This is a genomic window from Klebsiella sp. CN_Kp091, from assembly GCF_040065095.1.
GTDB classification, from domain to species: domain Bacteria; phylum Pseudomonadota; class Gammaproteobacteria; order Enterobacterales; family Enterobacteriaceae; genus Klebsiella; species Klebsiella aerogenes.
Genome location: NZ_JBEAIO010000039.1, coordinates 1 through 57,671 on the forward strand (window position 1 = coordinate 1; position 57,671 = coordinate 57,671).

At 56.4% G+C, this 57,671-nt stretch carries 51 protein-coding genes and 1 pseudogene (1 of these 52 running past the window's edge); 30 read left to right on the forward strand and 22 right to left on the reverse strand.

All coding sequences use genetic code 11. The features are described from left to right. Positions 1–280 precede the first annotated feature (280 nt). The 5 genes from asnB to nagB form a co-directional block, all read right to left on the reverse strand. Positions 281–1,945, reverse strand: coding sequence for an asparagine synthase B (asnB, locus tag ABLV17_RS15250; RefSeq protein ID WP_015367711.1), 1,665 nt, complete (start codon positions 1,943–1,945; stop codon positions 281–283). Between the two features lie 279 nt (positions 1,946–2,224). Next, positions 2,225–2,977: an HAD-IIA family hydrolase gene (locus ABLV17_RS15255; protein WP_045392984.1), complete on the reverse strand. Its 753-nt coding sequence runs from the start codon at positions 2,975–2,977 to the stop codon at positions 2,225–2,227. A gap of 45 nt (positions 2,978–3,022) precedes the next feature. Then, positions 3,023–4,243: an N-acetylglucosamine repressor gene (locus tag ABLV17_RS15260; protein ID WP_087860229.1), complete on the reverse strand. Its 1,221-nt coding sequence runs from the start codon at positions 4,241–4,243 to the stop codon at positions 3,023–3,025. A gap of 8 nt (positions 4,244–4,251) precedes the next feature. Next, on the reverse strand, positions 4,252–5,400 hold the full coding sequence (nagA, locus tag ABLV17_RS15265; protein WP_015367708.1) for an N-acetylglucosamine-6-phosphate deacetylase: 1,149 nt from the start codon (positions 5,398–5,400) through the stop codon (positions 4,252–4,254). Positions 5,401–5,502: 102 nt separating this feature from the next. Continuing rightward, positions 5,503–6,303, reverse strand: coding sequence for a glucosamine-6-phosphate deaminase (gene nagB / locus ABLV17_RS15270; RefSeq protein WP_015367707.1), 801 nt, complete (start codon positions 6,301–6,303; stop codon positions 5,503–5,505). Between the two features lie 314 nt (positions 6,304–6,617). On the opposite strand from nagB, the gene nagE reads away from it, so the two are divergent. After that, the gene (nagE, locus tag ABLV17_RS15275) at positions 6,618–8,570 is read left to right on the forward strand and encodes a PTS N-acetyl glucosamine transporter subunit IIABC (protein ID WP_271032765.1); all 1,953 of its coding nucleotides are present in this window, start codon (positions 6,618–6,620) and stop codon (positions 8,568–8,570) included. A 177-nt stretch (positions 8,571–8,747) separates the two neighbouring features. Next, complete coding sequence (glnS, locus tag ABLV17_RS15280) at positions 8,748–10,415, forward strand: glutamine--tRNA ligase (RefSeq protein ID WP_045381516.1); 1,668 nt, start codon at positions 8,748–8,750, stop codon at positions 10,413–10,415. A 252-nt stretch (positions 10,416–10,667) separates the two neighbouring features. On the opposite strand, the pseudogene ABLV17_RS15285 reads toward glnS, so the two are convergent. Beyond that, positions 10,668–10,745 (reverse strand): annotated as a pseudogene (locus ABLV17_RS15285) (methionine synthase); the annotation flags it as partial. Between the two features lie 105 nt (positions 10,746–10,850). Between ABLV17_RS15285 and chiP the strand changes: the two are divergent. Together chiP and chiQ are read left to right on the forward strand one after the other, a co-directional pair. Continuing rightward, positions 10,851–12,251 (forward strand): chitoporin, encoded by a 1,401-nt coding sequence (chiP, locus tag ABLV17_RS15290; RefSeq protein ID WP_045392987.1) that lies wholly within the window; start codon positions 10,851–10,853, stop codon positions 12,249–12,251. A 47-nt stretch (positions 12,252–12,298) separates the two neighbouring features. Further along, entirely contained in the window at positions 12,299–12,631 is a 333-nt protein-coding gene (gene chiQ, locus ABLV17_RS15295) for a ChiQ/YbfN family lipoprotein (RefSeq protein WP_113373857.1), read from the forward strand. A gap of 52 nt (positions 12,632–12,683) precedes the next feature. Here chiQ and ABLV17_RS15300 read toward each other — a convergent pair whose 3' ends face one another. The 8 genes from ABLV17_RS15300 to ybfF all read right to left on the reverse strand — a co-directional run bounded on the left by ABLV17_RS15300 (position 12,684) and on the right by ybfF (position 20,326). Next, positions 12,684–13,979, reverse strand: coding sequence for an MFS transporter (locus ABLV17_RS15300; RefSeq protein WP_213794485.1), 1,296 nt, complete (start codon positions 13,977–13,979; stop codon positions 12,684–12,686). Between the two features lie 55 nt (positions 13,980–14,034). Further along, positions 14,035–15,174 carry a tricarballylate utilization 4Fe-4S protein TcuB gene (gene tcuB / locus ABLV17_RS15305; protein ID WP_308957915.1) on the reverse strand — a complete coding sequence of 380 codons (1,140 nt, stop codon included), beginning with the start codon at positions 15,172–15,174 and terminating at the stop codon, positions 14,035–14,037. Further along, positions 15,161–16,564, reverse strand: coding sequence for an FAD-dependent tricarballylate dehydrogenase TcuA (gene tcuA / locus ABLV17_RS15310; RefSeq protein WP_213794487.1), 1,404 nt, complete (start codon positions 16,562–16,564; stop codon positions 15,161–15,163). Before tcuA ends, tcuB begins: the two co-directional genes overlap by 14 nt. Before the next feature lie 96 nt (positions 16,565–16,660). Next, on the reverse strand, positions 16,661–17,587 hold the full coding sequence (tcuR, locus tag ABLV17_RS15315; protein ID WP_271032769.1) for a tricarballylate utilization LysR family transcriptional regulator TcuR: 927 nt from the start codon (positions 17,585–17,587) through the stop codon (positions 16,661–16,663). A 113-nt stretch (positions 17,588–17,700) separates the two neighbouring features. Further along, entirely contained in the window at positions 17,701–18,153 is a 453-nt protein-coding gene (fur, locus tag ABLV17_RS15320) for a ferric iron uptake transcriptional regulator (protein ID WP_015367698.1), read from the reverse strand. Positions 18,154–18,445: 292 nt separating this feature from the next. Then, positions 18,446–18,976: a flavodoxin FldA gene (fldA, locus tag ABLV17_RS15325; RefSeq protein ID WP_015367697.1), complete on the reverse strand. Its 531-nt coding sequence runs from the start codon at positions 18,974–18,976 to the stop codon at positions 18,446–18,448. Between the two features lie 149 nt (positions 18,977–19,125). Next, positions 19,126–19,419, reverse strand: a complete 294-nt coding sequence (gene ybfE / locus ABLV17_RS15330; RefSeq protein WP_015367696.1) for a LexA regulated protein — start codon at positions 19,417–19,419, stop codon at positions 19,126–19,128. 133 nt (positions 19,420–19,552) lie between these two features. Then, a complete protein-coding gene (gene ybfF / locus ABLV17_RS15335) occupies positions 19,553–20,326 on the reverse strand; it encodes an esterase (RefSeq protein WP_308957918.1) in 774 nt (257 codons plus the stop codon). A 229-nt stretch (positions 20,327–20,555) separates the two neighbouring features. Here ybfF and seqA point away from each other — a divergent pair, with 229 nt between their 5' ends. Both seqA and pgm read left to right on the forward strand, forming a co-directional pair. Beyond that, a complete protein-coding gene (seqA, locus tag ABLV17_RS15340; RefSeq protein ID WP_213317403.1) occupies positions 20,556–21,116 on the forward strand; it encodes a replication initiation negative regulator SeqA in 561 nt (186 codons plus the stop codon). 32 nt (positions 21,117–21,148) lie between these two features. Next, positions 21,149–22,789 (forward strand): phosphoglucomutase (alpha-D-glucose-1,6-bisphosphate-dependent), encoded by a 1,641-nt coding sequence (gene pgm, locus ABLV17_RS15345; RefSeq protein ID WP_087860223.1) that lies wholly within the window; start codon positions 21,149–21,151, stop codon positions 22,787–22,789. Between the two features lie 54 nt (positions 22,790–22,843). Here pgm and kdpE read toward each other — a convergent pair whose 3' ends face one another. The 6 genes from kdpE to kdpF are packed head-to-tail and all read right to left on the reverse strand — an operon-like array spanning position 22,844 to position 30,629. Then, positions 22,844–23,521 (reverse strand): two-component system response regulator KdpE, encoded by a 678-nt coding sequence (gene kdpE / locus ABLV17_RS15350; RefSeq protein WP_032707624.1) that lies wholly within the window; start codon positions 23,519–23,521, stop codon positions 22,844–22,846. Further along, a complete protein-coding gene (gene kdpD / locus ABLV17_RS15355; RefSeq protein WP_308957922.1) occupies positions 23,518–26,205 on the reverse strand; it encodes a two-component system sensor histidine kinase KdpD in 2,688 nt (895 codons plus the stop codon). Before kdpD ends, kdpE begins: the two co-directional genes overlap by 4 nt. A 3-nt stretch (positions 26,206–26,208) precedes the next feature. Then, positions 26,209–26,781, reverse strand: a complete 573-nt coding sequence (gene kdpC, locus ABLV17_RS15360; protein ID WP_087860219.1) for a potassium-transporting ATPase subunit KdpC — start codon at positions 26,779–26,781, stop codon at positions 26,209–26,211. 10 nt (positions 26,782–26,791) lie between these two features. Then, positions 26,792–28,840, reverse strand: coding sequence for a potassium-transporting ATPase subunit KdpB (kdpB, locus tag ABLV17_RS15365; protein WP_015704756.1), 2,049 nt, complete (start codon positions 28,838–28,840; stop codon positions 26,792–26,794). Between the two features lie 20 nt (positions 28,841–28,860). Then, positions 28,861–30,540: a potassium-transporting ATPase subunit KdpA gene (kdpA, locus tag ABLV17_RS15370; protein WP_113373866.1), complete on the reverse strand. Its 1,680-nt coding sequence runs from the start codon at positions 30,538–30,540 to the stop codon at positions 28,861–28,863. After that, on the reverse strand, positions 30,540–30,629 hold the full coding sequence (kdpF, locus tag ABLV17_RS15375; protein WP_020079348.1) for a K(+)-transporting ATPase subunit F: 90 nt from the start codon (positions 30,627–30,629) through the stop codon (positions 30,540–30,542). Before kdpF ends, kdpA begins: the two co-directional genes overlap by 1 nt. A 313-nt stretch (positions 30,630–30,942) precedes the next feature. On the opposite strand from kdpF, the gene ABLV17_RS15380 reads away from it, so the two are divergent. Beyond that, positions 30,943–31,149, forward strand: coding sequence for a DUF2517 family protein (locus ABLV17_RS15380; RefSeq protein WP_015367687.1), 207 nt, complete (start codon positions 30,943–30,945; stop codon positions 31,147–31,149). 178 nt (positions 31,150–31,327) lie between these two features. After that, positions 31,328–32,737: a deoxyribodipyrimidine photo-lyase gene (phrB, locus tag ABLV17_RS15385; RefSeq protein WP_308958501.1), complete on the forward strand. Its 1,410-nt coding sequence runs from the start codon at positions 31,328–31,330 to the stop codon at positions 32,735–32,737. A 3-nt stretch (positions 32,738–32,740) separates the two neighbouring features. Here phrB and dtpD read toward each other — a convergent pair whose 3' ends face one another. Beyond that, positions 32,741–34,219 (reverse strand): dipeptide permease DtpD, encoded by a 1,479-nt coding sequence (dtpD, locus tag ABLV17_RS15390; protein WP_348854349.1) that lies wholly within the window; start codon positions 34,217–34,219, stop codon positions 32,741–32,743. 268 nt (positions 34,220–34,487) lie between these two features. On the opposite strand from dtpD, the gene ybgI reads away from it, so the two are divergent. The 8 genes from ybgI to nei all read left to right on the forward strand — a co-directional run bounded on the left by ybgI (position 34,488) and on the right by nei (position 40,814). Then, on the forward strand, positions 34,488–35,231 hold the full coding sequence (ybgI, locus tag ABLV17_RS15395) for a radiation resistance protein YbgI (RefSeq protein WP_032707631.1): 744 nt from the start codon (positions 34,488–34,490) through the stop codon (positions 35,229–35,231). A 14-nt stretch (positions 35,232–35,245) separates the two neighbouring features. Next, entirely contained in the window at positions 35,246–35,902 is a 657-nt protein-coding gene (gene pxpB / locus ABLV17_RS15400) for a 5-oxoprolinase subunit PxpB (protein ID WP_102007496.1), read from the forward strand. Next, positions 35,896–36,828, forward strand: a complete 933-nt coding sequence (gene pxpC, locus ABLV17_RS15405) for a 5-oxoprolinase subunit PxpC (RefSeq protein WP_087860215.1) — start codon at positions 35,896–35,898, stop codon at positions 36,826–36,828. The genes pxpB and pxpC overlap by 7 nt, the downstream gene beginning before the upstream one ends. Continuing rightward, the gene (pxpA, locus tag ABLV17_RS15410; protein ID WP_087860213.1) at positions 36,818–37,561 is read left to right on the forward strand and encodes a 5-oxoprolinase subunit PxpA; all 744 of its coding nucleotides are present in this window, start codon (positions 36,818–36,820) and stop codon (positions 37,559–37,561) included. Before pxpC ends, pxpA begins: the two co-directional genes overlap by 11 nt. A 74-nt stretch (positions 37,562–37,635) precedes the next feature. After that, positions 37,636–38,361: a DUF969 domain-containing protein gene (locus ABLV17_RS15415; RefSeq protein ID WP_045393033.1), complete on the forward strand. Its 726-nt coding sequence runs from the start codon at positions 37,636–37,638 to the stop codon at positions 38,359–38,361. After that, complete coding sequence (locus tag ABLV17_RS15420; RefSeq protein WP_047049226.1) at positions 38,358–39,353, forward strand: DUF979 domain-containing protein; 996 nt, start codon at positions 38,358–38,360, stop codon at positions 39,351–39,353. Before ABLV17_RS15415 ends, ABLV17_RS15420 begins: the two co-directional genes overlap by 4 nt. 9 nt (positions 39,354–39,362) lie before the next feature. After that, a complete protein-coding gene (gene pcp / locus ABLV17_RS15425) occupies positions 39,363–40,007 on the forward strand; it encodes a pyroglutamyl-peptidase I (protein ID WP_213317415.1) in 645 nt (214 codons plus the stop codon). A 15-nt stretch (positions 40,008–40,022) separates the two neighbouring features. After that, positions 40,023–40,814, forward strand: a complete 792-nt coding sequence (nei, locus tag ABLV17_RS15430; RefSeq protein WP_308958503.1) for an endonuclease VIII — start codon at positions 40,023–40,025, stop codon at positions 40,812–40,814. Between the two features lie 97 nt (positions 40,815–40,911). Here the strand turns inward: nei and gltA are convergent, their stop codons facing one another. Then, the gene (gene gltA / locus ABLV17_RS15435) at positions 40,912–42,195 is read right to left on the reverse strand and encodes a citrate synthase (protein ID WP_015367676.1); all 1,284 of its coding nucleotides are present in this window, start codon (positions 42,193–42,195) and stop codon (positions 40,912–40,914) included. A 639-nt stretch (positions 42,196–42,834) separates the two neighbouring features. Here gltA and sdhC point away from each other — a divergent pair. The 14 genes from sdhC to tolQ all read left to right on the forward strand — a co-directional run. Next, positions 42,835–43,239 carry a succinate dehydrogenase cytochrome b556 subunit gene (sdhC, locus tag ABLV17_RS15440; protein WP_020079340.1) on the forward strand — a complete coding sequence of 135 codons (405 nt, stop codon included), beginning with the start codon at positions 42,835–42,837 and terminating at the stop codon, positions 43,237–43,239. Continuing rightward, entirely contained in the window at positions 43,233–43,580 is a 348-nt protein-coding gene (sdhD, locus tag ABLV17_RS15445) for a succinate dehydrogenase membrane anchor subunit (RefSeq protein WP_015367674.1), read from the forward strand. The genes sdhC and sdhD overlap by 7 nt, the downstream gene beginning before the upstream one ends. After that, the gene (sdhA, locus tag ABLV17_RS15450; protein WP_032707635.1) at positions 43,580–45,346 is read left to right on the forward strand and encodes a succinate dehydrogenase flavoprotein subunit; all 1,767 of its coding nucleotides are present in this window, start codon (positions 43,580–43,582) and stop codon (positions 45,344–45,346) included. Before sdhD ends, sdhA begins: the two co-directional genes overlap by 1 nt. Before the next feature lie 15 nt (positions 45,347–45,361). After that, complete coding sequence (gene sdhB, locus ABLV17_RS15455) at positions 45,362–46,078, forward strand: succinate dehydrogenase iron-sulfur subunit SdhB (RefSeq protein WP_020079339.1); 717 nt, start codon at positions 45,362–45,364, stop codon at positions 46,076–46,078. 253 nt (positions 46,079–46,331) lie between these two features. Next, positions 46,332–49,139, forward strand: a complete 2,808-nt coding sequence (sucA, locus tag ABLV17_RS15460; RefSeq protein WP_045381571.1) for a 2-oxoglutarate dehydrogenase E1 component — start codon at positions 46,332–46,334, stop codon at positions 49,137–49,139. A 14-nt stretch (positions 49,140–49,153) separates the two neighbouring features. Beyond that, positions 49,154–50,374: a 2-oxoglutarate dehydrogenase complex dihydrolipoyllysine-residue succinyltransferase gene (odhB, locus tag ABLV17_RS15465; protein ID WP_020079338.1), complete on the forward strand. Its 1,221-nt coding sequence runs from the start codon at positions 49,154–49,156 to the stop codon at positions 50,372–50,374. Positions 50,375–50,478: 104 nt separating this feature from the next. Beyond that, a complete protein-coding gene (gene sucC / locus ABLV17_RS15470; RefSeq protein WP_015367670.1) occupies positions 50,479–51,645 on the forward strand; it encodes an ADP-forming succinate--CoA ligase subunit beta in 1,167 nt (388 codons plus the stop codon). Next, positions 51,645–52,514, forward strand: coding sequence for a succinate--CoA ligase subunit alpha (gene sucD, locus ABLV17_RS15475; protein WP_015367669.1), 870 nt, complete (start codon positions 51,645–51,647; stop codon positions 52,512–52,514). Before sucC ends, sucD begins: the two co-directional genes overlap by 1 nt. 791 nt (positions 52,515–53,305) lie before the next feature. Then, positions 53,306–54,874 (forward strand): cytochrome ubiquinol oxidase subunit I, encoded by a 1,569-nt coding sequence (gene cydA / locus ABLV17_RS15480; RefSeq protein WP_015367666.1) that lies wholly within the window; start codon positions 53,306–53,308, stop codon positions 54,872–54,874. 15 nt (positions 54,875–54,889) lie between these two features. Further along, positions 54,890–56,029, forward strand: coding sequence for a cytochrome d ubiquinol oxidase subunit II (gene cydB / locus ABLV17_RS15485; RefSeq protein WP_015367665.1), 1,140 nt, complete (start codon positions 54,890–54,892; stop codon positions 56,027–56,029). Between the two features lie 15 nt (positions 56,030–56,044). Further along, on the forward strand, positions 56,045–56,158 hold the full coding sequence (gene cydX, locus ABLV17_RS15490; RefSeq protein ID WP_004100325.1) for a cytochrome bd-I oxidase subunit CydX: 114 nt from the start codon (positions 56,045–56,047) through the stop codon (positions 56,156–56,158). Then, positions 56,158–56,448, forward strand: coding sequence for a cyd operon protein YbgE (ybgE, locus tag ABLV17_RS15495; RefSeq protein WP_087860209.1), 291 nt, complete (start codon positions 56,158–56,160; stop codon positions 56,446–56,448). The genes cydX and ybgE overlap by 1 nt, the downstream gene beginning before the upstream one ends. 160 nt (positions 56,449–56,608) lie before the next feature. Then, positions 56,609–57,013, forward strand: coding sequence for a tol-pal system-associated acyl-CoA thioesterase (ybgC, locus tag ABLV17_RS15500; RefSeq protein ID WP_004859689.1), 405 nt, complete (start codon positions 56,609–56,611; stop codon positions 57,011–57,013). Then, positions 57,010–57,671, forward strand: the 5' portion of a protein-coding gene (tolQ, locus tag ABLV17_RS15505; RefSeq protein WP_015704769.1) for a Tol-Pal system protein TolQ. Its footprint extends 31 nt past the window's final position; 662 of the gene's 693 nt are visible here — the first part of the coding sequence; its start codon is at positions 57,010–57,012; its stop codon lies beyond the right edge, outside the window. Before ybgC ends, tolQ begins: the two co-directional genes overlap by 4 nt.

Genomic DNA, 57,671 nt, shown 5'->3' on the forward strand with positions numbered 1-57,671 from the left:
CCTGTGACCCCATCATTATGAGTGATGTGCTCTAACCAGCTGAGCTACGTAGCCATCTTTTTTTCGCGTTACCTTATCGGCGTTGCGGGGCGCATTATGCGTATTGGGCCTGCGAGCGTCAACCACTTTTTCAAGGAAAATCGTCGTAATGTGACTGTTTGGTTAGGTTGCGAACAGCATGGTGCAATAATCGGCAAGAATTGATTATTTATCGTTTTTATTTGCCAATTTTGGCATAAAAAAAACGGACCCCGTAGGGTCCGTTGTTCGCCAGAATGGCTTATTTATAAGCTGACTGGTGCACGCCGACCGCGCGTCCTGATGGATCGTTCATGGTTTTGAACGCTTCATCCCACTCGATGGCTTTCGCTGAAGAGCAGGCGACGGACGGGCCGCCGGGTACGCATTCCGCCGCGCTTGGCAGCGGGAACAGCTCTTCGAAGATCTCGCGGTACAGATAGCCTTCTTTAGAGGTCGGCGTGTTGTACGGGAAGCGGAAGCTTGCCGTCTCCAGCTGCTGGTCGCTAATCTGTTTTGCCGCCACTTCTTTCAGCGTATCAATCCAGCTATAGCCCACGCCATCCGAGAACTGCTCTTTCTGGCGCCAGGCGACGCTGGCTGGCAGATAGGACTCAAAGCATTCGCGCAAAATATGTTTTTCCATTTTGCCGTTGCCGCACATTTTATCCTGCGGGTTGATGCGCATCGCCACATCGAGGAATTTCTTATCGAGGAACGGCACGCGGGCCTCTACCCCCCAGGCGGACATCGCTTTGTTGGCGCGGGCGCAGTCAAACATGTGCAGCGCCTGCAGTTTACGCACCGTTTCTTCATGCAGTTCTTTAGCGTTCGGCGCTTTGTGGAAGTAGAGATACCCGCCGAATACTTCATCGGAACCTTCGCCAGAGAGCACCATTTTAATGCCCATGGCTTTAATTTTACGCGACATCAGGTACATCGGCGTCGAGGCGCGAATGGTGGTCACGTCATACGTTTCGATGTGATAGATAACGTCGCGGATCGCATCCAGCCCTTCCTGCACCGTAAAGTGAATTTCGTGATGCACGGTGCCGAGGTGGTTCGCGACTTCTTGCGCCGCTTTCAGGTCAGGGGAGCCTTCGAGGCCGACCGCGAATGAGTGCAGCTGCGGCCACCAGGCTTCGCTGCGCTCCTGATCTTCAACGCGGCGGGCGGCGTATTTTTTGGTAATGGCCGAAATCACCGACGAGTCCAGGCCGCCGGAGAGCAGCACGCCGTAAGGTACGTCGGACATCAGGTGGCTTTTTACTGACTCTTCCAGCGCCTGACGCAACTCGTTTTTATCCGTGACGTTGTCTTTTACCGCGTCGTAGTCGAACCAGTCGCGCTGATAGTACTGGCGAATTTCGCCATCCTGGCTCCACAGGTAGCTACCCGCAGGGAACTCTTTAATCGTGCGGCAGACCGGCACCAGCGCTTTCATTTCAGAGGCGACGTAGAAGTTGCCGTGCTCGTCGTGGCCCATATACAGCGGGATAATACCGATATGGTCGCGGCCAATCAGGTAAGCGTCTTTCTCGCTGTCATACAGCGCGAAGGCAAACATCCCCTGCAGTTCATCGAGGAACTCAGGCCCTTTTTCCTGGTACAGCGCGAGGATTACTTCACAGTCGGAACCGGTCTGGAACTGGTAGCGATCGCCATATTCGGCGCGCAGCGCCTGGTGGTTGTAAATTTCACCGTTGACCGCCAGCGCATGGGTTTTTTGTTGGTTATAGAGCGGCTGGGCCCCGGCGTTGACGTCGACTATCGACAGACGTTCGTGGGCGAGAATCGCTTTATCGCTGGCATAAACGCCGGACCAGTCCGGTCCGCGGTGGCGCATCAGGCGGGAAAGTTCCAGTGCCTTTTTACGCAGTTCGCCTGCGTCAGTTTTGATATCCAGTACGCCAAAAATAGAACACATAGCCTTCTCCGTTACCCTGTCTTGTAGTGATGTTATGCAGACCTCGTCTCTTGCAAGGTCTTAGTGCGTGTTAAAGAAAATGCCGTAAAGGAGAGTGGGGCGCAAGAGATTTACTGGCAGGAAAGTAAAAAGTGCAATGCTGATTGCCGGATGTTGAAAAATGAGTATGTTTAGCTCGGCTTTATTGATGATTGTTTAGTGATAAGCCATTTTCATTAGATGAATCTATTTTTGGTGGTGCCAAAAATAAAAAACCACGTCCAGGGACGTGGTTTCGGCTCAAAAAACGTCGATTTCGGCGACCGACGGATAAATCCACGACGGGCGGAACGGCATGCTGTCGATATCGTCCAGCGTGGAGACTCCGGAGAGCACCAGAATGGTCTCAAGGCCCGCCTGGAAGCCGGCGAGGATATCGGTACGCAGGTTATCGCCGACGATCACCGTTTGCTCGGAGTGGGCCTGCATTTTGTTAAGCGCGGAACGGATAATCCACGGGCTCGGCTTACCGACATAAAACGGTTTACGGCCGGAGATTTTTTCGATTCCCGCACAGAGTGCGCCGCAAGCAGGGTAGTAGCCACGGCCGTGAGTATCCGGGTTGGTGGCGATGAAACGCGCGCCGTTGGCGACAAAGAAAGCCGCTTTATGCATCATTTCCCAGTTAAAGGAGCGAGTCTCGCCAACGATGACGAAATCAGGGTTAACGTCGGTGATGGTGAAGCCGGCCTTATACAGTTCGTGGATGAGCGCGCCTTCGCCAACCACATAGGCTTTTTTACCTTCCTGGCGACGCAGGAAATCAGCGGTGGCCATGGCGGAGGTGTAGAACGCGGTATCCGGCACTTCGATACCGGCGGTGGCGAAACGGTTGGCCAGGTCCTGGCCGGTTTGCGAAGGATAGTTGGTCAGCATCACCAGCGGCATGCCTTTATCCAGGATGCGTTTGATAAATTCAGCGGCGCCGGGAACAGCCACGTTATCGTGCATCAGCACGCCGTCGATATCACAAATTACGTTTTGAATGGTCATGGACAGTCCAACATCATTAACGAAAGGCGAAACTATAAAGCTGGATTAGCTTTCCAGCAAATGCTGTAGCAGGATGCCGTTGAGCATCGCGCGCTTGACCAGCGCGAAGGCGCCGATGGCCGAGCGGTGATCGAGCGTCGAACGTACCACGGGCAGGTTTTTACGAAACGCTTTCAGCGCCTGGCCGTTGATACAACCTTCAATGGCCGGCAGCAGCACCTTTTCCGCCTCGACGATTTCGCCGGCAATCACCACTTTTTGTGGGTTAAACAGATTGATGGCGATGGCGATGGTTTTACCCAGATGACGACCAACGTATTCGATCACTTCGCAGGCCAGCGCATCGCCTTTATTTGCCGCTTTGCAGATGGTTTTGATATTACAGTCATCAAGCGTGATACGGCTTTGATAGCCCTGCTCAAGCAGATGACGGACGCGGTGCTCAATGGCGGCGTTCGCGGCGACGGTTTCCAGACAGCCGAAGTTGCCGCAGTGACAGCGTTCGCCTAATGGGTCAACCTGGATATGGCCAATTTCACCGACGTTACCGTTACGGCCGATAAAAATACGCCCGTTGGAAATAATGCCCGCGCCGGTACCGCGGTGTACGCGCACCAGGATGGAGTCTTCGCAATCCTGGCTTGCGCCAAAATAGTGCTCGGCCAATGCCAGACTGCGGATATCGTGGCCGACAAAACAGGTGACGCTAAAGCGTTTTTCCAACGCGCCGACCAGCCCCCAGTTCTCGACCTGAATATGTGGCATATAGCGGATAACGCCGCTTTCCGGATCGACCAGCCCCGGCAAAATGACCGAAATGGCGATAAGCTCGCGGATTTTGCGCTGACAATTTTCAATAAAGGTGGCGATGATATTCAGCAGCGCGTGCTCGAGGGTTTCCTGGGTACGCTCCGGCAGCGGGAAATGCTCTTCTTCCAGCGTCTTACTGCTTAAATCATAGAGGGTCAGAGTGGCGTCATAGCGGCCAAGCCGCACGCCGATGGCGTTGAAATTGCGGGTCTCCGCAATGATAGAGATGGCGCGGCGCCCCCCGGTGGAGGCCTGCTGATCGACTTCTTTGATCAGGCCGCGCTCAATAAGCTGACGCGTAATTTTGGTTACGCTGGCAGGGGCAAGCTGACTTTGTTCCGCTATCTGAATGCGCGAGATGGGACCATGTTGGTCAATCAGCCGATAGACGGCCGCGCTGTTCAGCTGTTTTACCAGATCGACGTTACCAATTTGAGCTTGTCCGCCTGCTGTCATACTTTTACTTACTCAGTGACGACCTCGTTACCATTAACGATGGTCTTGATGATTTTATAATCGCGGCTGAAAGCGGTCAGGTTAGCGACCATACCCGGCGCAATGCTGCCGAGCTGCTTGTCCACGCCAATCGCGCGCGCCGGGTAGAGCGTCGCCATACGCAACACTTCGTCCAGCGCCACGCCGCAATGTTCAACGAGGTTACGTACCCCTTCAATCATGGTCAGCGAAGAGCCGCTGAGGGTGCCGTTTTCATCCACGCACAGACCATTGCGGTAGTATATTGTTTTACCAGCAAAAATGAACTGGTCAATATTAGCTCCTGCCGGCGCGGTGGCGTCAGTCACCAGGCACAGTTTATCGCCTTTCAGGCGTTTAGCGTTACGCACGTTGGCATAATCGACGTGCATACCGTCGACGATGATACCGCAGTAGACATCCGGCTCGTCGAAAATGGCGCCGGCCAGGCCTGGTTCGCGACCGGTAATATATGGCATGGCATTATAAAGGTGCGTCGCAAAAGTGATACCGGCGCGGAAACCGATTTTCGCCTCTTTCAGCGTAGCATTAGAGTGGCCTGCTGAAACGACGATGCCGGCGGCAACCAGTTTACGGATCACTTCCGGTTCGACGCGTTCAGGGGCCAGCGTCACTTTGGTGATAACGTCGGCGTTGTCGCACAGGAAGTCGACCAGCGCGGCGTCCGGTTTACGCACGTAGTCCGGGTTGTGAGTGCCTTTTTTAACGATATTCAACCACGGCCCTTCCAGATGCAGACCCAGCGCCTGGTTCGGGTGTTTTTGCAGGTATTCGCGCATCACGCGAATGCCTTGCTTCATCAGGTCATCGCTGGAGGTAATCAGCGTCGGCAGGAAGTTGGTGCAGCCGGAACGTTCATTCGCTTTCTGCATAATTTCCAGCGTTTCGACGGTGACCGCATCCGGACTATCGTTGAACTGCACGCCGCCGCAGCCGTTCAGCTGGACGTCGATGAAACCGGGGGCAATAATCGCGCCGTTGACCGAGCGTTGCTCAATTTCAGACGGCAAATCAGCCAGCGGACAGAGACGTTCGATACGGCCATTGGCGATAACAACCGCATGGTCATCGAGAATTTCATGACCGGTGTAAACCCGGCCCTGGGTTAATGCATACATTACGACCCCCGGTATATACGCCCCACCAGCTCAACTCGCATTGTTCTGGTGTGGCATACAAAGAAAAAGATGGTCCCACGCCAGGGCGCGGGACGGACTACATTACAGACCTTTAATATTTTCAGCTTCTAATTCGTTGAAATATTTCAGAGTCTTCACTTTCAGTTCCATCGTGGACGGCTCGTCGCAGACCACAACCGCTTTCGGATGCAGCTGCAGACAGGTGATGGTCCACATGTGGTTGACGTTACCTTCGACCGCCGCCTGCAGCGCCAGCGCTTTCTGATGGCCCAGCACCAGAATCATCACTTCTTCCGCATCCAGCAGAGTACCCACGCCCACGGTCAGCGCATATTTCGGCACCAGATCCACATCGCCGTCGAAGAAGCGGGAGTTGGCCACGCGGGTGTCATGGGTCAGGGTTTTAATACGGGTACGGGACGCCAGAGAAGAGGCCGGTTCGTTAAACGCGATATGACCATCGTTACCTACGCCGCCCATAAACAGGTGGATTTTACCGTAGGAGCGGATTTTTTCTTCATAACGACGGCATTCTGCATCGATATCCGGCGCATTACCATTCAGCAGGTTGATATTTTCAGCTGGAATATCAACATGGTCAAAGAAATTGCGGTGCATGAAGCTATGATAGCTTTCTGGATGCTCTTTCGGCAGGCCGACATACTCATCCATGTTGAAGGTAACAACGTGCTTGAAGCTAACCTGGCCTGCTTTATGCATTTCAACCAGCGCTTTGTAAGCGGTAAGAGGCGTACCACCGGTAGGCAGACCCAGTACGAACGGACGGTCCGCGGTTGGTTTGAACGCGTTAATGCGGTTAACGATATGACGGGCAGCCCATTTACCTACTTGTTCAGCTGTTACCAGGGGGATCAGTCTCATTCTTCACCTCTATAGTTAAATTAGAACCTGGCGGATTGGCGCCAGCATACTATGAAGAGTATTGCAGCAACTGCGCCGACCGGGGTCAATCTGTGTTGATTTTTTGAATGATAAAATAAGTTTTCGATGTTAGCCAGTCAAAGGGAGGGGGGAATACGATATTTGGTGATTATAGTCACAAAAAATACCCGTTTAATTTGCGATACGAATTAATTTTTCACACACTTTGCCGGTAAGTGATAAATCCGACCTTGTTACACAATAAAAAAGTGGCTTTGAAATGAGCCTCATCGGGGTCTCATAGGGGGAATAAGATGAATATTTTAGGTTTCTTTCAGCGGCTGGGTAGGGCGTTACAGCTCCCTATCGCAGTGCTGCCGGTCGCGGCCTTGCTGCTGCGATTCGGGCAACCAGATCTGCTGAACGTACCCTTCATCGCGCAAGCGGGTGGGGCAATCTTTGACAACTTAGCGTTGATCTTCGCCATCGGCGTGGCATCAAGTTGGTCCAAAGATAACGCGGGTTCTGCGGCGCTGGCCGGCGCGGTAGGTTATTTCGTGATGACCAAAGCGATGGTCACCATTAACCCGGAAATTAACATGGGCGTGCTGGCGGGTATCATTACCGGTCTGGTCGCGGGTGCTGTTTATAACCGTTGGGCCGGCATTAAACTGCCAGACTTCCTGAGCTTCTTCGGCGGTAAACGCTTCGTACCTATCGCTACCGGCTTCTTCTGTCTGGTGCTGGCTGCCATCTTCGGCTATGTCTGGCCGCCGGTGCAGCACGCTATTCATGCGGGCGGCGAATGGATCGTGTCTGCGGGCGCGCTGGGTTCCGGTATCTTCGGTTTCATCAACCGTCTGCTGATCCCAACCGGTCTGCATCAGGTGCTGAACACCATCGCCTGGTTCCAGATTGGCGAGTTCACCAACGCCGCGGGCGCGGTCTTCCACGGCGACATCAACCGCTTCTATGCCGGTGACGGTACCGCGGGGATGTTCATGTCCGGCTTCTTCCCGATCATGATGTTTGGTCTGCCGGGCGCTGCGCTGGCGATGTACATGGCTGCGCCGAAAGAGCGTCGTCCGATGGTCGGCGGTATGCTGCTGTCCGTGGCCATCACCGCGTTCCTGACCGGTGTGACCGAGCCGCTGGAATTCCTGTTCATGTTCCTGGCGCCATTGCTGTACCTCCTGCACGCTATCCTGACCGGTATCAGCCTGTTCATCGCAACGGCGCTGGGTATCCATGCGGGCTTCTCCTTCTCCGCGGGCGCTATCGACTACGTGTTGATGTACAGCCTGCCGGCAGCCAGCAAAAACGTCTGGATGCTGCTGGTGATGGGCGTGGTGTTCTTCTTCGTTTACTTCCTGTTGTTCAGCGCGGTTATCCGCATGTTCAACCTGAAAACGCCGGGTCGTGAAGATAAAACCGACGATGTCGTGACTGAAGAAGCTAACAGCAACACCGAAGAAGGTCTGACTCAGCTGGCGACCAACTACATCGCAGCCGTAGGCGGTACCGATAACCTGAAAGCCATTGATGCCTGTATCACCCGTCTGCGTCTGACCGTCGGCGACTCGGCGAAAGTCAACGATGCCGCGTGTAAACGTCTCGGCGCCTCCGGCGTGGTGAAACTGAACAAACAGACTATCCAGGTCATCGTTGGCGCGAAAGCGGAATCCGTTGGCGACGCCATGAAGAAAGTGGTTGCCCGTGGTCCGGTTGCCGCTACCGCCGTCTCGACTGACAGCGCGCCAGCCGCCGCGCCTGCGGTCAAACCGCAGGCGGTTGCAAACGCTAAAACCGTCGAAGCGCTGGTTTCCCCGATTACCGGCGAAGTGGTGGCGCTTGAACAGGTGCCGGATGAAGCCTTCGCCAGCAAAGCCGTCGGTGACGGTGTCGCGGTGAAACCGACCGATAACATCGTTGTCGCGCCGGCGGCCGGTACGGTGGTGAAAATCTTCAACACCAACCACGCATTCTGCCTGGAAACCGATAATGGCGCGGAAATCGTCGTCCATATGGGCATCGATACCGTCGCGCTGGAAGGCAAAGGCTTTAAACGTCTGGTTGAAGAGGGCGCACAGGTGAAAGCCGGCGAGCCGATTCTGGAAATGGATCTGGCGTTCCTCAACGCCAACGCTCGCTCGATGATTAGTCCGGTCGTCTGCAGCAACAGCGATGATTACAGCGCGCTGGTGATTCAGGCAACGGGTAACGTTGTCGCCGGCCAAACGCCGTTGTTCGAGATTAAAGGCAAGTAAGGCTCCTGAGTAGAGTTTTGCCTCAGCGGCGCAGCGAAACCTGCGCCGCTTTTTTTTGCTGCAAATACCCCCATATCCAACAACAGATACGTATTTTGCGTAACTAATAGTTGTCTCTGCGCCCTGCTTGTAAGATCATGTGCCGTTATACGTTGTTTACGCTTTGAGGAACCCGTGATGAGTGAGGCAGAAGCCCGCCCGACTAACTTTATCCGTCAGATCATCGATGAAGATCTGGCTACCGGTAAGCACACCACCGTTCATACCCGCTTCCCGCCGGAACCGAACGGCTACCTGCACATTGGCCATGCAAAATCCATTTGCCTGAACTTCGGCATCGCTCAGGATTACCAAGGTCAATGTAATCTGCGTTTCGATGACACCAACCCGGTGAAAGAAGATATCGAATACGTGGAGTCGATTAAAAACGACGTGCAGTGGTTAGGTTTCCACTGGTCCGGCGATGTCTGCTACTCCTCTGATTACTTCGATCAGCTGCATCAGTATGCGGTTGAACTGATCAACAAAGGTTTGGCCTACGTTGACGAACTGTCCGCCGACGAGATCCGCGAATACCGCGGTACCCTGAAAGAGCCGGGTAAAAACAGCCCTTACCGCGATCGCAGCGTGGAAGAGAACCTCGCGCTGTTCGAAAAAATGCGCACCGGCGGCTTTGAAGAGGGTAAAGCTTGCCTGCGCGCGAAGATCGACATGGCGTCGCCGTTCATCGTGATGCGTGACCCGGTGCTGTATCGCATTAAATTTGCGGAACACCATCAGACCGGTAACAAGTGGTGCATCTACCCGATGTACGACTTCACCCACTGCATCAGCGATGCGCTGGAAGGTATCACCCACTCGCTGTGTACCCTGGAGTTCCAGGACAACCGTCGTCTGTACGACTGGGTGCTCGACAACATCAGTATTCCGGTGCATCCGCGTCAGTATGAATTCTCGCGCCTGAATCTCGAATACACCGTGATGTCCAAGCGTAAGCTGAATCAGCTGGTGACGGAAAAGCACGTGGAAGGTTGGGATGACCCGCGTATGCCGACTATTTCCGGTCTGCGCCGTCGCGGCTATACCGCTGAATCCATCCGCGAGTTCTGCAAACGCATCGGCGTGACCAAGCAGGACAACACCATTGAGATGGCGTCGCTGGAGTCGTGCATTCGTGAAGATCTTAACGAAAACGCGCCGCGCGCGATGGCGGTAATCGATCCGGTTAAACTGGTTATCGAAAACTATCCGCAGGGCGCAAGCGAAATGGTGGCGATGCCGAACCATCCGAACAAGCCGGAAATGGGTAGCCGCGAGGTACCATTCAGCGCTGAGATCTGGATCGATCGCGCGGACTTCCGCGAAGAAGCCAACAAACAGTACAAGCGTCTGGTGCTGGGTAAAGAGGTGCGTCTGCGCAACGCCTACGTGATTAAAGCGGAACGCGTTGAGAAAGATGCAGAAGGTAATATCACTACCATCTTCTGTACTTACGATGCCGATACCCTGAGCAAAGACCCGGCCGATGGCCGCAAGGTTAAAGGCGTTATCCACTGGGTGAGCGCGGCGCACGCGCTGCCGGTTGAAATTCGCCTCTATGACCGTCTGTTTAGCGTGCCGAACCCGGGCGCGGCGGATGACTTCCTGGCGGTAATGAACCCGGAATCGCTGGTCATCAAGCAAGGTTTCGCGGAGCCGAGCCTGTCGAAAGCGCAGGCGGGTAAAGCATACCAGTTCGAGCGCGAAGGTTACTTCTGCCTCGACAGCCGCTACGCCACCGAGAGCCATCTGGTCTTCAACCGCACCGTTGGCCTGCGTGACACCTGGGCTAAAATCGGCGAGTAATGCTCACCGTCTTCATGAAACGCCGCGCACTGCGGCGTTTTTTTTATTTCAGAATCAGTGAATTAAGAATCGATATTTTTTCGATGCGAATTAATCTTATTAAAACGCAGTAATAATTCCCCATCTCTTCCTGCCTGCGTATTTACATTTAACCGTTTCAGCTTTGACGGATTTTCAATTTTTTTTCGATATAACCATGACTTATCGTTAAAAAAGCTGAGAAGTAAGTCTGTAACAAAACGACATAAATTATGTGCGCTTTGTCATAATCTTAAGCTTTGCTCTGCGAAAGAGATTGATAATTCGCGTCACGAAAAATAGTCTATCCATAGTGGTTTCGCGGACTTTTAACCGCACCGCTTTTAGTACTTTTTTATTTTTTTAGCGAGCTGCCTTTGGCAATCGCAATTTTAAAACGTCAAAGAGGATATGCACATGCGTACGTTTAGTGGCAAACGTAGTACGCTGGCGCTGGCTATTGCCGCCGTCACCGCGATGTCGGGTTGGGTTGTGGCTCCACAGGCCAGCGCAGCAGGCTTTATCGATGATTCTACCTTAACCGGCGGTATCTATTACTGGCAGCGCGAGCGCGACCGTAAAAACGTAGAAACCGACAAATACGAAACTAACCTTTCCCATTCTACCTGGAACGCCAACCTGGATTTCCAGTCCGGCTATGCCGCCGATATGTTTGGTCTGGATATTGCTGCCTTCACCGCGATTGAAATGGCGGAAAACGGCGACAGCGGCCATCCGAACGAAATTGCTTTCTCCTCCAGCAACCGTGCGTACAGCGAAGATTATACCGGCGATAAGAGCGGGATAAGCCTGTATAAAGCGGCAGCAAAATTTAAATTTGGCCCGGCGTGGGCGCGCGCGGGTTATATCCAGCCGACCGGACAAACGCTGCTGGCGCCGCACTGGAGCTTTATGCCGGGTACCTATCAGGGTGCGGAAGCCGGAGCCAACTTCGACTATGGCGATAACGGCGCGCTGAGTTTCTCCTATATGTGGACGAACGAATATAAGGCGCCGTGGCATATCGAGATGGATGATTTCTACCAGAACGATAAGAAAACCAAAGTTGACTATCTTCACTCTCTTGGCGCGAAGTACGATTTTAAAAACGATCTGGTGCTGGAAGCCGCATTTGGACAGGCCCAGGGCTATATCGATCAGTACTTTGCTAAAGCCAGCTACAAATTTGATATCGCGGGTTCGCCGTTGAGCACCAGCTATCAGTTCTACGGTACCCGCGATAAAGTCAGCAACGGCGGCGTCAACGATATCTACGACGGCACCGCGTGGCTGCAGGCGATCACTTTCGGCTATAAAGCGGCCGATGTGCTGGATCTGCGTCTGGAAGGGACCTGGGTGAAAGCCGATGGTCAGCAGGGCTACTTCCTGCAGCGTATGACGCCAACCTATGCCTCCTCTAACGGTCGTCTCGATATCTGGTGGGATAACCGCTCTGACTTTAACGCCAACGGCGAGAAAGCGGTGTTCTTCGGTGCGATGTACGACATGAAGAACTGGGACATGCCGGGCTGGGCGTTTGGCGCATCCTATGTTTACGCCTGGGATGCTAAGCCTGGCAGAATGGCATCTCCGGATGCTTACTACGATCCTAACTATCGTCTGAAAGAATCCGCCTACAGTCTGGATGCTATCTACACCCTGCAGGAAGGCCGCGCGAAAGGAACGATGTTCAAACTGCACTTCACGCAATACGACAACCACTCCGACATCCCTAGCTGGAGCGGCGGTTACGGCAACATCTTCCAGGATGAGCGTGACGTGAAGTTTATGGTTATCGCACCGTTCACCATTTTCTGATGCCTGCGCGGCGGGCGTGAGCCTGCCGCCCCTCCGGGAGAATAATTATGAAAAAGCTGCTGCTCATCGCCATCATGGCATCGGGTTTGGTTGCCTGCGCGCAATCGCCAGCGCCGAAAGAAGATTCCAAATTGAAAGATGCCTATAGCGCCTGTATCAACACGGCGGAAGGTAATCCGGACAAAATTGAAGCCTGTCAGAGCGTGCTCAATGTCCTGAAGGAAGAGAAACCGCATCAGCAGTTTGCGACGCAGGAGAGCGTCAGAGTGCTGGATTATCAGGCCTGTATTCAGGCGACGCGCACCGGTAATGACCAGGCGGTCAAAGCGCGCTGCGATAAAATCTGGCAGGAGATTCGCAGTAATAACACCACGAAGTAAAGCAGACAGTTAAGCGTAAACGGGCGGAGCGCACACTCCGCCCGTCGCTATTTTAACGCGGTATTTCCGCTGGCTGATAGCCGCGGCTCAGACGCATGAACAACATGGCAGTGGCGGCGAATCCGCATAGCGCCGCGCACATCAGCCACCAGCCCGGCGCGCTCTTATCGCCGGTGATTTCCACCAGCGCGGTAGAGATAGCTGGCGTCAGGCCGCCGAAGATAGCGGTGGCGAGGCTAAACGCCAGCGAAAAGCCCACGGTGCGAACGTAGACCGGCATCACTTCCGTTAGCGCCGCCACCATTGCGCCGTTATACATACCAAAGAAGAACGAGAACCACAGCAGCACCAGCGTCATGCGGGTGAAGTCCGGCGCGGCGGTGAGCCATTGCATCACCGGCCAGGTGGTCAGCAGCGCCAGGACGGTAATACCCATCAGCACCGGACGGCGGCCTATTTTGTCTGACAGCGCCCCGCCAATCGGCAACCAGATAAAGTTAGAGATACCGACCAGCATCGTGACCAGCAAGCTGTCGCGTGCGCTCAGATGCAGTACCGCTCTGCCGTAAGTTGGGGTATAGACGGTAATAAAATAAAAGGTGGTGGTGGTCATCGCTACCAGTAAGGTGCCTGCGCTGATGATGCGCCAGTTTTTAACAATTGTGGTCAGTATCTCTTTCGTATCGGGACGATGCTTACGCTGAAGAAAGGCTTCGGTCTCCTGCAGCGAACGCCGTAGCACGAAAATCAGCGGGATAATCAGGCAGCCGATAAAGAAGGGAATGCGCCAGCCCCATTCTGCAATCTCGTCGTGACCCAGCGTCTCGTTCAGTGCGTAGCCAATCAGCGCCGCCATGACGATGGCCACCTGTTGGCTGGCGGACTGCCAACTGGTATAGAACCCCTTTTTCCCCGGTTTGGCGATTTCCGCCAGATAGACCGACACGCCGCCGAGCTCGACCCCGGCCGAGAATCCTTGCAGCAAACGGCCAATTAATACCAACACCGGCGCCAGCATGCCGATGGTTTGGTAGCCCGGCACCAGCGCAATCAGTAACGTGCCGCAGCCCATAATCGCCAGGGTGACCATCAGTCCTTTACGGCGCCCGATCCTGTCGATATAGGCGCCCAGCACCACCGCGCCAATGGGGCGCATCAGAAAGCCGGAACCAAATACGGCAAAGGTGAGCATCAACGCCGCAAACTCGCTCTCTGCCGGAAAGAAGGTTCTGGCGATATAGGTGGCATAGAAACCAAACAGAAAGAAGTCGAATTGCTCGAGAAAATTACCGCTGGTTACGCGGAGAATTGCGCCGAAGGTACCGGCGCGCGAGGTTGGTTGGGTCATAGAGTTTGCTCTCCATTGTCTTTATCTTGTTGTTATAGAGGTAAGAGGGAGCGGGTTAGTCGCCTGCGACTGCCGCCTGTTTTCCGCGCCGCTTCTCAATCGCCCACTTGAGTAACGCCGCACAGCGATAAAATCCGTGGGCAAATTTTCCGTATGGCAGCGTTAAAAACAGCGCCATCACCACCCCGAGATGGATAGCGAGCAGAATGCCCATCCACGAGGTGTCCCGGCCCGCCAGGAGCGCGAGCCCGGTAAAACTGGTCAGCAGCAACAGCAGGATAAAAGCGCGATCCATCGGTTTTTGCCGCGCGTCGCCGTGCAGCGACGAGCGGCGCAGATTCAGCCATAGCAAACCCGCAGGGCCTACCAGCAGCCCGATGCCGCCGAACGTGCCCAACAGCACCGGTACGCTGAAGAACGGGTAGGGCGCCTCCCAACCGGCGAGATAGTGATAGCCCGTGGCCACAACCGTGGCGGCGAAACAGAGCATGAAACCGTAGAAAGTGAAGTGGTGAAAACGGCGGCGCATCAGGGTGAAGGCGTCATCGGCCTCGTTACAGCCTTTACCGTGTCCGCCGTCGAGATATTTCAAGGTCAGCGCATCATGTGAGGCCCTGGCGATATCAGCCGCCTGCGGTTGGCCCGGCGAGATCTCGCGCCAGAAACGAATCACCCCGCTCATCAGTAAACCGATGGCCAAAATAAAGACTGAACCAAACATCCACGCCAGCAGGTTATGTGGGAAAATCTGGTAGAAATCGCCGGCCAGCGGCGGGTGCAGCAGCGAGCCTTTGAGCCCCATCGCCAGCAGCAGAAACAGGACAAGACCCGCGACCAGCGCCAGCACCGTGGCGATCCCCGCACGGCGATATAAACTGCCGAAAGCGGCGGGCCGGGCGTAATGTTGATAGGTTTCCAGCCGCACTTCCGCCATCGCTTTGGGAACATTAATCGCAAACTCGTGCGGCGGGGCATACTGGCAGGCGTGCAGGCAGGCGCCGCAGTTGTGGCACAGGTTCGCCAGATAGTTAATATCCGCCTTGCCAAAGGACAGACGCTGGGTCATGGCCGGAAATACGGCGCAAAAGCCTTCGCAATAGCGGCAGGCGTTACAGACCTGCATCACCCGTTCGACTTCCGCTTCCGGCTCGGTGATGATTTGCGCCTCGATGATCAGCTTTTCAAGCGACTTCATGATGTTTCTCCTGCTGCGCCGCCAGGGCGGCTTGCTGACCGGCAATGCGGCCGAATGTGGTGCCGATCGACATGCCTACGCCGGCGGTATAGCCTTTGCCCAGCACGTTGCCGGCCATCATTTCGCCGGCGACAAACAGATTGCGGCTCGGCTTGCCGGCAAAGTGGACGGCGGCGTGTTGATTGACGTACAGCCCGAGGTAGGTGAAGGTGATCCCTGGACGTAGGGCATAACCGTAATAAGGCGGCGTATCGATAGGCCGCGCCCAGTGGGTCTTCGGCGGCGTCAGGCCGACGGTGGCGCAGTTATCAAGACGGGTATGGTCGAACTGGCCTGGCGTACAGGCGGCATTGTAGCTGGCGATGGTCTGTGACAAACGTTCGCCGTCCAGCCCCAGCTGGCGGGCCAGTTCCGCGATGGTATTGGCCTGGGCGCCCGGAAATACGGGCGGCATAAACTGTCCAACGGCTTTGCTGTCGATGATCGAATAGCCGATTTGCCCCGGCTGGTGGGCGACCAGACGGCCCCAGATGGCGTAACGTTTGGGCCAGAAATCTTCCCCTTCATCATAAAAGCGCTCAGCATCGCGGTTCACCACCACCCCCAGCGACACGCAGTCGACGCGGGTACAGATGCCGCCGTCATAGAGCGGCGCCCGGGCGTCAATGGCGACGCAGTGCGACTGCGAAGGATCGCCGATGATATCGGCCCCGGCGTCGATCATAAATTTGAGCAGCACTCCCTGATTAAAACGGGTGCCGCGGATGAGAAAGTTGTCGGCAGGCCATTCGCCGCGCTCATTTTGCCCCCAGGCTTCGCGCAGCCACTCGCGGTTAGATTCAAAACCGCCGGCGGCGAGCACGCAGGTTTTCGCGGCGATCCGCTCGGCGCCCGCCAGCGCGGCGACGAATTCGCCATCACGTAATTCAAGCGCCTGCACCGGAGTGTTATAGCGGATCTGCACGCCCATCTGCTCGGCGCTGCGGTAATAGGCATTGACCAGGGCTTTACCGCCGCCCATAAAAAAGGCGTTGGTGCGGGCGACGTGCAGGGCGCCGGATAAGGGCGGTTGAAAGTTAACGCCATGACGGCGCATCCAGTCCCGACATTGCGACGAGGTGCGGATCACCAACCGGGCCAGCGTTTCGTTGGTGTTGCCCCCGGTCACGCGCAGCAGATCCTGCCAGTATTCTTCTTCCGGGTAGCTGTCGACTAAGACATCCTGCGGCGCATCGTGCATACAACGCAGGTTACGCGTGTGCTGAGAGTTACCGCCACGCCATTCCCGCGGCGCGGCCTCCAGCAGCAGGACGGATGCGCCTGCTTCCCGGGCGGTTAAGGCGGCGCATAACGCGGCGTTGCCGCCGCCAATCACCAGTACATCCACCATTATCGGCTCCATTACGCTTTGACTAATTGTTAAATTTGTAATGGAAATGTAAGGTGCAGGGGCGGCAGGCGCTATGGCGTAAAGCTAAAGAGGGGTTTAGTAAGTGTAAAGACTGGCGCCCGGCCAGCAGCCAGTTTCCACAAGCTGACGCATGACTTTGGTCAATATCACGCGCGCGGCAAGGCCTGCCGGGGTGAGTTCATCATCTGAGAGACTGACCAGAAAATTAGGTCGGCTAAGTACTGGATTGTCGACGCCGATCACTCTTAGCGCCTCGTTGTCGAGATGAGAAATCGCCGCGCCCGGCTGCAGCGTGGCGCCGAGGCCATCACGGACGGCCCGCATCAGCAGGGCCAGGCCATCGATTTCAGCTACCACGTCAACGTTGATGGCGTGCTCCTGGCAAATAGCGTCCAGCCTGCCGCGCAGGCCATGCCCCTGGCTTGGCATAATCAGCGGGATGGCGGCCAGTTGGTTCGGGGAGATGCTATCGCCGGGCAGCGGCGCCAGCACGTCATGGGCGCCAATGAGAAACAGACGCTCTTCGAGAATGGGTCTGGCGCTCCAGCGCAGGATCTTCTCTTTCTGGAAAACGATGGCTAAATCGAGCTGGCGGGTATTGATCATCCGTTCCAGATTGCCGGAGAGGCTCTCCACCAGGTGCAGGCGGACGTCGGCGTAGCTTTCGCGCATGGCGTTGATAAAAGGTACGCCAAGTACAGAAGCGGTGCTGGGCGCCATACCGACGCTGACGTGACCGGAAAGGCGTGCTTCACGCGCGGCGAGAATGGCATCGTCAGCATGGCGCAGCGCCAGTTGCGCCTGTGAGTAAAAGGCGAGCCCGGCGCTGGTGGGCATTACGCCACGCGAAGTCCGTTGCAGCAGGCGGATAGCGAGTTCATTTTCCAGACGCGCCATTTGCTGGCTGAGCGCAGAGACGCCAATATTCAGATCGAGCGCGGCGCGGCCCATACTGCCGGTTTCCACGATGCGGACAAAATAGCGTAGCTGGCGCAGCTCCATAGTGACTCTCCGTACAAGGCGATAGGCTCTGACAGAATACGCATTCAGGCGGATTTCGCCCATAAAAAAAGCCAACCTTCAGGTTGGCTTTTTACGACAAACGAGACGGGAAATTATTTATTCACCGCATCGTGGGCATGTTCATCTTCGCGGCAGTCGCCTTCCGCACAGTGGCCGTACAGGTACAGGCTGTGGTTAGTTAAGCGGATGCCGTGTTGCGCAGCAATTTCACGTTGGCGGGATTCGATCGAATCATCGCTGAACTCGATCACTTTGCCGCAGTCGAGGCAAATCAGGTGATCGTGGTGGTGCTGCTGAGTCAGCTCGAATACGGATTTACCGCCTTCGAAGTTGTGACGAGTCACGATGCCTGCATCGTCGAACTGGTTCAGCACGCGGTAAACGGTAGCCAGACCAATCTCTTCACCCATATCGATCAGGCGTTTATATAAATCTTCCGCACTGACGTGATGGTTATCCGGTTCCTGCAACACTTCCAGAATTTTCAGTCGGGGAAGTGTGACTTTCAGGCCAGCCTTCTTTAATGCGATATTGTTGTCAGTCATGCGGAATCTGTCCTGTTGCTAAAGATCGGCTTCCTTCAAAGGGAAGCAATACAGAGAATCACCCGATGTAATGCGTCTCATTATAGAGCTGCTACTCTGAAATGAAAACTGCAAGCATCGCGCCTTGTAAGCTGTCAAAAACGAATTACCAGCTACAAACTGTGTCACGTGACCTCGTGGAATCAGAGGACATTGTACAGATATGTGATGAAAAGTTAAAAACTTGTAGCTATTAGTTTGATTGCTTTTATCTATTAATTCAGCACAGCTTAATAGCTGCGCCGTTTGATTCTTAGGCGTTTTTGATTTCTTCCAGATGCAGCTCTTCGGAAATCTGCTTCACCCACTTCTCAACGCGCTCGTTGGTCAGTTCCGGTTGACGGTCTTCATCAATCGCCAGACCTACGAAGTGATCGTCGTCCGCCAGGCCTTTCGACGCTTCAAAGTGGTAGCCCGCGGTCGGCCAGTGGCCAACGATGGTTGCGCCGCGCGGTTCAATGATGTCACGAATGGTGCCCAGCGCATCGCAGAAGTATTCTGCGTAATCTTCCTGGTCGCCGCAGCCAAAGACGGCTACCAGCTTACCGTTAAAGTCGATCTCTTCCAGCGTCGGGAAGAAGTCGTCCCAGTCGCACTGCGCTTCGCCGTAGTACCAGGTTGGGATGCCGAGCAGCAGAATATCGTGGCTTTCCAGATCTTCTTTGCTGCTCTTGGCAATGTCGTGAACTTCAGCAACGTCTTTACCGAGCTGCTTTTGGATCATTTTTGCAATATTTTCGGTGTTGCCGGTGTCGCTGCCAAAAAAGATGCCGATGATTGCCATGAGTAAAATAACCTCTTGAAACTTAATGATGTGGTAGTGGCATTATGCCTACAGTTAACGGCAATCATAGCAGAACAGGGAAGGGCGCGGAAACAGCAATAACGTCCTGGTGCACACTCTGCTACATGAAAGCGATTTTTTTGCGTTTTTCAGACTTCGCCCTGGTTACGCAGGCAGGCCAGTTGGTGCATCAGCATCTCTTCGATAAGATCGCTGCGGCTCATATTGCGGGCTTCCGCCAGCTCATTAAGCGCGTCGACCGCATCGGCGTTGAGCTTCAACTCAACGCGCTTCAAGCCGCGAACCTTATCGCGTTTGAGCTGATTGCGTTTGTTGATGCGCAGTTGTTCATCGCGCGAAAGCGGATTGGTTTTCGGTCTACCCGGGCGACGCTCATTTGCGAACAAATCTAATGTCGTTCGGTCCGTTTGTTCTTTTGCCATGATTCAGAGTGACTTCGGGGAAACAAGCTGCCGGGCTATAGCCGGCGCAGATAGCGCGCCATAATACATCAGGCGAACCGCTGCGCCAACGACCGCGGGCATTCTGCCGCGCGGTCGGGCGTTTTTTAGCCACTCAGGCTTCAATTGTGCTCAGATAACGGCGAATTGCGCGTAAAACCGCCTCGGGTTTTTCCGCATGCACCCAGTGTCCGGCGCCGGCAATGACGTGGGCGCGGGCCTGCGGGAACTGCACCAGCAGCGCGTCGCGGTATTCATCGGTGACATAAGGGGAGTTGCCGCCGGGAATAAATTGCGCCGGGTGCGGCCAGGCTGGCACGGTTTCCCAGCCGACAATATGCGGGTATTGATCCCACAGCGCCGGCACGTTGAAGCGCCACGCGCCGTCGACAAAGGATTTCAGCAGAAACTGAATGACGCCTTCTTCCTTTATATGCTCGCGCATCACCTGCGCCGCCTGCTGGCGGGTGCTGGCGGCGGATTCGCTGACCGCGTTAATCGCCGCGAAGATCTCATCATGACGACGGACGTGATAAGCCACCGGCGCAATATCAATCGCCACCAGCCCGGCGATGCGATCCGGCGCCAGCGCGGTCAGCGCCATCACCGCTTTGCCGCCCATCGAATGGCCGATAAAAGTCGCTTTCTCTATCTGATGATCGTCAAGAGTATCCAGCAGATCCTGCGCCATCGCGCGGTAGGTCATCTCCGGCGAACGCGGGGATAAACCGTGGTTTCGCATATCGACCTGCAATATATCGTAGTCGGCGACCAGATCGCGGGCGAGGATCCCAAGATTGTCCAGGCTGCCGAACAGGCCATGTACCAGGACGATTGGGGATTTATTGTGCGGGTTTTGTGCAGATTGCGCTCGGCTATTTAATTTCATGGCAAAGTTCTTTTTTTCGCTCCGTCGGGTTAGGGTATTATGTTGGACATTCTGCCATTAGGCTGCAAGACCCGGAAGCATTCTGAGTTTTAACGCCATCCTGGTTTGACGCTATTCGCGGTTGGGATTTGTCCTCTATCTGATGCCTTTTGCGCAGTAGTGTGAAAGACAAAGGATAGTTAATCCCGACGACTTGTATTCAGAAACAAAGAAATCGCACTGGATTAAGATGAAAACAATCGAAGTTGATGATGAGCTCTACCGCTATATTGCCAGCCACACTCAGCATATTGGCGAGAGCGCATCCGACATTTTACGGCGCATGCTGAAATTTTCCGCCGTTTCTCAGCCTGCATCTGGCGCGCCAGCGGCGAAAGCCGCGCCGACGGCTGCTCCTGCGGCGGCGCCAGCCGTCGAAGCGAAGCCGGCCAACCCGGTTAAAGATAAAGTCCGCGCGATGCGCGAGCTGCTGTTATCTGACGAATACGCTGAACAAAAGCGCGCGGTTAACCGCTTCATGCTGGTGTTGACTACGCTTTACTCGTTAGACAGTAAGGCATTTTCAGAAGCCACTGAGTCTCTGCACGGACGCACCCGCGTATACTTCGCCGAAGACTCACGGACGCTGCTGAAAAGCGGTAATCAGACCAAACCGAAACAGGTTCCTGGTACGCCGTGGTGGGTTATCACCAATACTAATACCGGCCGTAAATGCAGCATGATCGAACACATCATGCAATCAATGCAGTTCCCTGCGGAGCTGATTGAAAAGGTTTGCGGCACGATCTAGTTAATTAAACTTTGCACCAGAAGGATCAGGCAATGGCAATCGATAAACGTGCGGGTCAGCCGGCACAACAGAGTGATTTGATTAACGTCGCCCAGCTGACCGCTCAGTACTATGTGCTGAAGCCGGAAGCGGGCAATGCGGAGCATGCGGTTAAATTCGGCACCTCCGGCCATCGCGGTAGCGCAGGGCGCCACAATTTCAATGAGCAGCATATTCTGGCGATTGCGCAGGCGATTGCGGAAAACCGCGCGAAAAACGGCATCACCGGCCCGTGCTACGTGGGTAAGGATACCCACGCTTTATCCGAACCGGCCTTCATTTCCGTGCTGGAAGTGCTGGCGGCAAACGGTGTTGATGTGATCGTTCAGGAAAACAACGGCTTCACCCCGACGCCGGCGGTTTCCAACGCGATTCTGGTGCATAACAAAAAAGGCGGGCCGCTGGCGGATGGTATTGTCATTACCCCGTCGCACAACCCGCCGGAAGATGGCGGTATTAAGTACAACCCGCCAAACGGCGGCCCGGCTGATACTAACGTGACTAAAGTGGTAGAGAACCGCGCTAATGAACTGCTGGCTGCTGGCCTGCAGGGCGTGAAACGTATTTCTCTCGACGCCGCGCTGGCTTCCGGCCACGTGAAAGAGCAGGACCTGGTACAGCCGTTTATTGAAGGGCTGGCGGATATCGTCGATATGGCGGCTATCCAGAAAGCGGGCCTGAAACTGGGCGTCGACCCGCTGGGCGGATCCGGTATCGAATACTGGAAACGCATCGGCCAACACTACAAGCTGGATTTGACCATCGTCAACGATCAGGTCGATCAGACGTTCCGCTTTATGCACCTTGATAAAGATGGCGCGATCCGCATGGACTGCTCCTCCGAGTGTGCGATGGCGGGTCTGCTGGCGCTGCGCGATAAGTTCGATCTGGCTTTCGCCAACGATCCGGATTACGACCGTCACGGTATCGTGACCCCGGCTGGCCTGATGAACCCGAACCACTATCTGGCGGTGGCTATCAACTACCTGTTCCAGCATCGTCCGCAGTGGGGCAAAGATGTTGCGGTTGGTAAAACGCTGGTTTCTTCGGCGATGATTGATCGCGTGGTTAACGATTTGGGCCGTAAGCTGGTGGAAGTGCCGGTAGGCTTCAAGTGGTTTGTTGATGGTCTGTTCGACGGCAGCTTCGGCTTCGGCGGCGAAGAGAGCGCGGGGGCATCGTTCCTGCGTTTTGACGGCACGCCGTGGTCCACCGATAAAGACGGTATCATCATGTGCCTGCTGGCGGCGGAAATCACCGCGGTGACCGGTAAGAACCCGCAGGAACACTACAACGAGCTGGCGGAACGCTTTGGCGCCCCGAGCTACAACCGTCTGCAGGCATCGGCCACTTCCGCGCAGAAAGCGGCGCTGTCTAAGCTATCGCCGGAAATGGTGAGCGCCGATACGCTGGCGGGCGATCCGATCACCGCGCGTCTGACCGCGGCGCCGGGCAACGGCGCTTCTATCGGCGGGCTGAAAGTGATGACCGACAACGGCTGGTTCGCGGCCCGTCCGTCAGGCACCGAAGACGCCTACAAAATCTACTGCGAGAGCTTCCTTGGCGAAGAGCATCGCAAGCTGATTGAAAAAGAAGCGGTAGAGATTGTCAGTGAAGTGCTGAAAAACGCCTGATCCTGTTTACCCCGGCGGCGTTAACCGACCGCCGGGGTCATTGATTTGTTCCCTTCAAGGCATAAAGCGATAGCCAATACCGGTTTCGGTCAGCAGATGCTGCGGCCGCGCCGGGTCAGCCTCCAGTTTTTGCCGTAAGTGCCCCATATAAATCCGCAAATAGTGACTGTGCTCCACGGCGTTAGGTCCCCATACCTGATTCAGAAGCTGGCGCTGGGTAAGCACTTTGCCCGGATTGTTCAGTAGCGCCGCCAGCAGGCGAAACTCGATGGGCGTCAGATGAATTTCTTCACTGCCGCGCATGATACGGCGGGCGGGGATATCGACGCTAATTTCGGCAAAATGCACCACCGGCTCATCGGCCTGCGCGCTGCCGTGACGGCGCAGCGCGACGCGCAGTCGCGCCTGCAGTTCGCCTATGCCAAACGGTTTACTCAGGTAGTCATCGGCGCCGGCGTCAAGGGCGGCGATTTTGTCATGCTCTTCGCTGCGTGCCGACAGCACGATAATCGGCATCTGGCTCCACTGGCGAACTTCGCGGATAAAATCATTACCGTCACCGTCCGGCAGGCCAAGATCGAGGATCGCTAAATCCGGTTTGCGGGTAGCGGCTTCGATGAGCCCCCGCTGCAGGGTTTCGGCTTCAAATACGCGCATACCGTCGGCTTCCAGCGCGGTGCGCAGAAAGCGGCGGATAGCATGTTCGTCTTCGATGATTAAAACGTTAATCACATGTCCTCGGTTAACTCTTCCAGTTCTGGGGGCGCTTCTCGCGGCAGTGTAACACGGAAACAGGCTCCGCCCTCCGGACGGTTGCTGGCGGTAATGCTACCGTCGTGCACCTCGACAATGGCCTGGCAAATCGCCAGTCCCAGACCGACGCCGGGGATAGCCGACTCTTTATTACCACGCGCGAACTTATCAAAGATAGCCTGTTCCTGGCCTGCCGGGATCCCCGGACCATTATCCCAGACTTCAATGATCAACTGCTGCCTATCCGCTTCGGCGTGAATGCCAATCTGCGCCTGCGCGCCGGCGTATTTATGCGCGTTTTCCAGCAGGTTGATCAGCACCCGCTCAAACAGCGGGCCGTCAACGTGGACCAGCAGTAGCGGGTCCGGCAGCGACAGCTGGATGTGCTGGCCGCCAAGCCCCGGCTCCAGCATACGCAGGGCGCTACCGACGATCTCTTCGAGAGTTAACCACTCTTTATGCAGATTAAAGCCGCCGGACTGAATACGCGCCATATCCAGTAGATTATTCACCAGCCGGGTGGTGTTGAGCACATGCTGGCGAATTTCGTTGGCCTGCGGCGCGTGCTTCGAACCTTCGCTGGCCAGATCGAGGGTCAGGATCTCCGCCTGGCCGAACAGGACCGTCAGCGGCGTCCGCAGATCGTGGGAGAGGGCGGCCAGTAGTGAGTTGCGCAGGCTTTCACGTTCGCTGGTCAAGCGCGCCTGCTCTTCGCTGGCGGTCAGGGTCAGGCGCTCAAGGGCGCTGGCCACCAGCAGGGTAAAGGTTTCCAGCAGCCGTTGCTGTTCGGGGATCATCAACTGACGCAGATTTTCCGGTTCGACCAGCAGCAGCCCCCAGGTGCGGGCGGCGCTTTGTAGCGGCAGAATTTGATACGGCACGCCGGGGAGAGTGTCGGTACCGGCCCCGGCTGGCTGACCTTTATCGAAACTCCAGCGGGCAATCGCATCATCCCACGAGAAAACGCCGGATTGCTGGGTCATCGGCTGCAACTGCCCGTTCTCATCAGGCAGCAGTAGTTGGCTGCGGGCCTGAAAGGTAGAAGTAATAAAGCGTTCGCTGGTGGCGGCGATATCTTCACGGCTGCGGCCGACCGCCAGCGCTTTTGACATTTCATACAGATGGCGGGTACGCCGCTCGCGATAACGCGCCACCCGCGCCTGGTATCGCATCCCGGCGGTCAGGTTGCCGATCACCAGACCAACGGTCAGCATCACGCCGAACGTCAGCAGGTACTGAACGTCGGAAACCGCCAGCGTACCGCGTGGGGCGACAAAAAAGAGATCGAAGCTAATCACGTTGATAAAGGTCGCCAGCACCGATGGCCAGCGGCCATACAGCAGGGCGATTATCACCACGCCAAGTAGATAGAGCATCACCAGGTTGGCGGCTTCAAAGGCCATCAGCCACTGCATGGCGACCACGGTGATAATGGCGCATAGCGCCACGGCCAACAGACAACCCTTCAACTGTTGGCGCCATTTATCAATAGCCGTACGATTGTCATTTGCGCGGGTGGGCAGGGAGGCCGGTTTTTCATCCAGCGCGATCACCACCAGATCGAGGTCCGGGGCGCGACGCGCCAGACGGTCGGCAAACCCGGCTCGTTCCCACCAGCGGCGCTCTCCCTGGCGACCAATCACAATTTTGCCGAGGTTGTGCTCGCGAGCGTAATGCAGCACCGCTTTTTCTTCCGATGGGTCGGAGAGCGTCGCGGTTTCGGCGCCTAACTCTTGCGCTAGCTTCAGCGCGGCGAGGATCGCCCGCCGCCTGGCCTCCGGTAGACGGTGCAGCGCGGGCGTTTCTACATAGACCGCGTGCCAGACGCTACCGAGCCTGGCCGCCAGCCGGGCGGCGGCGCGAACCAGTTTTTCGCTACCGGTATTGTGGCCGATGCACAGCAGAATGGCGTCGCGGGTGTGCCAGACTTTTTCCTGCCCCTGGCGGTCGCGCCAGGCGCGCATTTGTTCATCTACCCGGTCGGCGGTACGGCGCAGCGCCAGTTCGCGCAGGGCGATCAGATTACCTTTGCGGAAGAAGTTTTCGATGGCGCGTTCGGCCTGGCCGCCGATGTACACCTTGCCCTCATTCAGGCGCTGGCGCAGATCGTCCGGCGGCAAATCCACCAGAACCACATCATCGGCGGCGTCAAAGAAGGGGTCGGGGACGGTTTCGCGTACCTGCACGCCGGTAATACCGCTGACTACATCATTGAGGCTTTCAAGATGCTGGACGTTGACGGTGGTGAAGACGTCGATACCGGCTTCGAGCAGTTCTTCGACGTCCTGCCAGCGCTTCGGGTGGCGCGAACCCGGCGCGTTGCTATGCGCCAGTTCGTCCACCAGGATCAGCGCCGGGCGGCGGGCCAGCGCGGCATCAAGATCAAACTCATGAACGTAGCGTCCGCGGTGGGAAATGCGCTTTTGCGGGAGGGCGCTAAGCCCCTCCAACATGGCGGCGGTATCTTTGCGGCCGTGGGTTTCCGCAACGCCGATCAGAATATCCAGCCCCTGAGCGCGCAGCCGCTGCGCTTCCGCCAGCATTGCCCAGGTCTTACCCACCCCGGCGCAGGCGCCGAAAAACACCTTCAGCTTGCCGCGATGCGGCGCAGCGGTTTGTTGCAGCAGACGGTCGGGGTCCGGACGCAGCGGCTCGTCACTCATTGATTAATCCTTTAGGGCATCCAGCGCCATATTCAGTTGCAGTATATTTACCACAGGTTGACCGAGAAAACTGAGCAACGGTTTTTGCGTCGCCTGGTCCACTAACTGTTTCACCTGCGCATCGCTGAGGTTGCGCGCTTTGGCGACGCGCGGTACCTGCCACAGCGCCGCGGCTGGGGTCAGGTTGTTATCCAGTCCGCTGGCCGACGCGGTAACCAACTCGACCGGCACCGTCGGGCTCGCTTGCGGGTTAGCGGCGCGTAATGCCTGTACCCGTTCGCTTATCGCTTTATCCAGCGCCGGATTGCTGACCGCCAGATTACTGCCGCCGGAGGCCAGCGGATTATCCGCCACCTCTGCCGTCGCGGAAGGGCGGCCGTGGAAATAACCGGCGGCGGTAAAGTTCTGCCCGATCAGAGCGGAGCCGCGCACCTCGCCGTCGAGATGGATCAGCGAGCCGTTAGCCTGCTGCGGGAACCACCACTGCCCTAAGGCGGTAGTCAGTAACGGATACAGGCCGCCGGTGAGCAGGGTTAACAGAATAAATAGCACAAGTGCCGGACGAATCAATGACATGGTAATTTCCTCACACCAGACCGGTCAGGGTCAGCAACAGGTCGATAGCTTTAATACCGACAAAAGGCACGATCAGGCCGCCGAGGCCGTAAACCCACAGGTTGCGGCGCAGCATCGCCGACGCCGACAGCGGACGATAGCTCACGCCCTTCAGCGCTAAAGGGATCAGGCAGACGATAATCAGGGCGTTAAAAATAACCGCGCTCATGATCGCCGAAGAGGGCGAGTGCAGATGCATCACGTTCAGCATCGCCAGTTGCGGATAGGCGGCGGCGAAGGCGGCCGGAATAATCGCGAAATACTTGGCGACGTCATTGGCGATACTGAATGTGGTTAACGACCCACGGGTCATCAGCATCTGTTTACCGATATGCACCACTTCAATCAGCTTGGTCGGGTTCGAGTCGAGATCCACCATGTTGCCCGCCTCTTTCGCTGCCTGAGTGCCGGAGTTCATTGCGACCGCCACATCAGCCTGCGCCAGCGCCGGAGCGTCGTTGGTGCCGTCGCCGGTCATCGCCACCAGCCGTCCTTCCGACTGATACTGGCGAATCAGCGCCAGCTTGGCTTCCGGCGTTGCTTCGGCCAGAAAATCATCAACCCCCGCTTCGGCGGCGATGGCGGCGGCGGTCAGGCGGTTATCACCGGTGATCATCACCGTTTTAATGCCCATTTTGCGCAGCTGGGCGAAACGCTCTTTAATGCCGCCTTTGACGATATCTTTGAGCGAAATAATCCCCAGCACGCGTTCGCCTTCCGCCACCACCAGCGGCGTGGCCCCCTGGCGGGCAACCTCTTCTACCTGCTTATCGACATCGGCCGGGAAGTGGCCGCCGTTAGCTTCGATATGGCGGCGAATCGCGTCCACCGACCCTTTACGGATCATGCGTTGGTCGATGTTAATACCGCTCATACGGGTCTGGGCGGTGAAGGGGACAAATGTGGCGTGCAGCGACTGCAGATCGCGTTCGCGCAGATTAAAGCGCTGTTTCGCCAGCACCACGATGCTGCGGCCTTCTGGCGTTTCATCCGCCAGCGACGATAGCTGGGCGGCATCGGCCAGCACGCGCTCTTCGACGCCGCGAGCCGGCAGAAACGCTGAGGCCTGACGGTTGCCGAGGGTGATGGTGCCGGTTTTATCCAGCAGCAGTACGTCGACATCGCCGGCGGCTTCCACCGCGCGCCCGCTGGTGGCGATAACGTTGGCGCCGAGCATTCTGCTCATCCCGGCGACGCCGATAGCGGAGAGCAGGCCGCCGATGGTGGTTGGGATAAGGCATACCAGCAGCGCCACCAGTACGGTAACGCTAACCGCATTACCGCTCCACGCCGAGAAGGGCCAGATGGTGGCGGTAGCCAGCAGGAATACCAGCGTCAGGGCGATCAGCAGGATCGTCAATGCGATTTCGTTCGGCGTTTTACGGCGCTGCGCGCCTTCAACCATAGCGATCATCCGGTCAAGGAAGGTTTCGCCAGGGTTGACGCTGCAGCGGATCACCAGCCAGTCAGAGAGGATCCGGGTGCCGCCGGTGACCGAGGCGAAATCGCCGCCGGACTCGCGGATCACCGGCGCGGATTCCCCGGTGATGGCGCTTTCATCTACCGAAGCGCCGCCTTCGATCACTTCGCCGTCGCAGGGGATAATGTCGCCGGCTTCCACCAGTACGATATCGCCTTTGCGTAACTCTTCCGCCGGGACGTGATCCATCGGGGCATCGTGCTGCGGCGCGCGCAGCTTACGGGCGAAAGCGGTTTTTTTCACCCCTTTCAGGCTGTTGGCCTGCGCTTTGCTTCGTCCTTCGGCCATCGCTTCGGCGAAGTTGGCGAACAGCACGGTAAACCACAACCACAGACTCACGGCTGCGGTAAAGCCGGCGTGACCCGTAAGATATCCCCCGGCCATGGCCATCGCCAGCAGGGTGGTCAGCACGCTGCCAATCCAGACGATAAACATCACCGGGTTACGCCACTGCACCGAAGGGCTGAGTTTTTTCACGGCATCCAGCAGCGCCTGACGCACCAGCGTCGGCTCCAGCAGGGCTAATTGTTTGCGACTCATAACAGGCTGCTCCGCATCGCTTAAAGTAAAGAGAAGTGTTCCGCCACCGGGCCGAGCGCCAGTGCGGGGATAAAGGTGAGGGCGCCGACCAGCAGGACGGTACCGATCAGCAGGCCGATAAACAGCGCATCGTGGGTGGCGAGCGTGCCGGAACTGGCGGGCTGAATTTTCTTGTTCACCAGCGACCCGGCAATCGCCATCACCGGGACGATCACCCCGAAGCGGCCCACCAGCATGCAGAACGCCAGCAGCAGGTTCCAGAAGGTCGTGCCGGCGCTTAAGCCGCCGAAGGCGCTGCCGTTGTTGTTGGCCGCCGAGGTGACCGCGTACAACACTTCGCTAAAGCCGTGCGGGCCCGGATTCAACATGGCGCTGCGACCGGCTTCGGTCATCATCGCCAACGCGGTGCCGAGCAGTACCAGCGTCGGGGTCACCAGAATCGCCAGCGCGATCATTTTCATTTCGCGCACGTCGATTTTCTTGCCGAGATATTCCGGCGTGCGGCCAATCATCAGCCCGGCGATAAATACCGCCAGCATGACGAACAGCAGCATGCCGTACAGCCCGGAGCCCACGCCGCCGAAGACCACCTCGCCAATTTGCATCAGCCACATCGGCACCATGCCGCCCAGCGCGGTGAAGGAATCATGCATCGCGTTGACCGCGCCGCAGGAGGCGGCGGTGGTGACTACCGCAAACAGGCTGCTGGCGAGAATGCCAAAGCGGCTCTCTTTCCCTTCCATATTCAGGCTGCTGTCGGCGCCAAGGCTGAGCAGGTGCGGATTTCCGCGAGTTTCCGCCCACATCACCACCGCCACGCAGACCACGAAAATCAGCGCCATTGCCCACAGGATTGCGCGTCCCTGACGGCGATCGCCGACCGCTTCGCCAAAGGCAAAACACAGCGCCGCCGGGATCAGGAAGATCGCCAGCATCTGCACCAGGTTGGTTAACGCCGTCGGGTTCTCAAACGGATGCGATGAGTTGGCGTTAAAGAAGCCGCCGCCGTTGGTACCGAGCATTTTGATCGCTTCCTGCGAGGCGACCGGTCCCATCGGCAGCCACTGGCGAACGCCTTCCAGGCTGGTGAACGGCTGATAAGCCTGCAGGTTCTGCGGCACGCCCTGTTGCACAAAGAACAGCGCGATCAGCAGAGAAAGAGGCAGTAGCAGCCACAGCGTAATGCGGGTCAGGTCGACCCAGGCGTTGCCGAGGGTGCTGACTTTCTGTCGCGCCCAGGCGCGGGTCAGCACGAAGATAACCGCAATGCCGGTCGCGGCCGACAGGAAGTTTTGCACCGCCAGACCTACCATCTGGCTAAGATAGCTCATGGTGGTTTCCCCGGCGTAGGCCTGCCAGTTGGTGTTGCTGACGAAGCTTACCGCGGTATTCAACGCTAAATCCCAGGACAGATTGGGGAAGTGCTGCGGATTGAACGGCAGCCAACCCTGACACATCAGCAGCGCCATCAGCGCCGCGAGACCAATCGCGTTAAACAGCACAATGGCGATCAAGTACTGCCGCCAGTCCATCTCCTGGCTGCGAATCCCCGCCAGCCGCCATATACCGCGCTCAACGCCGGCAAGCCCCGGGAGCGGGAGGTCGTTGATCATTCGCGCCAGCAGCGAACCGAGCGGCCGCGCCAGTACCAGCAGTACCAGCAGGAAGCTGGCGATAAGTAAGAACCCTTGCGCGGCCATCAGAACGCCTCCGCATGTATCAGGGCATAGACCAGATACGCCAGCAGCAGGAATACCAGCGTTACGCCAGCAATGATGCCTGTAGTCACTTTCCACCTCCGGGTGTGTCTCTTATTGATATACCGAGAGGGTAGGAATTTCGGCGCAAAGATTTCGCAAAAATCGCCGCGGGCGGTGTAAAAAAAGTATAAAAATGGCTAAAGGCACAATTTAACTAATGGTTAGTATTAATTTAACTTTTTTGTAACTCAGTTACGCCGTGAATGTAAATTAAGTATAAATAAGTGCTTTTTAGTGGTCGGATGAGTAGTAAAATTACAACCAGCGCGGTACTATTTGTGCAGACAAACATTGTGACATTTACCGGCGCTGCTTGCCGGCCTGACAAAGGGGAGAGAAATTATGGCGTTGTACAAAGCTTATCCTGCTCACATTATCCTGATGCGTCGCGCTTTCGCCGTCGTGGCCGGGGTTGCTGCGCTGCCGGTGATGCTGTTCTGGAAAGATCGCGCCCGTTACTACAGCTGGCTGCATCGCGTATGGGCGAAAACCAGTGAACAGCCGGTATGGATGGCGCAGGCGGAAAAAGCCGCGCACGACTTCTACTAATCCGCGCTGCTGCGACGAATATCAAAACCGCCGGTTGACGACCGGCGGTTTTTTTTCGTCCGCTGTCTACACTTAGCTTTCACGCGCCGTGGCAGAATTGGCAGGTGCTTATTTTGTCGCAGCGCGCTATTTTGCCGGCCTGAGTGATGAGTTTTGCTTACGGAGAGTGAGGAGTTTTATGGCCACCCATCTGGTCTGGTTTCGCATGGATTTACGCCTACACGATAATCTGGCGCTGGCCGCCGCCTGCCGCGACCCGCAGGCGCGGGTGCTGGCGCTCTATATCGCCACGCCAGAGCAGTGGCGCCAGCATCATATGGCGCCGCGCCAGGCGGCCTTTATCGCCAGCCATTTACGCAGCCTGCACGCGGCATTAGCGGAACGCGGTATTCCGCTGCTGGTAGAAGAGGCGGACGATTTCGCCGCCAGCATCGAGTTGCTGGTGCGCTTCTGTAAACAGCACCAGGTGAGCCATCTATTTTATAACTATCAGTATGAGTTTAATGAGCGCCGGCGTGACGCCGACGTCGAGAAAACCCTGACAGAAGTTACCTGCCAGGGGTTTGACGACAGCGTACTGTTGCCGCCGGGCAGCGTGATGACCGGCAACCGTGAGATGTATAAAGTCTTTACGCCGTTTAAAAATGCGTTTATCCGCCGCCTGCGTGAAGGGCTGCCGGAGTGCGTGGCGGCGCCGAAAGCACGCCAGTCAGCCGCCGGGCAGGCGCCGCCGCTGCCTGAGATCAACTATCCGCAAACGGCATTTGACACCGTTCTGTTCGCGGCAGATGAAAAAACGGCGTTGACTCGATTGCGCGCGTTTTGCCAGCAGCCGGCGGCGGATTACGATCAGCAGCGCGATTTTCCGGCAATAGAAGGAACCAGCAGGCTATCGCCGTGTCTCGCGGTAGGCGTACTGTCGCCGCGCCAGTGCCTGCATCGCTTGTTACGGGAGCAGCCCGGCGCGCTGGATGGCGAAGCGGGCGCAAGCTGGCTGAACGAGCTTATCTGGCGCGAGTTCTATCGTCATCTGATGGTTTACTACCCGAAACTGTGTAAAGGCCGGCCCTTTGTCGCCTGGACCGACAAGGTCGCCTGGCGCAGCAATGAGGATGAACTGCGGGCCTGGCAACAGGGGCAAACCGGTTTCCCCATCGTCGATGCCGCCATGCGGCAGCTTAACGCCACCGGCTGGATGCACAACCGCCTGCGGATGATTGTCGCCAGCTTCCTGGCGAAAGACCTGCGCCTCGACTGGCGGCAAGGAGAGCGCTATTTCATGAGCCAACTGATAGACGGCGATTTGGCGGCCAACAACGGCGGCTGGCAGTGGGCGGCCTCGACCGGTACCGATGCAGCTCCTTATTTTCGTATTTTCAATCCGACGACCCAGGGCGAGAAATTTGATAAGCAGGGCGAGTTTATTCGCCGCTGGCTGCCGGAACTGGCGGAAGTGCCAGAGAAAGCGCTGCATCAGCCGTGGCTGTGGGCGGATAAACAGGGGGTAACGCTGAGGTATCCGCGCCCGCTGGTTGACCATAAGCAGGCGCGGCTGGAGACGCTGGCGGCCTGGGAAGCCGCCAGATAGTTTCTACTCTACCGCCAGTTGGCGGGTTTTGACCTTCACGGAGTGATACAGCCAGATGACCAGCACCAGGCCGACGCAGGCCAGCGCGCCCCAGGTGATCTGGCTGAAGACGTCGATATAGGCTTCAATCGAATAGTTAACCGCGCCGGCGGCATCAAACGACGCCTGCGATGTCTGGTCGGCGATGACGCCGGCCAGATAGTTGGCGATCGCCCCGGAAAGCAGCATATAGATACCGGTCAGCACCCCGGTGACGCCGGGGATTTCGATCCGGGTGATTTGTGACATCGCTACCGGGTCGATAAACAGTTCGGCGAAACCCATCACCGCCAGCCCCAGTACCATTAGCGGCATGGAGGAGTGGCCATACGCGGCCGACCAGCGGGCGCTTAAGGTCAGAATGCAGAACCCGGCGCTCATTAGCCCCAGACCGAGGGCGAATTTCCCCCAGATACGCACGGTGCGGTTGCCCTTGATGTTCTCTTTAACCAGCCATGCCAGCACCATACCGCAGAGCATCACCGCGAAGGCGTTAACCGACTGGAACATCGCGGTTGGTACTTCATAGCTCATGACGTGGCGGTTCACGAAACGGTCGATATAGAGGCTGATGGAGCTGCCGCCCTGCTGGGCAAAGGCCCAGAACAGCAGGCTAAAACCGGTGAGGACGATAATCAGACGCAGCTCTTTACGCTGTTTGTCGTTCTCCGCGCGCAGGTAAATACGCGCCAGTACCGCCAGGCCAATCACCGTCGCCACAATCAGCGCATACACCGACCACTCCTGCCAGAACAAGACGGTAATTAGCAGCGGCGTCGCCACCAGCAATACCAGCAGCCAGCCCCAGTTCGGCAGGAGGAAGGTCCGGGCGCGCAGCGCCTCGCGATTAACGCCGGTGGTGTGGCGGAAGTGGCGACCGCCGCAAAGGAAGATCACCAGACCGGCAATCATACCGACTGCCGCCAGCGCAAAGCCCATCGCCCAGCTGTACTCTTCCTGCACGTAGCCGCAGGCGATAGGCGCGATGATCGAACCAATATTTCCCGCGGCGTACATCAGCGAGAAGCCGCCATCGCGGCGCGGATCGGTCGGCTCGTACAGTTCGCCAAGCAGGCAACTGACGTTGGATTTAAACAGCCCGTAACCGCAAACGATAATCGCCAGCGATAAATAGAGGAAGGTGGGGGCGACTTCGCTGGCGCCGAGCACCAGATGGCCGATAGCCATGAGTAGCGCGCCGAGCATCACCGCCATGCGGTTGCCGAGCAGTTTGTCGGCGAGGAAGCCGCCGAGAATAGGGGTGACATAGACCAGGGAGCAGTAGGCGCTAAACAGGGTATAGGCGTGATTATCGTCGTACTTGAGCTGGTTGGTGAGGTACAGGATTAACAGCGCCCGCATGCCGTAAAAACTGAAGTATTCCCAAATTTGCAGCGCAACGACGTAGTAAATCGCCCGTGGCTGTGAAGTTTGTTTGTTCATGTAACGTTCATTTCCTGGCCGTAAAACGAAAGTCGATCTTTCTGCATGAATAGCGTTTGTCTGGTGTTATTCATGGACTAAATGGCTTTCTGGTTATTTAATATGCTTTATAAGTGCATAAATATACACTAATGCGCGGTGAGGGGAAGAGGCAATTTGGGCGATTATGCGAATGGCTGAAATGGACCCTTTGGCGTCGCTATCGACGACTCGGGCGGATGTGGTTATGTTATAGGTTTGTACAAACAGATTTTCTGATGGAGCGGCAATGAAAAATAGCGAACTGGAACAATTAATTAACGAAAAACTGAATAGCGCGGCCATCAGTGATTACGCCCCGAATGGCCTGCAGGTGGAAGGGCGGGAGACGGTGCGGAAAATCGTCACCGGCGTCACCGCCAGCCAGGCGCTGCTCGATGAAGCCGTGCGTCTGCAGGCGGATGCGGTGATTGTGCATCACGGTTACTTCTGGAAAGGCGAATCGCCGGTGATCCGCGGCATGAAGCGCAATCGCCTGAAAACGCTGTTGGCCAACGATATCAATCTTTATGGCTGGCATTTACCGCTGGATGCGCATCCGGAGCTGGGCAATAACGCCCAACTGGCGCAGCTGCTGGGGATCAATGTGATGGGGGAAATCGAACCATTGGTGCCCTGGGGCGAGCTGTCTATGCCGGTATCCGGGCTGGAACTGGCATCGTGGATTGAAGCGCGATTAGGGCGTAAACCGCTGTGGTGCGGCGATACCGGGCCGGACAAAGTTACCCGCGTCGCCTGGTGTACCGGCGGCGGCCAGAGCTTTATCGATAGCGCGGCCCGCTTTGGCGTCGATGCCTTTATTACCGGTGAAGTGTCTGAGCAGACCATCCATTCCGCTCGTGAGCAGGGGTTGCATTTTTATGCCGCCGGCCATCATGCCACCGAGCGCGGCGGTATTCGCGCCCTGAGCGAGTGGCTGACGGAAAATACCGACCTGGACGTCACCTTTATTGATATCCCTAACCCGGCCTGATGAGAGAGAAAAAAGTGCAGCGAGCGCGTTGTTATCTATTAGGTGAAACGGCGGTGGTCCTGGAGCTTGAGCCTCCGGTGACCCTGGAGAGCCAAAAACGTATCTGGGGCCTGACGCAGCGGTTAACCGATCGCGAAGAGGTGATTGAAGTGATCCCGGGGATGAACAACATCACCGTTGTGCTGCGTCGTCCGCAGGAGATGGCGTGGGAGGCGATTGACAAGCTGCAGCGCTGGTGGGAAGAGAGCGATGCGTTGGAGCCGGAATCCCGTGAGATAAGTATCCCGGTTATCTATGGCGGTGAAGCGGGGCCAGATCTTGGCGACGTCGCGCGCCATAGCGGGTTGAGCGAAAAACAGGTGGTCGAACTGCACTCTTCGGTGGAGTACATGGTGTGGTTTCTGGGGTTCCAGCCGGGATTTCCGTACTTTGGCGGCCTGCCGGAGCAGTTGGCCATGCCGCGTCGCGCCGAGCCGCGCGTACTGGTACCGGCGGGATCCGTCGGTATCGGCGGATCGCAAACCGGTATTTATCCGCTGGCGACGCCGGGCGGCTGGCAGCTGCTGGGGCGCACGCCGCTGGCATTATTCGATCCAAAGCGTGAAGAACCGGTGCTACTACGTTCTGGCGATCGCGTACGCTTTGTGCCGCAGAAGGAGGGGGTATGTTGAAATTTATCCGCGCCGGCATGTACACCTCGGTACAGGATGGCGGCCGGGAAGGCCAGCGGCAGTGGGGGATTAGCCGCTGCGGCGCGCTGGATAAACCGGCGATGACCATTGCCAATCTGCTGGTAGGCAATGCGCCGGAGGCGGCGGCGCTGGAAATTACGCTGGGTCAGATCGATGTGCAGTTTACCCGCCACTGCTGGTTCGCGTTGACCGGCGCCGCCTGTGAAGCGACGCTCGACGGCGCGCCGGTCTGGCTGGGCTGGCGAATGGAAGCAAAGGCCGGACAGCGGCTGGTGCTGAAAAATCCTCAGCATGGGATCCGCAGCTACCTGGCGGTGGCGGGCGGCATCGACGTACCTGAAGTTTTAGGTTCCCGCTCTACCGATCTGAAAGTTGGCATCGGCGGAATCGAAGGGCGCCGATTGCAGGATGGCGATCAATTGAAGATTGGGAAATCCTCCCGCCGCTTTAGCGCCTCGCGCGGCGTTAAACAGCTACCGACCGGTAATATCATTCGTGCGCTGCCGGGGCCGGAGTATCACGAATTCGACAGCGTGTCGCAGGAGTCGTTCTGGCGTTCGCCGTGGCGGCTTAGCCCGCAGAGCAACCGTATGGGCTACCGCCTGCAGGGTCAGCCGCTCAAGCGCACAACCGACCGTGAAATGCTCTCCCATGGCCTATTGCCTGGGGTGGTACAGGTGCCGCATAACGGCCAGCCGATCGTGTTGATGAACGATGCGCAGACAACCGGCGGCTATCCGCGTATAGCCTGCATTATTGAAGCCGATATGTACCAACTGGCGCAAATTCCGCTGGGTCAGCCGATCCATTTCGTCCCCTGTTCGCTGGAAGAAGCGCTGAAAGCGCGCGCCGACCAGCAGCGTTACCTTGAACAACTGGCCTGGAGATTGAGCGATGAAAATTGATTTAAATGCCGACCTCGGTGAAGGCTGCGCCAGCGATAGCGCGCTGCTGCAGCTGGTCTCTTCCGCCAATATCGCCTGCGGCTTTCACGCCGGCGATGCGCTGCTTATGCAGCAGTGCGTGCGCGAGGCGCTGAAAAACGGCGTCGCTATTGGCGCACACCCGAGCTTCCCGGACCGGGAAAATTTCGGTCGAACCGCAATGCAGTTACCGCCAGAAACGGTCTACGCCCAGGTGCTGTACCAAATTGGCGCGCTGGCGGCGATTGTGCATGCCCAGGGCGGCGAGCTGCGGCACGTTAAACCGCACGGCATGTTGTACAACCAGGCGGCGAAAGAGCCACCGCTGGCCGATGCCATCGCCCGTGCGGTGCGCGATGCCGACGCCGGGTTAGTGCTGGTCGGGCTGGCGGGGAGCGAGCTTATTCGCGCCGGACAGCATTATCAGCTGACGACGCGTCAGGAAGTCTTCGCCGATCGCGGCTATCTCGCCGACGGTAGCCTGGTGCCGCGTAGCCAGCCGGGCGCGCTGATAGAGAGCGAAGAGCAGGCGCTGGCGCAAACGCTGGAAATGGTGCAACACAATCGGGTGCGCAGCCTGAGCGGCGAATGGGCGCATGTGAAGGCGGAAACGGTCTGCCTGCATGGCGATGGCGCTCATGCGCTCGATTTCGCCCGACGCTTGCGCGCTGCTTTCGCAGGGCGCAATATCGACGTCAGCGCGGACATCGATTAATAGTCCGCCTTAGTATTATTAATAATAATTAAATCAAATAACTAACAACACTCACAACTCAACAGGACGTTATTATGCAAGAGGTGATATCCCTCTGGCCGCTGATCGGCATTGCCGTGATTGTGGTCGGTTTTCTATTACGCTTTAACCCGGTGCTGGTGGTGATTATCTCCGGGATCGTCACCGGCGTGGCGGCGCATATGCCAATAGCCACTATTCTGGAGAAACTGGGCGAGGGCTTCCTCAATACCCGTAATCTGCCGTTTATTCTGCTGTTGCCGCTGGCGGTGATCGGGCTGCTGGAGCGCCATGGTCTGAAAGAGCGGGCGCAGGCGTGGATCGCGAAGATCCATAGCGCGACTGCCGGACGACTGCTGATCGTCTATCTTTTCGTGCGCGAAGCCACCGCCGCCCTGGGCTTGACCAGCCTCGGCGGACATCCGCAAATGGTGCGCCCGCTGCTAGCGCCGATGGCGGAAGGGGCGGCGGAAAAGCGCTTTGGCCCGCTGCCGGGCAATGTGCGCTACCGGCTGCGCGCAATGTCGGCGGCGACCGACAACGTTGGCCTGTTCTTCGGTGAAGATATTTTTGTCGCCTTTGGCGCGATCATCTTCATGCACAACTTTATGCTGGAGTCGGGCGGGATCCAGACCGAGCCGTTGCATATTGCCCTGTGGGGGATCCCGACGGCGATCTGCGCCTTCCTGATCCACGCCGCGCGCCTGTGGCGCCTCGATCGCCATCTCCAGCGCGAGCTGGACCGGGTTAACGCCGGGCAGGCGAAAGGCGGTGCGGCATGAACTTCCAACAAACGTATTTATATTGGCTGGCCGGCGCGGTACTGCTGGTCGTGGCTATCATGTCCTGGCGCGACAAAAGCAATCCGCGGCGCCTGACAACCGGCCTGTTCTGGGGCCTGTACGGGCTGGTGTTCTTGCTCGGCGACTGGACGTATCAACTGGTGGGCGATAAGCGTACGGTGAATATCGCCGTCGGCGGGGTGGTGGTGGTACTGGCGCTGATCGCTGGCTTTGGCGGTGTGCGCCTCGGCAGCTACCATCAGCGTACCCAGGAAGAGAAAACCGCCAGCGCGAAACGCCTCGGCAACAAACTTTTCTATCCGGCGCTGGCGATTCCGGTCGTCACCGTCATTGGCGTACTGCTGTTTAACAATCTGCCTTCATGGCAGGTGGCGCTCTTCGGGCCGGGCAACCACGCGACGCTGATTACCCTGTTCTCGATGACCGTCGGTACGCTGATTGGCCTGGCGATGGCGATTCGTATGACCCATGAAACGGTGGCGCAGCCGATGCAGGAAGCGCGCCGTTTGCTGGATTCCGTCGGCTGGGCCTTTATCCTGCCGCAAATCCTCGCGGTGCTGGGGCTGCTATTTACCGCGGCGGGCGTCGGAACCAGCATTTCATGGCTGACCGAGCACTATCTGGCGGTAGATAACCGCTTTATCGCCGTGGCCGTGTACGCCATCGGCATGGCGGTGTTGACGATGGTGATGGGCAACGCCTTTGCCGCTTTCCCGATCGTGACCGCCGGGGTTGGCATTCCGATTTTAGTCCTGCAGCATGGCGGCAATCCGGCGGTAATGGCGGCGATTGGTATGTTTTCCGGCTACTGCGGCACGCTGATGACGCCGATGGCGGCGAACTTTAATATCGTGCCGGCGGCGCTGCTCGAACTGCCGGATAAAAACGCGGTGATTAAAGCCCAGGTACCGACCGGTATCCTGCTGCTGATCGTCAACGTATTCTTACTCTATTTCCTGATGTTCCTGTAAGGAGGGATGATGGCTGGCGTATTAATTACCGGTTTTGAGCCGTTCGGCGGCGAAACGATTAACCCTTCATGGGAAGTGGTTAAGCAACTTGATGGCGTGATGATTCGCGGGCAGCAGGTGGTGGCTAAACAGTTACCCTGCGTGTTCGGCGAGGCGCTGACGGCGCTGAAGGCCGCGCTGGAAACCTATCAACCGCAGCTAACGATTGCCGTCGGCCAGGCCGGCGGCCGTGTCGATATTACCGTCGAACGTGTGGCTATCAACGTCGATGATGCGCGGATCCCCGACAATAAAGGCCAGCAGCCGATCGATGAGCCGATCGTCGCTGATGGCCCCGCGGCCTGCTTCAGTACGCTACCGATCAAAGCGATCGTTAGCGCGCTGCGCCAGCAGGGGATCCCGGCCTCGGTGTCGCAAACCGCGGGCACTTTTGTCTGCAATCACGTGATGTATGGTTTGCTGCATCAGCTGCAGGGCAAAGCCGGGCAGAAGGGCGGTTTTATCCATATTCCGTATCTGCCTGAACAGGCGGCGGCTCATCCGGGGCAGGCGAGTATGTCGGTCGCGACGGTACGCGCGGCGCTGGAAACGGCGATTGCCGTCGCTCTTGAACAGGATGACGACGTCAAAATTGGCGGCGGCGCCACGCACTAACAGAAGGACGATACTATGCCTGAAGGCCCGGAGATCCGCCGCGCGGCGGATACCCTGGAGGCGGCTATCAAAGGCGAACCGTTAACCGAAGCCTGGTTCGCCTTTCCACAGTTGCAACCCTATCAAACTCAGCTAATTGGTCAGCGGGTGACCCATATCGCCACCCGCGGCAAGGCCCTGTTAACCCACTTCTCCGGTGGATTGACGCTGTATAGCCATAACCAGCTGTATGGCGTCTGGCGCGTGGTGGATGCTGGCGTTGAGCCGCAATCGAAGCGCGTGCTGCGCGTCAGGTTACAGACCGCACGCAAGGCGATTTTGCTCTATAGCGCCTCGGAGATTGAGATGCTGACGGCGCAACAGCTGGCCGATCATCCGTTTTTACAACGGGTCGGGCCGGATGTGCTGGATATGACGTTAACCGCCGGGCAGGTCAGAGAGCGCCTGTTGTCGGCGAAATTTCGCAATCGCCAGTTTTCCGGCCTGTTGCTGGACCAGGCGTTTCTCGCCGGGCTCGGTAACTATCTGCGGGTGGAGATCCTGTGGCAGGTAGGGCTGACCGGGCAGCATAAGGCCGCCGAGCTCAATGACACGCAGCTCGATGCGCTGGCGCACGCGCTGCTGGATATCCCGCGCCTTTCTTACCGCACCCGCGGCCAGGTGGATGAAAACAAACATCATGGCGCGCTATTCCGCTTTAAGGTTTTCCATCGCGAGGGGGAGGCCTGCGAACGTTGCGGCAGTATCATTGAGAAAACCATGCTGTCATCGCGACCCTTTTACTGGTGCCCTGGCTGCCAGCACTAACGCCAGTTGTTGAGCGATTAAAATTTTTTTGTACGCTTAAATAAAAAAAATCGGGGAAGGTCCCCGATTTTTTTTGCTAACCCCAAAAGGGGTGAAATTACTTCTTGAGATCGGACTTGAAATCGCGCTTCTGGTAGCCGGTATACAGCTGACGCGGACGGGCAATTTTCATACCGTCGCTGTGCATTTCGTTCCAGTGGGCAATCCAGCCGACGGTACGCGCCATCGCGAAGATGACGGTAAACATCGAGGATGGAATACCCATCGCTTTCAGGATGATGCCGGAGTAGAAATCGACGTTCGGATACAGTTTCTTCTCGATGAAGTACGGGTCGTTGAGCGCGATGTGCTCAAGTTCCATCGCCACTTCCAGCAGATCGTCCTTGGTGCCCAGCTCTTTCAGTACTTCGTGGCAGGTTTCACGCATTACGGTGGCGCGCGGATCGTAGTTCTTGTACACGCGATGGCCGAAGCCCATCAGGCGGAAAGAGTCATTCTTGTCTTTCGCGCGGCGCACGAATTCCGGAATGTGTTCAACGGAGCTGATCTCTTCCAGCATTTTCAGCGCGGCTTCGTTGGCGCCGCCGTGCGCCGGTCCCCACAGGGAGGCGATACCCGCAGCGATACAGGCGAACGGGTTAGCGCCGGAAGAGCCAGCGGTACGCACGGTAGAGGTTGATGCGTTCTGTTCGTGGTCAGCGTGCAGGATCAGGATACGGTCCATTGCGCGTTCCAGCACCGGGTTAACCTCATAGGTTTCGCACGGCGTGGAGAACATCATATTCAGGAAGTTACCCGCGTAGGAGAGATCGTTGCGCGGATACACGAAAGGCTGGCCGATAGAATATTTGTAACACATTGCTGCCATGGTCGGCATTTTAGACAGCAGACGATAGGCGGCGATTTCACGGTGACGTGGGTTATTTACGTCCAGGGAGTCGTGATAGAACGCCGCCAGCGCGCCGGTAATACCGCACATCACCGCCATCGGGTGAGAGTCGCGGCGGAACGCGTGGAACAGACGGGTAATCTGCTCGTGGATCATGGTGTGGCGGGTAACGGTAGTTTTGAATTCGTCGTACTGCTGTTGAGTCGGTTTTTCGCCGTTCAACAGGATGTAGCACACTTCAAGATAATTTGACTCGGTAGCCAGCTGATCGATCGGGAAACCGCGGTGGAGCAGGATCCCTTCATCGCCGTCGATAAAAGTAATTTTAGATTCACACGAGGCTGTTGAAGTGAAACCGGGGTCGAAGGTGAAGACACCTTTTGAACCAAGACTACGAATATCAATAACATCCTGACCGAGCGTGCCTTTTAGCACATCAAGTTCAATAGCAGTGTCACCACCCAGGGTGATTTTTGCTTTAGCATCAGACATTTATGGTCTCCTTAGCGCCTTTTATTGCTTAAGACTGCCGGGTGGTGGATTTGCATTCGGCCCGAACCTGACTACGTTACCAGATTGTTATGTTGCTCACAGCTCTGTGTCGCGAAAATTGCAGGGTACAGAGCGCAGGCGCTTGATGGTACGTCTTCAGCCCGGGAGTGAAACGGCAGCAAATCAGCGTTTTAGCAGCCCGAATATTAAAACCTGTATACCACTAATAACTGTCCTGATTACATCGGTCAATACCATCACACTGTTACATAACTTATTCTCAGGTGAAAGAGTGACCCCATAACTTTTGGGCATTATTGCATTAATCTAGTAATGGTTGTAACAAGAATGTTTAATATTTGTCAAATCAGGTGATTAAAATTTAAAATAATGTTGTAATCGTGACCTTGATCACTGTTCCGGACAAAACCCGACAAACTATATGTAGGTTAATTGTAATGATTTTGTGAACGGCCTATACTGCCGCCAGGTCTCCGGAACACCCTGCAATCCCGAGCCACCCAGCGTTGTTTGGTCACGCTTTTACTCCTGGAAAGGGGTTTTAACATGACTTCTGGTTATAGAAAGGACGCTGTCTGACCCGCAAGCAGACCGGAGGAAGGAAACAATAAGAACAGCATGTGGGCGTTATTCATGGTAAGAAATGTGAAAAAACAAAGACCTGTCAATCTGGATCTACAAACGATTCGATTCCCAATCACGGCGATAGCGTCCATTCTCCATCGCGTATCCGGTGTGATCACTTTTGTGGCGGTCGGTATTCTGCTTTGGTTGCTGGGCACCAGCCTTTCCTCTCCGGAGGGCTTCCTGACGGCCGCTTCCATCATGAATAGCTTCTTCGTGAAGTTCATCATGTGGGGCATCCTCACCGCGCTGGCTTATCACGCCGTTGTCGGTATCCGCCATCTGCTGATGGACTTTGGCTATCTGGAAGAAACCCTCGAAGCAGGGACACGCTCCGCCAAAATTTCTTTTGTTATTACTGTCGTGCTTTCACTTCTCGCAGGAGTCCTCGTATGGTAAGCAACGCCTCAGCACTGGGACGCAACGGCGTACATGACTTTATTCTGGTCCGTGCTACCGCCATCGTTCTGACCCTCTACATCATCTACATGGTTGGCTTCTTCGCCACCTCCGGTGAGATCTCCTGGGAAATCTGGACCGGATTCTTCTCCTCCGCGTTCACCAAAGTCTTTACCCTGCTGGCTCTCGTTTCCATCCTGATTCACGCCTGGATCGGTATGTGGCAGGTGTTGACGGACTACGTTAAACCACTGGCCGTGCGCTTAGTTCTGCAACTGATTATCGTTGTGGCGCTGGTGGCTTACGTTCTTTATGGATTTGTTGTGGTGTGGGGTGTGTAATGAAATTGCCAGTCAGAGAATTTGATGCAGTTGTAATTGGTGCCGGCGGCGCAGGTATGCGCGCGGCGCTGCAGATTTCCCAGAGCGGACAGACCTGTGCGCTGCTCTCTAAAGTTTTCCCTACCCGTTCCCATACCGTTTCCGCGCAGGGTGGCATCACCGTTGCGCTCGGTAATACCCATGAAGATAACTGGGAATGGCACATGTACGATACCGTGAAAGGGTCGGACTATATCGGCGACCAGGACGCCATCGAATATATGTGTAAGACCGGCCCGGAAGCGATTCTTGAGCTGGAACATATGGGCCTGCCGTTCTCCCGTCTTGATGACGGCCGTATTTATCAGCGTCCGTTTGGCGGCCAGTCGAAAAACTTCGGCGGCGAGCAGGCGGCACGTACCGCGGCGGCGGCCGACCGTACCGGTCACGCGCTGCTGCACACCCTGTATCAACAGAACCTGAAAAACCACACCACTATCTTCTCCGAATGGTATGCCCTCGATCTGGTGAAAAACCAGGACGGCGCGGTGGTCGGTTGTACCGCTCTGTGCATTGAAACCGGTGAAGTGGTGTACTTCAAAGCCCGCGCTACCGTGCTGGCGACCGGCGGCGCAGGCCGTATTTATCAATCCACCACCAACGCCCACATCAACACCGGTGACGGCGTCGGTATGGCTCTGCGCGCGGGCGTTCCGGTGCAGGATATGGAAATGTGGCAGTTCCACCCGACCGGTATCGCCGGGGCAGGGGTGCTGGTCACCGAAGGTTGCCGCGGCGAAGGCGGTTACCTGCTGAACAAACACGGCGAGCGCTTCATGGAGCGTTATGCGCCGAACGCGAAAGACCTGGCGGGTCGTGACGTGGTGGCGCGTTCCATCATGATCGAAATCCGCGAAGGCCGCGGCTGCGATGGTCCGTGGGGCCCGCACGCCAAGCTGAAACTGGATCACCTGGGTAAAGAAGTGCTGGAATCCCGTCTGCCGGGCATTCTTGAACTGTCTCGTACCTTTGCCCACGTTGACCCGGTTAAAGAACCGATTCCGGTTATCCCAACCTGCCACTACATGATGGGCGGTATTCCGACCAAAGTGACCGGCCAGGCGCTGACCGTGAACGAGAAGGGCGAAGATGTGGTGATTCCGGGCCTGTTCGCCGTTGGCGAAATCGCCTGCGTATCGGTACACGGCGCCAACCGTCTGGGCGGCAACTCGCTGCTGGACCTGGTGGTCTTCGGCCGCGCGGCGGGTCTGCATCTGCAGGAATCCATCGCCGAGCAGGGCGCGCTGCGCGCTGCCAGCGAGTCCGATGTCGAAGCTTCCCTGGACCGCCTCAACCGTTGGAACAACACCCGTTCCGGCGAAGACCCGGTTGCTATCCGCAAAGCGCTGCAGGAATGTATGCAGCATAACTTCTCGGTCTTCCGTGAAGGCGACGCGATGCATAAAGGTCTGGAACAGCTGAAAGAGATCCGCGAGCGTCTGAAAAATGCGCGCCTGGACGACACTTCCAGCGAGTTCAACACCCAGCGCGTTGAGTGCCTGGAGCTGGATAACCTGATGGAAACGGCGTATTCCACGGCGGTATCCGCTAACTTCCGTACCGAAAGCCGCGGCGCGCATAGCCGCTTCGACTTCCCGGAACGTGATGATGAAAACTGGCTGTGCCATTCCCTGTATCTGCCAGAGTCGGAATCCATGACGCGTCGAGCGGTCAACATGGAACCGAAACTGCGTCCGGCATTCCCGCCGAAGATTCGTACTTATTAATGCGGAGACAGGAATATGAAACTCGAGTTTTCAATTTATCGCTATAACCCGGATGTTGATGACGCTCCGCATATGCAGGATTACACCCTCGACGCGGAAGAAGGTCGCGACATGATGCTGCTGGATGCGCTTATCCAGCTGAAAGAAAAAGATCCGTCGCTGTCGTTCCGCCGCTCCTGCCGTGAAGGGGTGTGCGGTTCCGATGGTCTGAACATGAACGGTAAAAATGGTCTGGCGTGCATCACGCCGATCTCCGCGCTGAATCAGCCGGGTAAGAAAATTGTTATTCGTCCGCTGCCTGGATTGCCGGTGATCCGCGATTTGGTGGTAGACATGGGGCAATTCTACGCACAATATGAGAAGATCAAGCCTTACTTATTGAATAATGGGCAAAATCCTCCGGCTCGCGAGCATCTGCAGATGCCTGAGCAGCGCGAGAAACTCGATGGTCTGTACGAGTGTATTCTGTGCGCATGTTGTTCGACCTCTTGCCCGTCGTTCTGGTGGAACCCGGACAAGTTCATCGGCCCGGCAGGCCTTCTGGCCGCGTATCGCTTCCTGATCGACAGCCGCGATACCGAAACCAGCGAGCGTCTGGAAGGTCTGAGCGATGCTTTCAGCGTATTCCGCTGTCACAGCATCATGAACTGCGTCAGTGTTTGTCCTAAGGGATTGAACCCAACGCGCGCCATCGGCCATATTAAGTCGATGCTGCTGCAGCGCAGCGCGTAAGCAACACGGTCTGTCCCGGATGGCGCGTGCGCTTATCCGGGCTACCAAAGCAGTAGCCCCGGCAAGCCTTAGCGCCGCCGGGGATATAGCAGGAAACCTCTAAAAACTGCCCCTGATAGTTAGACAGTTTTTAAAGGTTCCTTAGCGGATAGAAACCACAACTCGTCCGCAACAAGTGAACCCCGGCACGTGCACTCGGTGTGCGTGGTAGTTTCTACGGCGAAATAAGCATAAAAATGCTTAAGGGATCACGATGCAGAACGGCGCAATGAAAGCCTGGCTGGACTCTTCTTACCTCTCTGGTTCGAACCAGAGCTGGATAGAACAGCTCTATGAAGACTTCTTAACCGATCCTGACTCTGTTGACGCCAACTGGCGTTCGATGTTCCAGCAGTTACCTGGCACCGGAGTTAAACCGGATCAATTTCATTCGAAAACACGTGATTATTTCCGTCGACTGGCGAAGGATGCCTCACGTTACACTTCTTCGATATCCGACCCTGATACCAATGTGAAGCAGGTTAAAGTCCTGCAGCTCATCAACGCATACCGTTTCCGCGGTCACCAGCAGGCGAATCTCGATCCGCTGGGACTGTGGCAGCAAGAGAGAGTGGCGGATCTCGATCCGGCTTACCACGATCTCACTGAGGCCGATTTCCAGGAAAGCTATAACGTAGGTTCTTTCGCCATCGGAAAAGATACGATGAAGCTGGGCGACCTGATTGCGGCGCTTAAGCAAACCTACTGCGGCTCCATCGGCGCGGAATACATGCATATCACCTCTACTGAAGAAAAACGCTGGATCCAGCAGCGTATTGAGTCAGTAGCTGGTAAAGCGAGCTTCACCGCGGAAGAGAAAAAGCGCTTCCTGAGCGAACTGACCGCCGCGGAAGGCCTGGAGCGCTACCTCGGCGCCAAATTCCCGGGCGCGAAACGCTTCTCGCTGGAAGGCGGCGATGCGTTAATCCCGATGCTCAAAGAGATCATCCGTCACGCCGGTAAGAGCGGCACCCGTGAAGTGGTGCTGGGCATGGCGCACCGTGGTCGTCTGAACGTACTGGTTAACGTGCTGGGTAAAAAACCGCAGGATCTGTTCGACGAATTCGCGGGCAAACATAAAGAACACCTCGGCACCGGCGACGTGAAGTACCACATGGGCTTCTCTTCCGATATGGAAACCGAAGGCGGCCTGGTTCACCTGGCGCTGGCGTTTAACCCGTCGCACCTGGAAATCGTAAGCCCGGTGGTTATCGGCTCCGTACGCGCCCGTCTGGATCGTCTGGACGAGCCGAGCAGCAACAAAGTTCTGCCAATCACCATCCACGGCGACGCCGCGGTAGCCGGCCAGGGCGTGGTTCAGGAAACCCTGAACATGTCCAAAGCGCGCGGTTACGAAGTGGGCGGTACCGTTCGCATCGTTATCAACAACCAGGTTGGCTTCACCACGTCCAACCCGCTGGATGCGCGTTCTACGCCTTACTGCACCGATATCGGTAAGATGGTTCAGGCGCCGATTTTCCACGTTAACGCGGATGACCCGGAAGCGGTCGCTTTCGTTACCCGTCTGGCGCTGGATTTCCGTAATACCTTCAAACGCGATGTCTTCATTGACCTGGTGTGCTACCGCCGTCACGGCCACAACGAAGCCGACGAGCCGAGCGCAACCCAGCCGCTGATGTACCAGAAAATCAAAAAGCATCCGACTCCGCGCAAAATCTATGCTGACAAGCTGGAGCAGGACAAAGTCGCGACGCTGGAAGACGCTACCGAACAGGTTAACCTCTACCGCGATGCGCTGGATGCCGGCGATTGCGTGGTAGCGGAATGGCGTCCGATGAACATGCACTCCTTTACCTGGTCTCCGTACCTCAACCATGAGTGGGACGAGAGCTACCCGGATAAAGTTGAGCCAAAACGTCTGCAAGAGCTGGCCAAACGCATCAGCACGGTACCGGAAAGCGTTGAGATGCAGTCTCGCGTAGCGAAAATCTACGGCGACCGTCAGTTGATGGCGGCGGGCGAGAAGCTGTTCGACTGGGGCGCGGCGGAAAACCTGGCGTACGCCACCCTGGTTGACGAAGGTATTCCGGTACGTCTGTCCGGCGAAGACTCCGGTCGCGGCACCTTCTTCCACCGTCATGCGGTTATCCATAACCAGAGCAACGGCTCTACCTATACGCCGCTGCAGAACGTACACAACGGCCAGGGCCAGTTCCGCGTCTGGGACTCCGTGCTGTCTGAAGAAGCGGTACTGGCATTCGAATACGGTTACGCCACCGCGGAACCACGCACTCTGACCATCTGGGAAGCGCAGTTCGGCGACTTCGCCAACGGCGCGCAGGTGGTGATTGACCAGTTCATCAGCTCCGGCGAGCAGAAATGGGGCCGGATGTGCGGCCTGGTGATGCTACTGCCGCACGGCTACGAAGGGCAGGGCCCGGAGCACTCCTCCGCGCGTCTGGAACGTTATCTGCAGCTGTGCGCTGAGCAGAACATGCAGGTTTGCGTACCGTCCACTCCGGCACAGGTTTACCACATGCTGCGTCGTCAGGCGCTGCGCGGTATGCGCCGTCCGCTGGTGGTCATGTCGCCGAAATCTTTGCTGCGCCACCCGCTGGCGGTTTCCAGCATGGACGAACTGGCGAACGGCACCTTTATGCCGGCGATTGGCGAAATCGACGAGCTCGATCCGCAAGCCGTGAAACGCGTCGTACTGTGCTCTGGTAAGGTTTACTACGACCTGCTGGAACAGCGCCGCAAAAACGAGCAAAAAGATGTCGCCATCGTGCGTATCGAACAGCTCTATCCGTTCCCGCATCAGGCGGTGCAGGAAGCGCTGAAAGCTTATTCGCACGTCCACGATTTTGTCTGGTGCCAGGAAGAGCCGCTCAACCAGGGCGCATGGTACTGCAGCCAGCACCACCTTCGTGAAGTAGTTCCATTTGGGGCCTCTCTGCGTTATGCAGGCCGCCCGGCCTCCGCCTCTCCGGCGGTAGGGTATATGTCCGTTCACCAGAAACAGCAACAAGATCTGGTCAATGACGCGCTGAACGTCGATTAATTAAAGGATACACAATGAGTAGCGTAGATATTCTGGTTCCCGACCTTCCTGAGTCCGTAGCTGACGCAACCGTCGCCACCTGGCACAAAAAACCGGGCGACGCGGTAGTCCGCGACGAAGTTCTGGTCGAAATCGAAACTGACAAAGTGGTACTGGAAGTACCGGCATCAGCGGACGGCATTCTGGATGCAGTACTGGAAGACGAAGGCGCCACCGTGCTGTCTCGTCAGATTCTGGGCCGCCTGCGTGAAGGCAACAGCGCCGGTAAAGCCGCTGATGCGAAAGCTGATACTAAAGAGTCCACCCCGGCTCAGCGTCAGCAAGCGTCTCTGGAAGAGCAAAGCAACGACGCGCTTAGCCCGGCTATCCGTCGTCTGCTGGCTGAACACAGCCTCGACGCGGCGGCGATTAAAGGCACCGGCGTTGGCGGCCGTCTGACCCGCGAAGACGTTGAGAAGCATCTGGCGAGCGCGCCGGCGAAAGCTGAAGCGAAAGCGCCAGCCGCTGCTGCGGCGCCGGTTGCGCAACTGGGCCACCGCTCTGAAAAACGCGTACCGATGACCCGTCTGCGTAAACGCGTTGCCGAGCGTCTGCTGGAAGCGAAAAACTCTACCGCCATGCTGACCACGTTCAACGAAGTCAACATGAAGCCGATTATGGATCTGCGTAAGCAGTACGGCGAAGCGTTCGAAAAACGTCACGGTATCCGTCTGGGCTTCATGTCCTTCTACGTGAAAGCGGTGGTTGAAGCGCTGAAACGCTACCCGGAAGTGAATGCTTCCATCGATGGCGACGACGTGGTTTATCACAACTACTTCGACGTAAGCATGGCGGTTTCTACGCCGCGCGGCCTGGTGACTCCGGTTCTGCGTGACGTTGACCTGCTGGGCATGGCGGATATCGAAAAGAATATTAAAGAGCTGGCAGTGAAAGGCCGTGACGGCAAGCTGACCGTAGATGACCTGACCGGCGGTAACTTCACCATTACCAACGGCGGCGTATTCGGTTCTCTGATGTCCACGCCGATCATCAACCCACCGCAGAGCGCCATCCTGGGTATGCATGCCATTAAAGACCGTCCGATGGCGGTGAATGGCAAGGTAGAAATTCTGCCGATGATGTACCTGGCGCTCTCCTACGACCACCGTCTGATCGATGGACGTGAATCGGTAGGCTTCCTGGTAGCGATTAAAGAGCTGCTGGAAGATCCGACTCGTCTGCTGCTGGACGTGTAGTAGTCACAATGGCCCGGTGCGTCTGCCCGGGCCAATAAAAACATCATCGGCCTGCAATTGTGTCGGCTACATGATAACGATTACCTGAAGGATGGACTGAACACATGAACTTACATGAATATCAGGCAAAACAACTTTTTGCCCGCTATGGCTTACCGGCGCCGGTGGGTTATGCCTGTACTACTCCGCGTGAAGCAGAAGAAGCCGCTTCAAAAATCGGCGCGGGTCCGTGGGTAGTGAAATGTCAGGTTCACGCTGGTGGCCGCGGTAAAGCGGGCGGTGTGAAAGTAGTTAAGAGCAAAGAAGAGATTCGCGCTTTTGCTGAGCATTGGCTGGGCAAACGCCTGGTGACTTACCAAACAGATGCTAACGGCCAGCCGGTAAACCAGATTCTGGTTGAAGCGGCGACCGATATTGATAAAGAACTGTATCTGGGCGCGGTTGTTGACCGTAGCTCCCGTCGCGTGGTGTTCATGGCGTCTACCGAAGGCGGCGTGGAAATCGAAAAAGTGGCGGAAGAAACCCCACACCTGATCCACAAGATCGCTATCGATCCGCTGGCGGGCCCGATGCCTTACCAGGGGCGTGAACTGGCGTTTAAACTGGGTCTGGAAGGTAAACAGGTTCAGCAGTTCACCAAGATCTTCATGGGTCTGGCGACCATCTTCCTGGAGCGCGACCTGGCGCTTATCGAAATCAACCCGCTGGTTATCACCAAGCAGGGCGACCTGATCTGCCTTGACGGTAAACTGGGCGCTGACGGCAACGCGCTGTTCCGCCAGCCGGATCTGCGCGAAATGCGCGACCAGTCTCAGGAAGATCCGCGCGAAGCTCAGGCGGCGCAGTGGGAACTGAACTACGTTGCCCTCGACGGCAACATCGGTTGCATGGTTAACGGCGCAGGCCTGGCGATGGGCACCATGGACATCGTTAAGCTGCACGGCGGCGAACCGGCTAACTTCCTCGACGTTGGCGGCGGCGCAACCAAAGAGCGCGTGACCGAAGCGTTCAAAATCATCCTCTCTGACGACAACGTTAAAGCGGTTCTGGTTAACATCTTCGGCGGTATCGTACGTTGCGACCTGATCGCTGACGGCATCATCGGCGCGGTTGAAGAAGTGGGTGTTAACGTACCGGTTGTGGTTCGTCTCGAAGGTAACAACGCCGAACTGGGCGCGAAAAAACTGGCTGACAGCGGCCTGAATATTATTGCAGCGAAAAGTCTGACGGACGCAGCACAGCAGGTTGTTGCCGCAGTGGAGGGGAAATAATGTCAGTTTTAATTAATAAAGACACCAAGGTTATCTGCCAGGGCTTTACCGGTAGCCAGGGTACATTCCACTCTGAACAAGCGATCGCTTACGGCACTCAGATGGTTGGCGGCGTAACGCCAGGTAAAGGCGGCACCACTCATCTGGGCCTGCCGGTATTTAACACCGTGCGCGAAGCCGTTGAAGCCACCGGCGCGACTGCGACCGTCATCTACGTTCCGGCGCCGTTCTGCAAAGACTCCATTCTGGAAGCTATCGACGCGGGCATTAAGCTGATTATCACCATCACCGAAGGTATCCCGACCCTGGATATGCTGACCGTGAAAGTGAAGCTGGACGAAGCTGGCGTTCGCATGATCGGCCCTAACTGCCCGGGCGTTATCACTCCGGGCGAGTGCAAAATCGGCATCATGCCGGGTCACATTCACAAGCCGGGTAAAGTGGGCATCGTTTCCCGTTCCGGTACCCTGACCTATGAAGCGGTTAAGCAGACCACCGACTATGGCTTCGGCCAGTCTACCTGCGTCGGTATCGGCGGCGACCCGATCCCGGGCTCCAACTTCATCGATATCCTGAAAATGTTCCAGGAAGACCCGCAGACCGAAGCGATCGTCATGATCGGTGAAATCGGCGGCAGCGCGGAAGAAGAAGCGGCAGCTTACATTAAAGAGCATGTGACTAAGCCGGTTGTCGGCTACATCGCGGGCGTTACCGCGCCGAAAGGCAAGCGTATGGGCCACGCCGGCGCCATCATCGCTGGCGGTAAAGGTACTGCTGATGAGAAATTTGCTGCGCTGGAAGCGGCCGGTGTGAAAACCGTTCGCAGCCTGGCGGATATCGGCGAAGCGCTGAAAGCAATCATCAAGTAAACCCTCACTGCTCCTCAGGAGCAGACTAATGTCCGATTTCGACATGGTTGGCCACCGTCAGGTGGCCTTTTTTTTGCCTTGTCGTCATGCCGCAGGCTCTCCCTTGCGTTAAAAAACGCTATTGTATTGATTTGATGAATATTATTGGGAATAATCACTCGCCGCTTTCCGGGGGAGGGGAGATGGTTAATTTTATGTGAAAATAAACAGAAAAACGCAGACGTTATTTTTTGCATTTCGATTGGGAAAAATAGTGTGACCGGTCTAACATTATTAGGATCGCATCATTTCTTACCTTAAATTGGTCAAAGTTAAAATTATATTACCTATAATTCTCATCTCTCTCTTTTTAGTAACCGCTAGCGGCAGACTTTAAACACATTTTTAACATCAATTTCACTGTTATTCTTTATTGCGCCACATAATTAACATAGGCGGGAAAAATTGATTTATATCAATGCTTAATACTTGGAAAAAATCCCCAAAAAAAGTTAAATTGTCGCAAATCAAATTGGCCTATTCAGGGCATTTTCGCTATATATTGATCACCGTCGAAAAATGTAAAGCTGGAACAATAAAATCCTATTTATTGTAAGGTTATTGCGGCGTAATATATTAGAGAATCATTTGGTTTTTTCGTTAACGTATTTGTAACCTTTGCGAGGGCGCTGTTTCATCGCCAGATGAGCAGTAACGTACCAGGGAGCAAATAATTTTGTATTGGGGCATGCGTATGAACCTGAATTTTGGGTTCGTTCTCGGAGTCTTCATGCGATGAGCAAGGAGTCATGATGTTAGATATAGTCGAACTGTCGCGCTTACAGTTTGCCTTGACCGCGATGTACCACTTCCTTTTTGTGCCGCTAACGCTCGGTATGGCGTTCCTGCTGGCCATCATGGAAACGGTCTACGTCCTTTCCGGCAAACAGATTTATAAAGATATGACCAAGTTCTGGGGCAAGTTGTTTGGTATCAACTTCGCTCTGGGTGTCGCAACCGGTTTGACCATGGAGTTCCAGTTCGGGACTAACTGGTCTTACTATTCTCACTATGTGGGCGATATCTTCGGTGCGCCGCTGGCCATTGAAGGTCTGATGGCCTTCTTCCTCGAATCTACCTTTGTAGGTCTGTTCTTCTTCGGTTGGGATCGTCTGGGCAAAGTTCAGCACATGGCGGTGACCTGGCTGGTCGCGCTGGGGTCTAACCTTTCCGCGCTGTGGATCCTTGTGGCCAACGGCTGGATGCAGAACCCGATCGCATCGGATTTCAACTTTGAAACCATGCGTATGGAGATGGTCAGCTTCTCCGAGCTGGTCCTGAACCCGGTTGCTCAGGTTAAATTCGTCCACACCGTGGCCTCCGGCTATGTGACTGGCGCGATGTTCATCCTTGCCATCAGCTCCTGGTACATGCTTAAAGGCCGTGATTTCGCCTTTGCTAAGCGTTCCTTCGCGATTGCTGCAAGCTTTGGTATGGCCGCTATCCTCTCCGTTATCGTCCTCGGCGATGAGTCCGGTTACGAAATGGGTGACGTGCAGAAAACCAAACTGGCGGCGATTGAAGCGGAATGGGAAACTCAGCCGGCGCCGGCTGCCTTTACCCTGTTTGGTATTCCCGACCAGGAAGCGCAAACCAACCACTTCTCCATCCAGATCCCTTACGCGCTGGGTATCATCGCTACCCGCTCGGTGGATAAGCCGGTTATCGGCCTGAAAGATCTGATGGCGCAGCATGAAGAGCGTATCCGTAACGGGATGAAAGCCTATGCGCTGCTGGAACAGCTGCGCGCCGGCTCCACCGATCAGGCGGTTCGCGATCGGTTCAATGATGTTAAGAAAGACCTCGGTTATGGCCTGCTGCTCAAGCGCTATACCCCGAACGTCGCTGACGCCACGGAAGAGCAGATCGCTAAAGCGACCAAAGACTCTATTCCGAGCGTAGCGCCGCTGTACTTCGCCTTCCGTATCATGGTGGCGTGCGGCGTACTGATGCTGTTGATTATCGGCGCCTCTTTCTGGACCGTGATTCGCAACCGTATTGGCGAGAAAAAATGGCTGCTGCGCGCCGCGTTCTTCGGCCTGCCGCTGCCGTGGATTGCCGTTGAAGCGGGCTGGTTTGTTGCCGAATATGGCCGTCAGCCGTGGGCGATTGGTGAAGTGCTGCCAACAGCGGTGGCGAACTCGTCGCTGACCGCGGGCGATCTGATCTTCTCGATGTTGCTGATCTGCGGTCTGTATACGCTGTTCCTGGTGGCTGAACTGTTCCTGATGTTCAAGTTTGCCCGCAAAGGACCGAGCAGCCTGAAAACGGGTCGCTATCACTTTGAACAGTCCTCCGCGGCTATTCAGTCGGCACGCTAAGACAGGAGTCGTCAAATGATCGATTATGAAGTATTGCGTTTAATCTGGTGGCTACTGATCGGCATTCTGCTGATTGGCTTTGCCGTCGCCGACGGTTTCGACATGGGGGTGGGCATGCTCACCCGTTTCCTCGGTCGTAATGACACCGAGCGTCGAATCATGATCAACTCCATCGCCCCGCACTGGGACGGAAACCAGGTGTGGCTCATCACCGCCGGCGGCGCGCTGTTTGCTGCCTGGCCGATGGTATACGCCGCCGCGTTCTCCGGTTTCTACGTGGCGATGATTCTGGTGCTGGCGTCTTTATTCTTCCGTCCGGTGGGCTTTGACTACCGTTCCAAGATTGAAGATACCCGCTGGCGCAACATGTGGGACTGGGGCATCTTCGTGGGGAGCTTTGTGCCGCCGCTGGTTATCGGCGTGGCTTTCGGCAACCTGCTGCAGGGCGTACCGTTCCATATCGATGAGTATCTGCGTCTGTACTACACCGGCAACTTCTTCCAGCTGCTGAATCCGTTTGGTCTGCTGGCGGGTATCGTCAGCGTGGCGATGATCCTGACGCAGGGCGCGACCTACCTGCAGATGCGTACCGTAGGCGAACTGCATCTGCGCACCCGCACCGTCTCCACGGTGGCGGCGCTGGTGACGCTGGTCTGCTTCGCGCTGGCGGGCGTTTGGGTCTACTACGGCATCGACGGCTATGTGGTGAAATCGGTGCTGGATCATACCGGCCCGTCTAACCCGCTGACCAAAGAAGTGGCGCGTGAAGCCGGCGCGTGGATGGTGAACTTTAACAATATGCCAGCGCTGTGGGCTATTCCTGCCCTGGGCGTGGTGCTGCCGCTGCTGACCGTCGCGTCAACAAAAGCAGATAAAGGCGCCATGGCGTTCCTGTTCTCCTCGCTGACGCTGGCCTGCATCATCCTGACCGCGGGTATCGCGATGTTCCCGTTCATCATGCCGTCCAGCACAATGCTGAATGCGAGCCTGACGATGTGGGATGCCACCTCCAGCCAGCTGACGCTGAATGTGATGACCTACGTGGCTATCGTGTTTGTGCCGATTATCCTCGGCTACACCACCTGGTGTTACTGGAAGATGTTTGGCCGCATTACCCGCGAAGACATCGAAAAGAACACCCACTCGCTGTACTAAGGTAAGGAGCTATATATGTGGTACTTCGCATGGATTTTGGGAACGCTGCTTGCCTGTGCCTTTGGGGTGATTACCGCGCTGGCGCTTGAGCACGTGGAAGCCACCAAAGCAGGTAAAGAAGAGCATTGATGAAAATTATCGCGACCCTTTACGCGATAATGGACAAGCGCCCGTTAAGGGCGCTTTCCTTATTATTGGCGCTGCTGCTGGCAGGCTGCATCTTCTGGGATCCGTCGCGCTTTGCGGCGAAGACCAGCGAGCTTGAAATCTGGCATGGATTCTTGCTGATGTGGGCGGTGTGCGCTGGCGTCATTCACGGTGTGGGCTTCCGTCCGAAAGCCGTGCACTGGCAGGGGATTTTTTGTCCGCTTATCGCTGATATCGTTCTCTTCGCAGGCCTGATCTTTTTCTTCTTTTGAAAGATAAGAGTATAAGAGAAGTCTGTTAACCGCATGGGCTTGCATAAGCCCATAAAAATTTACTCGCCGTTTACTTTCTCCCATTCCAAACCACGATTCCCGCGCGTATAGTAGCGAAGTTTGAAAGCACTACTCTTTTTTTGCATTACCGGGATGTAAAGTGAATACAACGCTGTTTCGATGGCCGGTCCGGGTCTACTACGAAGATACCGATGCCGGTGGTGTGGTTTACCACGCCAGTTACGTCGCTTTTTATGAAAGAGCACGCACAGAGATGCTGCGCCACCATCACTTCAGTCAGCAGGTTCTGTTGGCTGAACGAGTTGCCTTTGTCGTTCGCAAAATGACGCTGGAGTATTTTGCGCCCGCCAGACTCGACGACATGCTCGAAATCCAGACGGAAATTACCTCGATGCGAGGCACCTCTTTGGTTTTCACGCAGCGAATCGTCAACGCCGAGAATACAGTTTTGAACGAAGCTGAAGTTCTCATTGTGTGCGTTGATCCACTCTTAATGAAGCCTCGTGCGCTTCCCAAGTCTATTGTCGCGGAGTTTAAGCAGTGACTGACATGAATATCCTTGATTTGTTCCTGAAGGCGAGCCTTCTGGTTAAACTTATCATGTTGATTTTGATTGGTTTTTCTATCGCTTCCTGGGCTATTATTATTCAGAGAACGCGTATCCTCAATTCCGCCAGCCGCGAAGCCGAAGCGTTTGAAGATAAGTTCTGGTCCGGCATTGAACTGTCTCGCCTGTACCAGGAGAGCCAGGGCCGTCGCGATAGTCTCGCCGGTTCCGAGCAGATTTTTTACAGCGGCTTTAAAGAGTTCGCTCGTCTGCATCGCGCCAACAGCCATGCGCCGGAAGCGATTGTCGAAGGGGCGTCGCGCGCGATGCGTATCTCGATGAATCGCGAACTGGAAACGCTGGAAACGCATATTCCGTTCCTTGGCACCGTGGGTTCTATCAGCCCGTATATCGGCCTGTTCGGTACCGTCTGGGGGATCATGCACGCCTTTATCGCCCTCGGCGCGGTGAAGCAGGCGACGCTGCAGATGGTTGCACCGGGGATCGCGGAAGCGCTGATCGCCACGGCAATCGGTCTGTTCGCCGCCATCCCGGCGGTTATGGCCTACAACCGTCTGAACCAGCGCGTGAACAAACTTGAACTGAACTACGACAACTTTATGGAAGAGTTCACCGCCATTCTGCACCGTCAGGC

What these genes read in the sequence shown, in the direction of transcription:
- asnB (WP_015367711.1), bottom strand. Translation starts at nt 1,945, where the DNA reads ATGTGTTCTATTTTTGGCGTACTGGATATCAAAACTGACGCAGGCGAA.
- ABLV17_RS15255 (WP_045392984.1), bottom strand. Translation starts at nt 2,977, where the DNA reads ATGACCATTCAAAACGTAATTTGTGATATCGACGGCGTGCTGATGCAC.
- ABLV17_RS15260 (WP_087860229.1), bottom strand. Translation starts at nt 4,243, where the DNA reads ATGACAGCAGGCGGACAAGCTCAAATTGGTAACGTCGATCTGGTAAAA.
- nagA (WP_015367708.1), bottom strand. Translation starts at nt 5,400, where the DNA reads ATGTATGCATTAACCCAGGGCCGGGTTTACACCGGTCATGAAATTCTC.
- nagB (WP_015367707.1), bottom strand. Translation starts at nt 6,303, where the DNA reads ATGAGACTGATCCCCCTGGTAACAGCTGAACAAGTAGGTAAATGGGCT.
- nagE (WP_271032765.1), top strand. Translation starts at nt 6,618, where the DNA reads ATGAATATTTTAGGTTTCTTTCAGCGGCTGGGTAGGGCGTTACAGCTC.
- glnS (WP_045381516.1), top strand. Translation starts at nt 8,748, where the DNA reads ATGAGTGAGGCAGAAGCCCGCCCGACTAACTTTATCCGTCAGATCATC.
- chiP (WP_045392987.1), top strand. Translation starts at nt 10,851, where the DNA reads ATGCGTACGTTTAGTGGCAAACGTAGTACGCTGGCGCTGGCTATTGCC.
- chiQ (WP_113373857.1), top strand. Translation starts at nt 12,299, where the DNA reads ATGAAAAAGCTGCTGCTCATCGCCATCATGGCATCGGGTTTGGTTGCC.
- ABLV17_RS15300 (WP_213794485.1), bottom strand. Translation starts at nt 13,979, where the DNA reads ATGACCCAACCAACCTCGCGCGCCGGTACCTTCGGCGCAATTCTCCGC.
- tcuB (WP_308957915.1), bottom strand. Translation starts at nt 15,174, where the DNA reads ATGAAGTCGCTTGAAAAGCTGATCATCGAGGCGCAAATCATCACCGAG.
- tcuA (WP_213794487.1), bottom strand. Translation starts at nt 16,564, where the DNA reads ATGGTGGATGTACTGGTGATTGGCGGCGGCAACGCCGCGTTATGCGCC.
- tcuR (WP_271032769.1), bottom strand. Translation starts at nt 17,587, where the DNA reads ATGGAGCTGCGCCAGCTACGCTATTTTGTCCGCATCGTGGAAACCGGC.
- fur (WP_015367698.1), bottom strand. Translation starts at nt 18,153, where the DNA reads ATGACTGACAACAATATCGCATTAAAGAAGGCTGGCCTGAAAGTCACA.
- fldA (WP_015367697.1), bottom strand. Translation starts at nt 18,976, where the DNA reads ATGGCAATCATCGGCATCTTTTTTGGCAGCGACACCGGCAACACCGAA.
- ybfE (WP_015367696.1), bottom strand. Translation starts at nt 19,419, where the DNA reads ATGGCAAAAGAACAAACGGACCGAACGACATTAGATTTGTTCGCAAAT.
- ybfF (WP_308957918.1), bottom strand. Translation starts at nt 20,326, where the DNA reads ATGAAATTAAATAGCCGAGCGCAATCTGCACAAAACCCGCACAATAAA.
- seqA (WP_213317403.1), top strand. Translation starts at nt 20,556, where the DNA reads ATGAAAACAATCGAAGTTGATGATGAGCTCTACCGCTATATTGCCAGC.
- pgm (WP_087860223.1), top strand. Translation starts at nt 21,149, where the DNA reads ATGGCAATCGATAAACGTGCGGGTCAGCCGGCACAACAGAGTGATTTG.
- kdpD (WP_308957922.1), bottom strand. Translation starts at nt 26,205, where the DNA reads ATGAGTGACGAGCCGCTGCGTCCGGACCCCGACCGTCTGCTGCAACAA.
- kdpC (WP_087860219.1), bottom strand. Translation starts at nt 26,781, where the DNA reads ATGTCATTGATTCGTCCGGCACTTGTGCTATTTATTCTGTTAACCCTG.
- kdpB (WP_015704756.1), bottom strand. Translation starts at nt 28,840, where the DNA reads ATGAGTCGCAAACAATTAGCCCTGCTGGAGCCGACGCTGGTGCGTCAG.
- kdpA (WP_113373866.1), bottom strand. Translation starts at nt 30,540, where the DNA reads ATGGCCGCGCAAGGGTTCTTACTTATCGCCAGCTTCCTGCTGGTACTG.
- ABLV17_RS15380 (WP_015367687.1), top strand. Translation starts at nt 30,943, where the DNA reads ATGGCGTTGTACAAAGCTTATCCTGCTCACATTATCCTGATGCGTCGC.
- phrB (WP_308958501.1), top strand. Translation starts at nt 31,328, where the DNA reads ATGGCCACCCATCTGGTCTGGTTTCGCATGGATTTACGCCTACACGAT.
- dtpD (WP_348854349.1), bottom strand. Translation starts at nt 34,219, where the DNA reads ATGAACAAACAAACTTCACAGCCACGGGCGATTTACTACGTCGTTGCG.
- ybgI (WP_032707631.1), top strand. Translation starts at nt 34,488, where the DNA reads ATGAAAAATAGCGAACTGGAACAATTAATTAACGAAAAACTGAATAGC.
- pxpC (WP_087860215.1), top strand. Translation starts at nt 35,896, where the DNA reads ATGTTGAAATTTATCCGCGCCGGCATGTACACCTCGGTACAGGATGGC.
- pxpA (WP_087860213.1), top strand. Translation starts at nt 36,818, where the DNA reads ATGAAAATTGATTTAAATGCCGACCTCGGTGAAGGCTGCGCCAGCGAT.
- ABLV17_RS15415 (WP_045393033.1), top strand. Translation starts at nt 37,636, where the DNA reads ATGCAAGAGGTGATATCCCTCTGGCCGCTGATCGGCATTGCCGTGATT.
- ABLV17_RS15420 (WP_047049226.1), top strand. Translation starts at nt 38,358, where the DNA reads ATGAACTTCCAACAAACGTATTTATATTGGCTGGCCGGCGCGGTACTG.
- pcp (WP_213317415.1), top strand. Translation starts at nt 39,363, where the DNA reads ATGGCTGGCGTATTAATTACCGGTTTTGAGCCGTTCGGCGGCGAAACG.
- nei (WP_308958503.1), top strand. Translation starts at nt 40,023, where the DNA reads ATGCCTGAAGGCCCGGAGATCCGCCGCGCGGCGGATACCCTGGAGGCG.
- gltA (WP_015367676.1), bottom strand. Translation starts at nt 42,195, where the DNA reads ATGTCTGATGCTAAAGCAAAAATCACCCTGGGTGGTGACACTGCTATT.
- sdhC (WP_020079340.1), top strand. Translation starts at nt 42,835, where the DNA reads ATGTGGGCGTTATTCATGGTAAGAAATGTGAAAAAACAAAGACCTGTC.
- sdhD (WP_015367674.1), top strand. Translation starts at nt 43,233, where the DNA reads ATGGTAAGCAACGCCTCAGCACTGGGACGCAACGGCGTACATGACTTT.
- sdhA (WP_032707635.1), top strand. Translation starts at nt 43,580, where the DNA reads ATGAAATTGCCAGTCAGAGAATTTGATGCAGTTGTAATTGGTGCCGGC.
- sdhB (WP_020079339.1), top strand. Translation starts at nt 45,362, where the DNA reads ATGAAACTCGAGTTTTCAATTTATCGCTATAACCCGGATGTTGATGAC.
- sucA (WP_045381571.1), top strand. Translation starts at nt 46,332, where the DNA reads ATGCAGAACGGCGCAATGAAAGCCTGGCTGGACTCTTCTTACCTCTCT.
- odhB (WP_020079338.1), top strand. Translation starts at nt 49,154, where the DNA reads ATGAGTAGCGTAGATATTCTGGTTCCCGACCTTCCTGAGTCCGTAGCT.
- sucC (WP_015367670.1), top strand. Translation starts at nt 50,479, where the DNA reads ATGAACTTACATGAATATCAGGCAAAACAACTTTTTGCCCGCTATGGC.
- sucD (WP_015367669.1), top strand. Translation starts at nt 51,645, where the DNA reads ATGTCAGTTTTAATTAATAAAGACACCAAGGTTATCTGCCAGGGCTTT.
- cydA (WP_015367666.1), top strand. Translation starts at nt 53,306, where the DNA reads ATGTTAGATATAGTCGAACTGTCGCGCTTACAGTTTGCCTTGACCGCG.
- cydB (WP_015367665.1), top strand. Translation starts at nt 54,890, where the DNA reads ATGATCGATTATGAAGTATTGCGTTTAATCTGGTGGCTACTGATCGGC.
- cydX (WP_004100325.1), top strand. Translation starts at nt 56,045, where the DNA reads ATGTGGTACTTCGCATGGATTTTGGGAACGCTGCTTGCCTGTGCCTTT.
- ybgE (WP_087860209.1), top strand. Translation starts at nt 56,158, where the DNA reads ATGAAAATTATCGCGACCCTTTACGCGATAATGGACAAGCGCCCGTTA.